Below are 57,671 nucleotides of genomic sequence, written 5' to 3'. Positions count from 1 at the left end.
AGTGCGATTCGTGCGCAGCTAAAGAAGTTGAAGGCTCAAGACCTGCCGGCGCTGACCGTCGTACCTGCTTCCGAAATCGTCGCCATGGACGATCCGGTCGAAGTCGCGCTGCGCAAGAAAAAAGACTCATCCATGCGCGTAGCGCTCAATCGCGTCAAGGAAGGCGAGGCGCAAGCCTGCATTTCCGCCGGCAATACCGGCGCGCTGATGGCGGTCTCGCGCTATGTGCTGAAAACGCTGTCGGGCATCGAGCGCCCGGCCATTGCGTCAGCACTGCCCAATCCCAATGGCTACACGATGATGCTCGACCTGGGCGCCAACGTCGATTGCGAGCCGCAGCATCTGCTGCAGTTCGCGGAGATGGGGCACGCGCTCGTGTCCGCGCTCGAAGGCAAGGAGCGGCCCACCATCGGCCTGCTCAACATCGGCGAAGAAGTCATCAAGGGCAACGACACCATCAAACGTGCCGGCGAACTGCTGCGCGCGAGTACACTTAACTTTCACGGTAACGTTGAAGGCAACGACATCTTCAAGGGCACGGTCGACGTGATCGTCTGCGACGGTTTTGTCGGCAATGTCGCGCTGAAGACGTCGGAAGGCCTCGCGCAGATGCTCTCCAACATCATCAAGGAAGAGTTCGGCCGCTCGTGGCTCACCAAGGTGATGGCGGTGCTCGCCTTGCCGGTATTGATGCGTTTCAAGAAACGCGTCGATCATCGGCAATACAACGGCGCCGCGTTGCTGGGCCTGCGTGGGCTGGTGATCAAAAGCCACGGTTCGGCGGATGCCTACGCGTTTGAGTGGGCTATCAAACGCGGGTATGATGCCGTCAAAAACGGCGTGCTGGAACGCCTTGCGCGAGCAATGGAAGAGAATGCAGGTTCTCTCGAACAGGCAGCGCGCGATGCAAGCGGTGCGGGTCACGCAAGCCCGATCGCAGGCCAGCCAGCCGAGCCCTACGCTGCGCAATCCTCGAAGGCATAATGGCTCAATCGACAATTTATTCCCGCGTGCTGGGCACCGGCAGCTACCTGCCGCCCGGGCGCGTCACCAATCAGGATCTGGCCGAACGTCTCGCCAAGCAAGGTGTCGAGACGAGCGACGAGTGGATCGTTGCCCGCACGGGCATCCATGCACGCCACTTCGCCGAACCCGATGTCACCACCAGCGATCTGGCGCTCTTCGCCTCGCAGCGCGCGATCGAAGCGGCCGATATCGATCCGCAATCCATCGATCTGATCATCGTTGCAACCTCCACGCCTGACTTCGTGTTTCCGAGTACGGCGTGCCTGTTGCAGAACAAGCTCGGCATCAAGAACCACGGCGCGGCATTCGACGTGCAGGCCGTTTGTTCCGGCTTTGCTTACGCGGTGGCAATGGCGGATAGCCTGATTCGCGGCGGCCAGCATCGCACGGCGCTCGTAATCGGCGCGGAAACCTTCTCGCGCATTCTCGATTTCAAGGATCGCACCACCTGCGTGCTGTTCGGTGACGGCGCCGGCGCGGTGATCCTGCAGGCGTCCGAAGAACCGGGCGTGCTGGCGAGCGCTTTGCATGCCGACGGCAGCCATTCGAACATTCTCTGCACGCCGGGCAATGTGAACGGCGGCGTGATCGAGGGCAGCGCGTTCCTGCATATGGACGGCCAGGCTGTGTTCAAGCTCGCGGTCAATGTGCTCGAAAAGGTTGCAGTCGAGGCACTCGCAAAAGCGAATCTGTCGGCCGAGCAGATCGACTGGCTGATTCCGCATCAGGCCAATATCCGCATCATGCAAAGCACCTGCCGCAAGCTTGGCTTGCCGCAGGAACGCATGGTCGTCACGGTGGGCGAGCACGGCAATACGTCGGCTGCGTCCATTCCGCTCGCATTCGACGTCGCGGTGCGCGACGGCCGCATCAAGCGCGGCCAGAACGTGCTGATCGAAGGCGTTGGCGGCGGCTTCACCTGGGGCGCGTCGGTTATCCGCTACTGATAGCGGCGACGTTATGGCGAGCGCTCCTTGCGGCGCTCGGCTACGCTTGAGCGCGCTTGCCATCAACCGGGCGCGCCACCCACATCTGACAACACCGATTTTGGGGACGATATGAAATTTGCGTTCGTTTTTCCTGGGCAAGGTTCGCAGTCGGTCGGCATGCTCAACGCATTCGCTGATCACGCGGTCGTGCGTGAGACGGTTCAGGAAGCGTCCGACGCGCTCAATCAGGACCTCGGCAAGCTGATCGCCGAAGGCCCCGCCGAAGATCTGAACCTCACCACCAATACCCAGCCGGTCATGCTGACCGCCGCGTACGCGATTTATCGCGCGTGGCAGCAGGCGGGCGGCCCGAAGCCGGCTATCGTCGCCGGCCATAGCCTCGGCGAATACACCGCGCTGGTCGCGGCGGGCGCGATCGCGTTTCGCGATGCTGTGCCGCTCGTGCGGTTTCGCGCGCAGGCTATGCAAACGGCCGTGCCGGTCGGCGTTGGCGGCATGGCCGCGATTCTCGGCCTCGATGACGACACAGTCCGCGCGGTTTGCACCGAAGCGTCGGTCGCGGGTGTCGTCGAAGCAGTGAATTTCAACGCGCCGGCGCAAGTCGTGATCGCCGGTCACAAGGCCGCTGTCGAAAAGGCCTGCGAAGTCGCGAAGGCGAAGGGCGCAAAGCGCGCGTTGCCGCTGCCGGTGTCTGCGCCGTTCCACTCGTCGCTGCTCAAGCCCGCGTCGGATCAATTGCGCGAGTATCTGGCCAGCGTCGACGTGCAGGTGCCGTCGATTCCGGTGATCAACAATGTCGACGTCGCCGTAGTCAACGAGCCGGCAAAGATCAAGGACGCACTGGTGCGTCAGGCAGCAGGCCCGGTGCGTTGGGTCGAAAGCGTGCAGGCAATGGCGGCGCAAGGCGTCACGCATGTGATCGAATGCGGCCCCGGCAAGGTCCTCGCGGGCTTGACGAAGCGTATCGACGGCAATCTGGTCGGCGCCTCGGTGTTCGACCCGGCTTCGCTCGAAGAAACGCTCAAGCTGGTGACGGCAGGCTGAACGCCGCTTCATAGGGCGCAAGCAAGGCGCCAGGCTCGACATCAAGAATCAATCAGCCCTCCGAAAGGGCATCCGGACTGACAGATGGAAAAGACTCTCGACAAGCAGATCGCAATCGTGACGGGCGCGTCGCGCGGCATTGGCCGTGCAATCGCGATGGAACTGGCGCGCCAGGGCGCGACAGTGATCGGCACGGCAACCAGCGAAAGCGGCGCGGCAGCGATCAGCGAAGCCTTTAACGCGGCTGGCTTGAGCGGCCGCGGCGCGGTGCTCAACGTGAACGACGCCGCCGCAGCCGAAGCGCTGATCGACGGCACCGTGAAGGAATTCGGCGCGCTGCACGTGCTGGTGAACAACGCCGGCATCACGCAGGATCAGCTCGCCATGCGCATGAAGGACGACGACTGGGATGCGGTGATCGACACCAATCTCAAGTCGGTCTTCCGCCTGTCGCGCGCAGTGCTGCGTCCGATGATGAAGGCCAAGGGCGGCCGCATCATCAACATCACGTCGGTGGTCGGCTCGGCAGGCAACCCCGGGCAGGTCAACTATGCAGCCGCGAAAGCGGGCGTAGCAGGCATGACGCGCGCACTGGCACGCGAGATCGGCAGCCGCGGCATCACGGTGAATTGCGTCGCGCCGGGCTTCATTGACACCGACATGACCAAGACCCTGCCGGAAGAGCAGCAAACCGCGCTGAAGACGCAGATTCCGCTCGGCCGCCTTGGCAGCCCGGACGATATCGCGCATGCCGTGGCGTTCCTCGCGTCGCCGCAAGCGGGCTATATCACCGGCACGACATTGCATGTGAACGGCGGAATGTACATGTCGTAACCAAATTCGGTTACTATCCGCGCCTTGATGCGTTTGCAAAAGCGTAAGGCGCATGCCTTGACAGGAACCCGATGCGCCGCTTTTTTGCCGGGTCAAACCTGATAAAATGCGCGCACCTGTATTTTTGAACTTCTTTTCCCTTGGAGGGGTAATGGACAATATCGAACAGCGCGTCAAGAAGATCGTCGCAGAACAACTGGGCGTTGCAGAAGCTGAGATCAAGAACGAAGCTTCGTTCGTGAACGACCTCGGTGCCGACTCGCTCGACACCGTTGAACTCGTGATGGCCCTCGAAGACGAATTCGGCATGGAAATTCCGGATGAAGAAGCCGAGAAGATCACTACCGTTCAGCAAGCGATCGACTACGCTCGCGCGAACGTCAAGGCCTAAAGTCATCCGCGCCTGCGTTCCTGCGTTGGCGGCGTATGACGCCCTGCCGTGTCGGTTTCCGACGCCAGCAGGGCTGGCGCTTTTTGCCGTGCAGGAGGCAGCGATGTTGACAGCGCAACTTTTCGCGCGATTGCCGACTTTCAAGAAAACGCCGGGCCGCCCTGCGTTTTCCGCCCCGAAGGAAGTCCCCTTGGGGGATTGCCCCCCTCGGGGGCACCTGGTGCGAAGCGCCAGGGGTAGGGGCGGCTAACAGCCACAGGGCACACAGGGCAGGTTCCTGTGGCCGCTGTGGCTTTTGTGCTTTTGTCATCTATGAAAAAGGGGTTACCGTGAGCCGCCGTCGTGTTGTTGTTACAGGCCTGGGGCTGATTTCGCCTGTTGGCAATAATGTTGCCGACGGCTGGGCCAATCTGGTCGCCGGCAAGTCGGGTATTGCCAATATCACGAAGTTCGATGCGTCGAACTTTTCGACTCGTTTCGCCGGCGAGGTGAAGGGCTTCAATATCGAGGACTACATCCCCGGTAAGGAAGCGCGCCACATGGATACGTTCATCCATTACGGCGTCGCGGCCGGCATCCAGGCGATGCAGGACAGCGGCCTCGAAGTCACCGACGAGAATTCGGAGCGCATCGGCGTGGTGGTCGGTTCGGGCATCGGCGGCCTGCCGATGATCGAAGCGACGCAAACCGAGCTGCTCAATCGCGGCCCGCGCCGTATTTCGCCGTTCTTTGTGCCGGCATCGATCATCAACATGATCTCCGGCCACCTGTCGATCAAGTTCGGCATCAAGGGTCCGAATCTCGCCATCGTTACCGCGTGTACGACGGGTCTGCACTGTATCGGCGAGGCTTCGCGCCTGATCGAATACGGCGACGCCGACGTGATGATCGCAGGCGGTGCCGAATCGACAGTGTCGCCGCTCGGCGTCGGCGGTTTTGCGGCGGCGCGGGCGCTGTCGCAGCGCAACGACGATCCGGCAACGGCGAGCCGTCCGTGGGACAAGGATCGCGACGGTTTCGTGCTGGGCGAAGGCGCTGGCGTGATGGTGCTCGAAGAGTACGAACACGCGAAGGCGCGCGGCGCGAAGATTTACGCCGAAATCAGCGGCTACGGGATGAGCGGCGACGCCTATCACATGACCGCTCCGCTGGAAGATGGTGACGGTGCGCGCCGCTGCATGCTGGCCGCCTTGAAGAACGCGGGCATCAATTCGGATCAGGTGAATTACCTGAACGCGCACGGCACGTCCACGCCGCTGGGCGACCTGGCTGAAACCACCGGCATCAAACGCGCTTTCGGCGACCACGCAAAAGACATGGTCGTGAATTCGACCAAGTCGATGACCGGTCACCTGTTGGGCGGCGCCGGCGGTCTGGAATCCGTGTTCACCGTGCTTGCCGTGCATCATCAGGTGTCGCCGCCGACGATCAACATCTTCAATCAGGATCCGGCCTGCGATCTCGATTACTGCGCCAACACTGCGCGGGAGATGAAGATCGACGTTGCGCTGAAGAACTCGTTCGGGTTCGGCGGCACAAACGGCACGCTGGTCTTCAAGCGCGCCTGATCGCCCGATCGTTTGGTGACACACCAGTCGAAAACGCCGGCTTGCCCGGCGGTTTCCCTCGAATCGGCAACGCCCGACGGAGCGCCGCAGCGGATTACGTTGCGGCGCTCCGTTGCCATGTGCGCCGCTTTGGGGGTGTTCGTCCTGATGGCGACTGGCGCTGTCTATACCTGCTTCGCGTCGCATCTGGGCGCCTGGCAGGCGGTTCCCTTGACGCGTGCCGTGTGGACGCTGCTGACGCTCTGTGCGGTAAAACATGAGCATGCGCAGCCGGTCGCGCTGAAAATCGGCCCGGACGGATTGTCCGCCTGGAACCGGGCCGGCAATTTGCTGGCGCAAGGCCGCATTGCCGGCTGTGCGCAATGGAGCGGTCGCCTGCTCGTTTTGGCGCTGGCGCCGGATCATGGACGCTCCCGCACGCTGCTTCTTGCTGCTGACGCGCTTCCTGCGTCCGTTTTCCGGGAGCTGGCCGTGCTGGGCCGGCGTGGCGCCGGTGCGTGACTGTAACGACTGTAACCGTGTTACCGGAGTAACGTGCCGCGATGATGGGGACGCTACAATGGTCCCCCGCCATGCGCCCTATAGTTAACGGATTTATCAGGTGAGCGAAAAAGAAATTGATCAGGTGCTGGTCGAGCGCGTCCAGAAGGGCGACAAGGCCGCGTTCGAGCTTCTGGTCTCCAAATACCACCGCAAGATTCTCCGGCTGATCTCCCGTCTCGTGCGGGACCCGGCCGAAGTGGAAGACGTCGCTCAGGACGCCTTTATCAAGGCGTACCGGGCGTTGCCGCAATTTCGCGGCGAATCGGCCTTTTATACGTGGTTGTACCGGATTGCGGTCAATACGGCAAAGAACTACCTTGCGACCCAAGGGCGGCGCGCACCGACTTCGACCGAAGCAGATGCTGAAGAAGCTGAAACTTTCTCGGACGCCGACCAACTAAGGGATATCAACACGCCTGAGTCGATGTTGATGAGCAAGCAGATCGCTGAGACGGTCAATGCTGCGATGGCGGTTTTACCGGAAGAGTTGCGTACCGCCATTACTCTTCGTGAAATTGAAGGTTTGAGTTACGAGGAAATCGCTGAGATGATGGGTTGCCCAATTGGCACAGTCAGATCACGAATTTTCCGCGCTCGCGAAGCCATTGCGGCAAAATTGCGTCCGTTGCTTGACACACCTGAAGGCAAGCGCTGGTAAACACCAGCCCGCCGGACGGGGCGCGGGTGCAATATCTGGATTAGTGGTGTCACTACGGGGTATTTGTAAGATGGGGAGCATCATGGGGTCGGTCTCGATGCAATCGCAAGCCAGCTCGCGCGGCGAGCGTCTGTCCGCTTTTGTCGACGGTGAGCTGTTCGGCGAAGAGCATCTGAACACGTTTGTTTCCGAACTGGACGGCGAAGATCGTGCCGCCTGGTCGTGCTATCACCTGATCGGCGACGCTCTGCGTTCCGACGATCTGGCGGTCAGCCCGGCGGCGAGCAGCGCGTTCCTGAACGGTTTTGCGGCGCGTTTCGACAATGAGCCGCACGTGCTCGCGCCTGCCGCAATGCCGGTCGCGCGCCGTTTGCTGGCGCTGCGCCGCCGCGTTGTGCCGGCCTTTGCTGTCGCCGCCGCCGCTGCCACGCTGACGTGGATCGTCGTGCCGCAACTGCAAGGCGTGCCGGGCGGCCCGGGTGTGGCGCAAGTCGCGTCGACCCAGTCGCATGGCGATTCGCTGCAACGGGTGGCCATGGCATCGGTGCCGGCCGCTACGCTCCAGCCGGTCGCGCAAGACGCCAACATCATTCGCGACGCCAGTCTCGACCAGTACCTGGAAGCTCACCAGCAATTCGCGCAACAACCGGTCATGCCGGGCTCGATGCCGCTGATTCGCGCTGCCGCCGTTTCTACGCAAGGCCAATAGTTTGATGCAGACTCCGCGGTTGAATAAAACGACTATCTGGGGGCGGCTGCCGGTATTTCTGTTCTGCGCAGCCGTATTGTTGTCCGCCACGCCGCAGGTCTTTGCGCAAACCGACGATCCACTCGTCGCCCGTCGCACGGCCGCGGAGCTGCTCGATCGAATCCATCAGGCCGCCCAGCAGCAGAACTACGAGGGCGCGTTCGTCTATCAGCGCGGTAATTTCGTTCAGACGTCGCGGATCGCGCACTACGCGACCCGTACTGACGGCGAATTCGAGCAACTCGAAAGTCTCGACGGCAAGCCGCGCAAAATGCTTCGCCACAACGAAGATCTCTACACGTTCGTGCCTGAGCGGCATCTGTGCGTGGTCGAGAAGCGCCAGAACAAAGATTCGTTTCCTGCGCTGCTCGCTGTAAGCGGCGAGCAGGTGCTGTCTGTGTACGAGCCGAAGCTGCTCGGCGACGACCGCGTCGCGGGTATCGACAGCCAGGTGATCGAGCTTGACCCGAAAGACGCGTATCGCTTTGCCTACAAGCTGTGGGCCGATAAGAAGACTGGCCTGCTGCTGCGTGCGCAGACGCTTGACCCGAATGGCCAGGTGCTTGAGCAGTTGTCGTTTTCGCAGATTCGCATCGGCGTGCCGGTCGACAAGACCGCTATCGTCAACGGCATTCGTAATACAACAGGTTGGACGGTAGTGCGTCCGCCGGTCGAGCCGGTCGATATGGCTGCGCAAGGCTGGCAGATCGCACCGACGGTACCGGGCTTCCGCAAGATTCGCGAGCTTCGCCGCCCCATGGCCGCGCGTGACGCGGGCCAGCCCACCATTCCGGTTGATCAGGCTGTATTCTCCGATGGCCTTGCGGCCATTTCGGTATTCGTCGAGCCGGTCGAGAACAATACCCGCAAGGAAGGCGCGGGCAGTAGCGGCGCCACGCACGTACTGGTCAAGCGGCGCGGCGACTTCTGGATTACTCTGCTTGGTGAAGTGCCCCAGACCACATTGCAGCAATTTGCGTCTGCCATAGAATATAAAGCTCCGAAGTAATCCTCCGAATCACTCGAATCCCTCGGCTTGCTACGATATGACGACTTTCTCGGTGCGCAAATTCCTCGCGGCCGCGGTGGTAGCGGCGTGTTTGCCGCTCGTGCCGCACACGGCATCGGCCGCTCCCGCAGCCAATCTGCCCGACTTCACTGACCTCGTCGACAAGGTCGGCCCGGCAGTCGTCAATATTCGCACGACCACGCGCGTGTCGAGCAGCGGTGCCCGTGGCGGGTTGCCGCCAGGCATGGACGACGGAGACATGTCGGAGTTTTTCCGGCGCTTCTTCGGCATTCCGTTGCCGCAGTCGCCGCAATCGCCTGGTTCGCCACGCGGTGGCGATAACGGTGGGAGCGGCAGTGGCGGCAACCAGGACTCGCCGGATAACAGCGATCCCGAACAGAACAGCGGCGTCGGCTCAGGCTTCATTCTGTCGGCGGACGGCTACGTGATGACCAACGCACACGTCGTGGACGACGCGGACACCATTTACGTCACCCTCACCGACAAACGCGAGTTCAAGGCCAAACTCATTGGCGTGGACGATCGGACCGATGTTGCCGTCGTGAAGATCAGTGCGGCCAACTTGCCGACCATCACGATTGGTGACTCGAACAAGGTGCGGGTGGGCGAGTGGGTGGTCGCGATCGGTTCGCCGTTCGGTCTCGAGAACACGGTGACGGCCGGTATCGTTAGCGCCAAGGGGCGCGATACGGGCGATTATCTGCCGTTCATCCAGACCGACGTGGCCGTCAATCCAGGTAATTCGGGCGGTCCGCTGATCAATATGCAGGGCGAAGTGATCGGTATCAATTCGCAGATTTACAGCCGTACCGGCGGCTTCATGGGCATCTCGTTCGCGATTCCGATCGACGAGGCCATGCGCGTGGCCGATCAGTTGAAGGCATCGGGCAAGGTCGTGCGCGGCCGGATCGCGGTGGCGATCGGTGAAGTGACGAAAGATGTTGCCGATTCGCTCGGTCTGCCGAAGGCGCAGGGCGCGCTGGTCAGCAGCGTCGAACCGGGTGGCCCGGCAGACAAAGCCGGCGTGCAGCCGGGTGACATCATCCTGAAGTTCAATGGCCATTCGGTGGACACGGCAACGGACTTGCCGCGTATGGTTGGCGATACGAAGCCGGGCACCAAGTCGACCATCACGATCTGGCGCAAGGGTCAGACGCGCGATCTGCCGGTCACGATTACCGAGATGCAGCCGGACAAGGCCACCAAGGCGGATGATAAAAAGCCGCCGGTGCCGAAGCAGCGCGCCACGAACGTGTTGGGTCTTGCCGTTAGCGATATCCCTGCCGACCAGATGAAGGCGCTGAAGCTGCACAACGGTGTGCAGATCGACGCGGTAGACGGACCGGCCGTGCGCGTTGGATTGCAAAAGGGCGACATCGTCCTGCGTGTGGGTGATACGGATATCACGAGCGCGAAGCAGTTCGACGAGCTGACCGCGCACCTCGACTCGCAGAAGATGGTTGCGTTGCTGGTCCGTCGCGGCGAGAACACGCAGTTCGTGCCGATTCGCCCGCGCAGCGCGCAGAAATGAAGTCAACGGCGCCGCTCACGCTCTACGGGCGCGCGTGGTGCCACTTATGCGACGACATGCGCGCCGCGCTGGAGCCGTTGCTGGCCGAATTCGCTGCGCATGTCGTCGTGATCGACGTCGACACGGATTCTTTGCTGGAAGCCCGTTATAACGAGCTGGTTCCGGTTCTGGTCTGTGACGGCGTCGAACTGTGTCACTATCACCTTGACGTGGCGCGGGTTCGTGCCGCGCTTGCTGCACGCGTTGCAGTGACCCATTCGGGATCCAGTTAAGGGTCCGAAACAGGCGCGAACGTGCGCTGTTCACACCCCGTTTCACGTCTCTCATGAGCCGTCTTTTCCGCCCGAGCCTTGCAAGATGCGCCGGGCGATAGCCTTTTCGGCTAAAATAGATAGGTTTTGTGCGACACGCACGCTCGTGTCCGTCCGCTCCACGCTACGGAGCATCGACTGAAGTACCTTGATGAGGGTTATAGGGGAAACTCACCATGCCCTCCGTAGGCGGTCACCTTGTGGGCCGCAATTTAAGCAGTAGATGTGTCCTCTTTTGGGCACACCTTTGTAATGAAATCGGAAGCCGGAGCGGTCAGCCGGGGACCTTATTGCATTGACCTGATTACCGTCAGGTCCTGCCCAGTCAGCGGCTTCATCTCCGCCGACAGGGCGGGATGTTGTTTGCAATTCCCAGACCTTTGGGTTTGGGTTTCGTTAGAAGACACGAGCGAAAGCTCGGTGTGTCATTGTTCGGCCTCATCGGCAGCATCGATGAGTGAGTGAACCTGCTGTACGACCAGCAGTAGCCTAGGAAGACATGCGTCACTGGCTAACGGTGGGGTGTGAAGCTCTTCTGACAATGTAGCCCCCGGAAGTTCGGGCGAGCGGGCGTCGTGAGACGACCGCTCGGCGATCCCAAGCAGCATGGGCTCAAGGAGCTAGGCTGGCTGAAACGGTCAATGTAAGTGAACTGCTGATAAACCTCGTTACTATTGAAGAGCCAAACGCTGCTGGGCTCTAACCAAAAGGTACGTGGCTGGATAACTCGCTGGAACTTCGAGTTACGTCGTCTTCAAGCCACCGGGGAAAAGGCGGGACCTACCTCAGTCGTGTGACACGCCGGGAACGTGGTAAGCCCGTATGGTTGCCTGCAACTTATCGCAGGCAGGCGGACCGTAAGGAATGCTGTTGACCATGCGGGTATGGGAGGACGGAAAAAGCGAATGGTGTTCTGTAATGGGATGCATAGGGGTTGCAACATCACCCCACGCGAAAGCGGGCAGACTTCCGTCTGGTCAACCGTCGCAGGACGGTCGGCTATCCTCTAGCGAACATAGTGATTGCTGCCGGCTTCTTAGTCGTCAGTGTTGTTCTTACCCCTTGCGGGAGCAAAACGCTCCCCGCAAGGGACGTGTTGCTCTTCGCGCGGGATTCACTTAATCAAGCGGGAGAGCAGCATGAGAGTATCTGTCCGAAAGGATGGATCTGCGCTTTCACACGCTCCGGGCAACTGGCACGCCGTAGATTGGCGTCGCGTTGAACGGAACGTGAGAGGGATGCAGATTCGAATTGCGAAGGCGACGCGGGAGGGTGACTGGCGCAGGGTGAAAGCTCTGCAACGGATGCTGACCCGCACGTTGTCCGCAAAGCTGTATGCGGTACGACGTGTTACGCAGAACCAGGGTGCGCGAACGGCTGGAGTCGATCGCGAACTGTGGGATTCGCCTGAAAGCCGATGGGATGCTGTCGGCAGGTTGAAGCGGCTAGGATATAAGCCTCTGCCCCTACGGAGAGTCTTCATCCCCAAGGCTAATGGGAAGGAACGCCCTCTGGGCATTCCGACTATGCGGGACAGGGCGATGCAAGCCTTGTATCTGCTGGCCTTGGAGCCAGTGGCAGAGTCAACGAGCGACCCGAACTCCTATGGATTCAGGCGCAATCGCTCGACAGCCGACGCCATGTCCCAGTTGTTCCAGTGCTTGCGGCGGCCGGATTCGGCGTCATGGGTGCTGGAAGCCGACATTAAGGGATGCTTCGATCACATCAGTCACGACTGGCTGGGTACCCATGTCCCAATGGACACAGGAATCCTTCGGAAATGGCTGAAATCCGGTCTGTTGTATCAGGGCCGGTACCAGGCGACGGAAGCCGGGACACCACAGGGGGGCATTATTTCCCCGACGTTGGCAAATATGGTGCTGAACGGGCTTGAACAGGACCTTATGGAGCACCTCGGTGCGAAATTTGGGATCGGTAAAGCCAAGAAGTTGAAAGTACATGTGGTGCGATACGCGGATGATTTTGTTATCACCGGTACCTCGCAAGAAGTGCTGGCGAGCGAAATCAGGCCTTGGGTGGAAGCATTTCTCGCACAACGAGGATTGCGGCTATCGGAGGAAAAGACACACATCGTTCACATCGACGACGGCTTCGATTTCTTGGGGTGGTCTTTCCGAAAGTACTCGGGAAAACTGCTCATTAAGCCAAGCAAGAAAAACGTGAAAACGTTTTATCGCAAGGTGGCGGAAACGATCAGCAGGAACAAGACGGTGAAGCAGGCGGATCTGATTCGCATGTTGAACCCGATGCTGCGGGGCTGGGCGCAATATCACCAACCCGCGGTTGCCAAGCAGGCCTACAGCCGCATGGATCACTTAGTGTTTCAGCGGCTGTGGCGGTGGGCGAAACGGCGACACGCAAACAAGAAATCTGACTGGATTAGGAAAAAGTATTTCCATCAAGTTGGAGATCGTGAATGGGTGTTTTCCACCCCCACGGTACGTAAAGATGGTAGTTTGGGGCTGCTGGAGCTATACCACGTAAGTGGCACAGCGATCAGGCGGCACAAGAAGGTGAGGGGGGACTTTCATCCTTTTGATCCTGATTGGGAGCAATATGGCGAACAACTGAGGCAGCAACGGATGGAGCAATCCAGAAGTTACCTAAGGCAGTGGTTCAAGCTGTACACGTCGCAAGGCGGAAATTGTGCGCACTGCGACCAAGCACTAGAGTTCGACTCGGGTTGGCATGACCATCATCTGATTTACAAGGTGCATGGTGGTACTGATGCTCTGTCGAACCGCGTGCTGCTTCACCCAAATTGCCACCGGCAGGTGCATGCTGGAGGTTTGAACGTAGCTAAGCCGGTTCCGTCAAAGCCATGACGGGGCTTATAAAGGGCAACCTTTAATGGTATGGCTCGAGCCGGATGCGGGGATAACTCGCAAGTCCGGTTCCACGGGGGCCCCTATCCTGAAAGGATAGGGGCTACCCTACTCACCTACTTACAAGGCGTGCTCCGCTATTGTCCGAGCGCGCCTTTTTCGCTTGATCGGTACTGAATGGATCATATTCGTAACTTTTCGATCATTGCGCACATCGACCATGGCAAGTCGACGCTCGCCGATCGCATCATCCAGATCTGCGGTGGCTTGTCCGACCGCGAGATGGAATCCCAAGTGCTCGACTCGATGGATCTCGAGCGCGAGCGCGGTATCACCATCAAGGCACAAACCGCCGCACTGACGTATAAGGCCCGTGACGGGCAGATCTACAACCTGAACATGATCGACACGCCGGGCCACGTCGACTTCTCGTACGAAGTCAGTCGCTCGCTGTCCGCATGTGAAGGCGCGTTGCTGGTCGTCGACGCAAGCCAGGGCGTGGAAGCGCAAACCGTCGCCAATTGCTACACGGCGATCGAGCTTGGCGTCGACGTCATTCCGGTGCTCAACAAGATTGACCTGCCGGCCGCGAATCCCGAGAACGCGATCGAAGAAATCGAAGACGTGATCGGTATCGACGCGACCGACGCGACACGTTGCAGCGCGAAGACCGGCCTCGGCGTGGAAGATGTGCTCGAAGCGCTGGTCGCTAAAGTGCCGCCGCCCAAGGGCGATCCGGAAGCACCGCTGCAGGCGCTGATCATCGACTCGTGGTTCGACAACTACGTTGGCGTCGTGATGCTGGTGCGTATCGTCAACGGCACGCTGCGTCCGAAAGACAAGATCCGCATGATGGCGACCGGCGCGCAGTATCCGGTCGAGCATATCGGCGTGTTCACGCCGAAGTCGAAGAACCTCGAATCGCTGTCCGCGGGGCAGGTTGGCTTCATCATCGCCGGCATCAAGGAACTGGCTGCCGCGAAAGTGGGCGACACCGTCACGCTGGTGAATCGTCCTGCTGCCGAACCGCTGCCGGGCTTCAAGGAAGTGAAGCCGCAGGTGTTCGCCGGTCTCTATCCGGTCGAAGCGAACCAGTACGACGCGCTGCGCGACTCGCTGGAAAAGCTGAAGCTGAACGACGCCTCGCTGATGTACGAGCCGGAAGTGTCGCAGGCACTCGGTTTCGGTTTCCGTTGCGGCTTCCTCGGTCTGCTGCACATGGAGATCGTGCAGGAACGTCTGGAGCGCGAGTTCGACATGGACCTGATCACCACGGCGCCGACCGTGGTGTACGAAGTTCTGCAGCGCGACGGCACGATCCTCATGGTCGAAAACCCGGCCAAGATGCCGGAGCCCTCGAAGATCGAAGAGGTGCGCGAGCCGATCGTCACCGTGAACCTGTACATGCCGCAAGACTATGTCGGCGCGGTGATCACGCTGTGCACGCAAAAGCGCGGCAACCAGATCAACATGCAGTACCACGGCCGTCAGGTGCAGTTGACCTACGAAATCCCGATGGGTGAAGTCGTGCTCGATTTCTTCGATCGTCTGAAGTCGATCTCGCGCGGCTACGCATCGATGGATTACGAGTTCAAGGAATATCGCGCGGCAGACGTTGTGAAGGTCGACATGCTGATCAACGGCGACAAGGTGGATGCCTTGTCCGTGATCGTGCACCGTTCGCAGAGCCAGTATCGCGGCCGTGAAGTCGCGGCGAAAATGCGCGAACTGATTCCGCGTCAGATGTACGACGTGGCGATTCAGGCCACCATCGGTTCGAACATTATTGCGCGCGAGAACATTAAAGCCTTGCGTAAGAACGTGCTGGCAAAATGCTACGGCGGCGACATTTCCCGTAAGAAGAAACTGCTCGAGAAACAAAAGGCAGGCAAGAAGCGAATGAAGCAGGTCGGGTCCGTCGAGATTCCGCAAGAGGCTTTCCTCGCAATTCTGCGTGTCGAAGACAAATAAGACGAACAACGGAACCCTATGAATTTTGCGCTGATTCTTTTTGTGCTCGTCATTTTGACGGGCGTCGCATGGGTCGCAGACAAACTGGTTTTCATGCCGCAACGGCGGCGCGCGGCGGAGGCCGTGGTCGCTGAGTTCGACCGCCAGCAGGCGCGCGTCGGCGAGCGTTTCGCCGACGAAAACGCGGCGCAAACGCGTGCCCGTCTGCGTGACGACAAGCTGCGTCAACCGTGGTGGCTCGAGTATTCGGCGAGCTTTTTCCCGGTGATTCTGGTGGTGTTCGTGGTGCGCTCGTTCGTGGTCGAGCCGTTCAAGATTCCGTCGGGTTCGATGGTGCCGACGTTGCTGGTGGGCGACTTCATCCTCGTCAACAAATTCGACTACGGTATCCGTCTGCCAATCACCAACACGAAGGTCACCGAAGGCCGTCCGCTCGAACGCGGCGACGTGGTGGTGTTCCGCTACCCGAAAGACGAATCGGTCGACTACATCAAGCGCGTGATCGGTCTGCCGGGCGACACCGTTGCTTATCAGGACAAGCAACTGACGATCAACGGCAAGCCCGTGCCGGAAACGCCGCTGCCTGACTACCTTGACGAAGAGCGCCTCGGCTACGCGAAGCAATTCGAAGAAAATCTCGGTGGCCGCAAGAACGCGATTCTGAACAATCCGGCCGTGCCTCCGTTCATCGTCGGCGCGGAAGATTATCCGTATCGCGATAACTGCACGTACAACGCACGCGGCGTGATCTGCAAAGTGCCGCCTGGCAATTACTTCATGATGGGCGACAACCGCGATAACAGCGCGGACAGCCGTTATTGGGGTTTCGCGCCGGATAAGAATATCGTCGGCCGCGCGTTTTTCATCTGGATGAACTTCAGCGATCTGAAACGCATCGGCTCATTCCACTGAGCACGCATGCCTTGATCGCACAACACGCCGCGCGGGTGGCCCACACGTAGGTCACATCAGTCGCGGCGTGTTATCACGCTACTTTAAGAATCCGCGGTAACGTCGCTTCACCACGCTTTTTCCGCTGGCCGTCCCGCGTTTTCGCCGGGGCAGGCGCCCGCGTTATACTCTGCCCATGCCCCTATCTCCGTTGGAAAGCCGTCTGCGCTACGAATTTCGCAATGCGGAATTGTTGCGCCAGGCTTTAACGCACCGCAGTCATAGCTCCACGCACAACGAACGGCTCGAGTTTCTCGGCGACTCCGTTCTAAATTGCGCGGTGGCTGCGCTTTTGTTCCAACGTTTCGGCAAGTTGGACGAAGGCGACCTGTCGCGCGTCCGTGCCAATCTGGTCAAACAGCAGTCGCTTTACGAAATCGCTCAGGCCCTCAATATCTCGGAAGGCCTGCGTCTCGGTGAGGGCGAACTGCGCAGCGGTGGCTTCCGCCGTCCGTCGATCCTGGCTGACACGCTCGAAGCCGTGCTGGGCGCGGTGTTCCTCGACGGCGGGTTCGATGCCGCCCAGACGGTCATCAAGCGCCTTTACGTGCCGATTCTCGATCACATCGACCCGCGCACGCTCGGCAAGGACGCCAAGACGCTGCTGCAGGAGTATCTGCAGGGCCACAAGATCGCGTTGCCTACTTACACGGTCGTCGCGACGCATGGTGCGGCGCACAATCAACAGTTTGAAGTCGAATGCACGGTGCCGAAGCTGGACGTCAAGGTGTCCGGCTCCGGCGCAAGCCGCCGTGCGGCAGAGCAGGCCGCGGCCAAGAAGGCGCTCGACGAAGTCATGGCCGCCGCGCCCGCCGTGGTCGCCAAGCCAAAGCGTTCAAAGGGCGCCCGTGCGGCGAAGAATGCCGAGCAGGAGATCGTGCCCGGCGTGACCGGTGTACAGGCCGCGCTCGACTTGCGCAGTCCGGATCGTAAGAGTGAGCGCGGGGCCGGGCGGGGTGACACACGTGCCGTGCCGGCAGCGGAGTCCGCAGCCGAACGGCCGACCCTGACGGCGACGTCCGCGCCGCTGGCTGTGATTCGCGCCGCGCACGTGGAGTACAGCGGACAGGACAAGTCAGAGCGCGCTGAGAGGTCCGACAGGTCTGCTGACAAAGTAGCGACGGATAAGCCGGCCGACAAGCTGGACGCCAAATCTGCTGAGATCAAATCGGAAGCCGCGAAGCCCGCGGACCCAAAACCGGTAGAAGCGAAGCCCGTAGACGCGAAGGCTGCTGAAGCAAAGCCCGCTGAAGCAAAGCCCGCCGAAGCCAAGCCAGAAGCCGCCGTCCGCAGCGCCGACAAACATCGCAGCCGTGAAGCCACACCCGGCGCAGCCGTGCCCGCGCCTGGCGTGCCGGCACCTATCGAACACGAACCCGGCGTAGCCGACGCGGTGCAAACCCGCGTCGCCGATGCGGGCCATTGATTGCCATCGGCGCGCCATTCCTCGCGCGTCGATCTGAACCTGCCGTAGCCCGAATATGAACGCTCCCACTCCCACTGGTTTTCGCTGCGGCATGGTCGCGATCGTCGGCCGCCCGAACGTCGGCAAGTCCACGCTGATGAATGCGCTGGTCGGCCAGAAAGTCAGTATCACGTCGCGCAAGGCGCAGACCACGCGCCACCGCATCACCGGCATTCATACGTTTGAAGACGCACAGTACATCTTCGTCGATACGCCGGGTTTCCAGACCAAACACAGCGGCGCGCTGAACCGTTCGCTCAACCGCGCGGTCACATCCACGCTGAGTTCGGTGGACGCGATTCTGTTCGTGATCGAAGCCGGCCGCTTCGGCCCGGATGACCAGAAGGTGCTCGACCTGATTCCGCCGTCGGTACCCACGCTGCTGATCGCGAACAAACTCGATCGCGTGTCGGATAAGGACTCGCTGTATCCGTTCATGCAGCAGGTGAGTGCGCTGCGTCAGTTCAACGAGATCGTGCCGCTGTCGGCGAAAAATCCGGACGACATCAAGCGTTTGCTGGCGACGATCAAGCCGTTCCTGCCGGAAGGCGCACCGATCTACGGTGAAGACGATCTGACCGATCGTAGCGAGCGCTTTCTTGCCGCCGAAATCCTGCGCGAAAAAGTGTTCCGCTGGACCGGCGACGAACTGCCGTACACGAGCACCGTGCTGATCGACAAGTTCGAAACCGAAGGGCGTCTGCGCCGCATTTTCGCGACCATCCTCGTGGAGCGCGATACGCAAAAAGCGATGATCATCGGCCAGAAGGGCGCCAAGCTGAAGCAGATCAGCACCGAAGCGCGCCTTGACATGGAGAAACTGTTCGACGGCCCTGTGTATCTGGAAACCTTCATCAAGGTGAAGAGCGGCTGGGCCGATAACGAAGCCGGACTCCGTGCGTATGGGTACGAATGACGCGTGGATGACACTGAATTCCGACGCTGACCCGGACGACTCGGCGCCGGCCGCGCCGGCACGCGAGCCGTCCAAACCGGCTCGCAGTACCAAAAAATCCTCATCGAGTGCCAAAGGCGCTCAGGGTGCTCAAAGCGGTGCTCAAGGCGCCGAAGGCGAGCCGCGCAAAGCGCCGGCGCGCCGCGCGCCTCGCACCTCCGCGTCCGATTACCGGATCGCTGAGCAACCCGCTTTTGTCCTGCACAGTTATCCGTATCGTGAGACCAGCCTGATCATCGACGTGCTGTCGCGCGATCACGGCCGCCTTGCGCTCGTCGCAAAGGGCGCGAAGCGTCCGCACTCCGCTTTGCGCGGCGTGCTGCAGACGTTCCAGCCGCTCGCCTTGTCGTGGACCGGCAAGTCCGAAGTGCGCACGCTAACCGGCGCAGAGTGGGTCGGCGGCATGCTGCCTTTGGCGGGCGACGCGCTGCTCTGCGGTTTCTATGTCAACGAACTGCTGGTCAAGTTCTGCGCACGCGAAGACCCGCATCCGCAACTGTTCCATCACTACGTCGTCACGATGACGCGCCTCGCGCATGACGAGCCGCCCGTGCAGGTGCTGCGTTCGTTCGAACGCGTGCTGCTGCGCGAAACCGGCTATGCGATGGCGCTCGATCGCACCGTCGCGCGCAAAGCGGTGCAGGCCGAAGGCCGCTACGTGTTCGACCCGGAGCGCGGCGTGCGCGAAGCGTCCGACGATCTACCCGCGCAATGGCCGGTGATCGCCGGACAGACCTTGCTCGATATGGAAAAGGACGATTACCATCGAGCGCAGACGGTGGCGCAAAGCAAAACGCTGATGCGCTTTCTGCTCAACACCTACCTTGGCGGCACGCCGCTCGCGACGCGCCAGATACTGATCGACTTGCAGAACTTATGAGCTTCTTTCTTACGTCGCCGAATGTGATTGACCTGGGCGTGAACATCGATCACGTCGCAACGCTGCGCAACGCGCGCGGCACGTCTTACCCCGATCCGATCCGCGCCGCGTTGATGGCCGAAGAGGCGGGCGCCGATGTGATCACGCTGCATCTGCGTGAAGACCGCCGCCATATCGTCGACGCCGACGTGCGCAAGCTGCGGCCGCTCCTGAAAACGCGCATGAATCTGGAATGCGCGGTCACGCAGGAGATGCTCGACATCGCCTGTGAAGTGCAGCCGCACGATGTCTGCCTCGTGCCGGAAAAGCGTCAGGAACTGACGACTGAAGGCGGCCTCGACGTCGCCGGCCAGTTCGAAGCCGTGCGCGCCGCATGCAAGCAACTTGCCGAAGCGAACTCGCGCGTGTCGCTCTTCATCGATCCGGACGAAACGCAAATCCGCGCCGCGCACGAAGCCGGCGCACCGGTGATCGAGCTGCACACGGGCCGCTATGCCGAGGCACACGATCCCGCCGAACAGCAGCGCGAATATGAGCGCGTGGTGCGTGCCGTCGAATTCGGCGCGACGTTCGGCATCAAGGTCAATGCGGGTCACGGCCTGCACTACACCAACGTTCAGCAGATCGCCGCGATCGAAGGCATCGTCGAGCTCAATATCGGCCACGCGATCGTCGCACACGCGATCTTCGCCGGCTGGGAAAACGCCGTGCGCGAGATGAAGGCGATCATGGTCGCCGCCCGTCTCGGCGCAAGCGCTTAACGCCGCGGCGCCGAACATGACGATCTACGGCATCGGCACGGATATCGTTCAGGTCAGCCGCGTGGCCGCGGTGATGACACGCACCAACGGCCGCTTCGCCGAGAAGGTGCTCGGCCCGGACGAGCTGCGCGTTTATCACGCGCGCCACGCGCGTTCGGCGGCGCGTGGGATCGCATTTCTCGCCACACGGTTCTCGGCCAAAGAAGCATTCTCGAAAGCGATCGGCCTCGGCATGCGCTGGCCGATGACCTGGCGTGCGCTGCAAACGCTCAACAAGCCGAGCGGCGAGCCGATGGTGGTTGCATCAGGTGAGCTGGCCGAATGGCTCGACGCGCGCGGCATTACAGCACGTGTGACGGTCAGCGACGAACGCGATTACGCCGTGTCGTTCGTGATTGCCGAAACAGGGGAGGTGGCGCGAGGGCCGGACTCTCCGCACGCACCCGCCAGCGACGAATAAAAATATTCTGAACGCGGCGCACGTCGGCCGTGTCTCTCTTTGCTTCAAGCTTTTTCTAGCGGAATTCGATGAAACTCACTCCCGGACCGGTAATGCTCGACGTGGTCGGCACAACGCTGAACCACGACGACAAACGCCGCCTTGCCCATCCGATGACCGGCGGCGTGATCCTGTTCACCCGGCATTACGAGAGCCGCGCACAATTGATCGCGCTGACCGATTCGATCCGCGCGATTCGAGACGATCTGCTGATTGCCGTCGACCACGAAGGCGGCCGCGTGCAGCGCTTTCGCACCGACGGCTTCACGGTGCTGCCGGCCATGGGCAAGCTCGGCACGCTGTGGGACAGCGACGTGCTGCACGCCACGAAGGTGACGACTGCGGTCGGCTACATCCTCGCGTCTGAGTTGCGCGCGTGCGGCATCGATATGAGTTTTACGCCGGTACTCGATCTGAACTACGGTCAGTCGCAGGTGATCGGCGATCGCTCGTTCCATCGCGATCCGCGCGTCGTGACCTTGCTGGCGAAGAGCCTCAGTCACGGCCTTGCGTTGGCCGGCATGAGCAATTGCGGCAAACATTTTCCAGGACACGGCTTCGCGCACGCGGACTCGCACGTCGCGATGCCGGTCGACGAACGTTCGCTCGATGAGATCCTGCGCGAGGACGCGGCGCCGTACGACTGGCTCGATGTGTCGCTCGGGGCCGTGCTGCCCGCCCATGTGGTTTATCCGCAGGTCGACTCGAAGCCGGCGGGTTTCTCGCGTGTCTGGCTGCAGGACATCCTGCGCAAGAAATTGCGTTTCGAAGGCGCGGTCTTCAGCGACGATCTTTCGATGGAAGCCGCGCGCCAGGGAGGCACGCTGACGGAAGGCGCGGCCGCCGCGTTGCAGGCCGGCTGCGACATGGTGCTGATCTGCAATCAGCCGGACGAAGCGGAGAAGGTGCTGGACGCGCTGCACTTCACACCGTCGAAGGAGTCGCAGCAGCGGCTCAAGCGCATGCGGCCGCGCGGCAAGGCGCTCAAGTGGAGCAAGCTGGTCGCCGAGCCACAGTATCTGCAAGCGCAAACTTTATTGCGCAGTGCATTTGCGTGAGAGTCAGTTCAAGCGCATCCGCTGCAGCTTGTTGTATAGCGTCTTCGGACTGATCCCCAGCAGCGATGCGGCGCGATGGCGCGTGCCGCCGACCGCGTCGAGCGTTGCGCGAATCAGCATTTCCTCGACGTCCGCGAGGGGGGTGCCGACGGTGACCTGCACGCGGCTACCGTTCAGATCGCGCCCGTTTACCGAACCCGCTTCATCGGCGCGCAACGTTTCCAGGACGTCGCCCGATGCGTGATACGCGCGGCGCACGCGATCCTGCAACTCACGCACATTACCTGGCCACTCGTACGAGAGGCACTCGCGCAGGAAGTTCGGTCCGACCTGCTTGGCCGTTTCCGAGGTGCCGCGCGCGATCGCTTCGTGATTTAACTCGTCGACGACAGCTTGCGCGATCAGCGTTGGATCGTCACCGCGCTCGCGCAACGGCGGCAGTGATATCGCGGCCGCTTCGAGACGCAGCGCGAGATCTTCGTGCAGGCTGCCGTCTGCGACCGCCGCGCGCGGGTTTTTGCGCGTCGAGGCGATCAGCCGGAAGTCGGTCGTCACCTGATTCGTGCCACCGACACGCATGAAGGTCTGCGAATCGAGTGCGCGCAGCAGCGCTTCCTGCTGGGCGCGCGGCAGTTCGGCGATTTCGTCGATGAACAGCGTGCCGCCACTGGCCTGCTCGAACAGGCCCGGCTCGCGCTGCTCGGCACCGCTGAACGCACCGCGCTCGTGGCCGAACAGCAGGCTCTCGAGCGAGCGGTGCGCCGCGACGCTGCCCGCCGTCCGGCAGTCGAATGTGATGAACGGTCCTTTGCGGCGCCGGCTCATGTCGTGCAGCGTGCGTGCGGCAATCTGCTTGCCCGTGCCGGCTTCACCGGAAATCAGCACGGCGGCTTCGGTCGGCGCGATATGTTCGATCGTGTCGTAGACATGCTGGATTGCACCGCTGCGGCCGAGTAACGAGCCGAAACGACCGAGCCGGCGCAACGACGCGCGCAACGTCTGAACTTCTTCGGTCAGCTCGTACGGACGCGGAATCCTGGCTAGCAGGCTGCGCAGACGCGGGATATTGACCGGTTTGAGCAGATAGTCCCAGATGCCGTGCCGCAGACCCTCGATCGCGCTCTCGACAGTCGCGTTGCCGGTCATCACGATCACGGGCAGGGCGCCGCCGGGTGGATGCGCGGGCAGGTGCTGCAACACGTCGAGCCCGCTGCCGTCCGGCAGATTCAGGTCGACCAGCACGACATCGGGGATGAAGCGCGTCAGTGCCGCCCGGGCCTCGGCGATGGTGGTCGCGGTGTCGACGGAGAAGCCGTCGGCGGCGAGGATGGCGGACAGGCCTGACAGGCTATTGGGATCGTCTTCAACAATCAGGGCGTGTGGCATGGCGAGCGCTATTTTTTAGATGGACGGAATACCCGATACGCCGCGCCGGTACTCTGGCGCGCGACACGGGCGCGATGGCTGGCCGGTACTGCCGGTCGAATGCCGTACCTCAAGCTCCGCCTGCTGGCGGGTCTTGGCGTAGCGTTGCTGGATCAGCCCGGTCAGTTTGTCGACGCGGCCTTCTGCCTTGGTCAGTTCGTCGTCCGTCAATTCACCCCATGCTGTTTTGGCCTTACCGACCATTTGCTTCCACTTGCCTTCAGCGATGTCGTGATTCATGTCGCATCTCCGGAGTTGAGGAAATCAAGCCTAACCAGCCTGTATCGGAGAGAAGCATGGACTGTGCCACGGCCAATTACTTAAGCTTATCAATGGTTTGTTTGACGCAAGGCAGGAAGAGAAGAGCAACGGACAGGCATTTTTGAGAAAGGGCCGGTAAAGATTTCCACAACCATACACGGCGGCGCAAAAAAGAAAAAGCGCCCAAAGCGGGCGCTTTTTTTGCCAATTATTTTTCGCCACGCCGGACTTGCTCCAGCGCAGGCTGCAGGCGCTTAGGCGCGGCTGCGGTACTCGTGCGTACGCGTGTCGATTTCGATCTTGTCGCCGATGTTGCAGAAGAGCGGCACTTGCAGTTCGAAACCGGTGGTCAGCTTGGCGTTTTTCAGCACCTTGCCCGACGACGTATCGCCCTTGACTGCCGGTTCCGTGTAGATGATTTCACGGACCAGCGTGGTCGGCAGTTCGACCGAAATGGCTTTCTCGTTGTAGAACACGACTTCGCAAGCCATGCCGTCTTCGAGGTAATGGAGGGCGTCGCCCATCATTTCGCCTTCGACTTCGAACTGGTTGTAGTCGGCGTCCATGAACACGTACATCGGGTCAGCGAAGTACGAGTACGTGACTTCCTTGCGCTCCAGCACGACGACGTCGAACTTGTCGTCTGCCTTGTACACGCTTTCCATGCCTGCGCCGGTCAGCAGATTCTTGAACTTCATCTTCACGACGGCGGAGTTACGGCCCGACTTGTTGTATTCGGCCTTCTGCACGACCATCGCGTCGCTGCCGATCATTACGACGTTGCCGGTGCGGAGTTCCTGTGCGGTCTTCATAAAACTGTCCTGTACGAAATTAGTAGCTTCAACTTTTGCTCAACGGCATACGGCGCAAGCGGATTGGCCTGCCGGGTTTGCCTTGCGAATTGGTCTGGCCCGTGGGTCTAGCCCCTGAGTCTGCCCTCTGAGTCTGGCCCCGTTATCCGGGCGAATTTGCCAGACGAATTTGCAAGACGAGTCTGCCAGATGAATTGGTCAAACGAGTTTGCCAAACCTCGCCACGGTCGGGCCGCGCTTGCGTCGTCGGCCGTTGGATAACCGCTTATTTTAACTGACTTTTTGCGAACAAGGCCAGATTTCCGGCGAGGTCGCCTACCTGGGCCAGTTCGCCGGCCCATTCGGCCGCGCGCTGCTTCAGCGCCGCGCGGTGGCGCTGGAATTCCGCCCAGTCCGGCCGGCCCGCGCCGTTCCATGCGTGCCAGAAGCGTGCGAGGGCGTCCCGCGCGTCGGCGGGCAGGGTGCGGGCGTAGTGGGCGAGCGCGGCATCGAGCTTTGGCAGATGGGCGTCGTCGGCCTGGGGGTAGATGTGCCAGACGAAGGGTTTGGCGGCCCATTGGGCGCGCACGAACGAATCTTCGCCGCGCACGAAATTGACGTCGCTGGCCCACAGCAGCGTGTCGTAACCCGGTTGCTCGGTGAAAGCGAGCGCGTGAACGCTGAGGCCGCCGCGCTCGGCGTGTGAACCGGCAGCGAACGCCGGCAGCCCGAAAAAGCGCGCGACCGCGCCCGAAATACGGCCTTCCGGTACCAGCAGCACGACCGGTTCAACGCTGTCGCGCCATTGTTCGAGCAGGCTGTCGACGGCGGGGTTTTCGTAGGCGAACAGCGAGACGACCGTGGCCGTGGCCGGTGGCGGCGCACGGCCGGTGGTCTTTAGCCACCACGCTGCGCGCTCCGGTTGCGAGGCCTCGAAGGCCGCGCGTGCGGCGTCTAGAGGCCGTTCCTTCAGTACGCCGCCGGTGCCGGGACCGAGTCCCGGGAAAAAGAAGGTCTTGGTCAGCGGGTAGCGCGGATGCGGCGACGGCCGCAGATGGAAATCCGCGACCCAGTCCTCGGCGCTCAGATATTCGAGGTTGAACCAGACCGGCGCGCGCTCGCGCCGCGCCATTGCAGCGACGTAGATCGGCGGCAACTCGCAGGCGAATGCTTCGATCACGACGTCAGCCACTTCGAGCGTATCGCCCGCGTGGGCCGGCTCGTGCCAGTGCTCGACGATGATGCTACCGACTGCCTGGCGCGCGCGATCCAGCGCCAGCGACGGGCACAGTTTCTGGAACGCATGCAGATCGTCGACGAACACACGCACCTGCCAGCCGTGCTCGCTTGCCAACTGGCGCGCGAGACGCCAGCACACGCCGATGTCGCCGAAATTGTCGATCACCGCGCAGAAGATGTCGCAGGCAATCCCTGTGGGCGCGGCCGCGGATTGTTCGGAAACGGGCCTAACGGAGGAAGCGGAGGGCATGGTGGCGTGGTCGCAGAGTGGAACAGGTGGCGTGGTCGGGTTCTGCAGGGTCTTGCCGGCGGGTGCCGCAATCGGCTTCGGTCGCCGCCTTCTACCGGTGCATCACGCCATTCGATGCAGCAGGGTTCGAACGCACGCGGAATGCTCTAAACTGGCGATTCTAGTGCGACACGCACGCTCGTGTCCGGGTAGCCCCAACGTAAGGGGCATCGACTAGCGACAAAGGAGGCGTCTGTATGAGCCTAACCGGTCGCGAAGATATCACGCGGAGCATCGGGAAGGGGCGTGAGTCCCTCGACGCAACTGCTCAGAAGTGGGGTATCTCTTGTAGCGAAGCGAGAGCCGGCCGAGGTTTGCCGGGTCTCGTCCTTACGAGTCTCGGCAAGGCACATCCTCCGAGAGCTCGCATTGCATTGACCTGATTACCGTCAGGTTCCGCCCCGTCAGCGGCTTCACCTCCGCCGACAGGGTGGAGTGATGTATGCAATTCCTGCGCCGCCAGCGGCAATGGATTCGCGAACCGATACGAGCGAAAGCTCGGTGTGTCATTGTTTGGCCTCGTCAGCTGTACGGCGAGGATAGTGAACCTGCTGTACGACCAGCAGTAGCCTAAGAAGACATGCGTCACTGGCAACGGTGGGGTGTGAAGCTCTTCTGACAATGTAGCCTCCGGATGTTTCGGGCAGGCCCTTCCCGCGAGGGATTGGTCTGGACACTCCTAGCAGCAAAGGGGTCGAGGAGCTAGGCTGGCTGATAGGGTTAACGTATGTGAACTGCTGATAAACCTCGTTACCAGTGAGGAGCCAAAGCTGCTTGAACACCGGGCTCTAACCAAAAGGTACGTGGCTGGTTAGTCCACTTAGAATTTGGGCTACGTCGTTGTTAAGCCACCGGGGGATAGGCAGAACCTACGTCAGTCGTGTGACATGCCGGGAACGTGGTAAGCCTGTATGGTTGCCAGCTGTCTTTTGGCTGGCAGGCGAACCGTAAGGGACGCTGTTGATTGTGCAGGTATGGGAGGGCGGAAAAAGCGAACGTCGGGCTGTAATGGTCCGGATAGGGGTTGAGACATTACCCCACGCGAAAGCGGGCAGACTTCCGTCTGGTCTACCGTCGCAAGGCGGCTGACTACCCTCTGTAACTTGGTTAGGTACGAGTGCATGCGCTCGTACTGAGGTGTTTGTCCGAGATAGGGGCGCATGCGCTCCTATTGAGGTGTCTGTTGTTCCCCAGAGGGGTGTGTCTGCCCCTCTGGGGGAGATGCGCCTTCTACCTGGGGACTTCTTCCAAGTAGGAGAGCAGCATGAAAGTATCTGGTCGAAAGACCGGGTCTGCGCTTTCCCACGCGCCGGACAATTGGAACGCCGTAGATTGGCGTCGGGTTGAACGGAACGTGAGAGGGATGCAGATTCGAATTGCGAAGGCGACGCGAGAAAGTGACTGGCGCAGGGTGAAAGCCCTGCAGCGGATGCTGACTCGCACGTTGTCCGCGAAGCTGTATGCGGTACGACGTGTTACGCAGAACCAGGGTGCGCGAACGGCTGGAGTCGATCGCGAACTGTGGGATTCGCCTGAACGCCGGTGGGAAGCCATCGGTAGGTTGAAGCGGCGCGGATATAGGCCTCTGCCATTACGGAGAGTCTTTATTCCCAAGGCCAATGGGAAGGAACGCCCTCTGGGCATCCCGACTATGCGGGACAGGGCGATGCAAGCCCTGTATCTGCTGGCGTTGGAGCCGGTGTCGGAATCGACGAGCGACCCGAACTCTTATGGGTTCAGGATTAATCGTTCGACGGCTGATGCTATGGGTCAGGTACGTGCTTGCACGTCCCGGAAGGATTCGTCCCGATGGGTACTGGAAGCGGATATCAAAGGCTGCTTTGACCACATCAACCACGACTGGCTGGAAAACCATGTCCCCATGGACAGGGAAATTCTCCGGAAGTGGTTGAAGGCTGGCCTGATTTACAAGGGTCAGCTACAGGCGACTGAGGCCGGTACGCCGCAGGGAGGGATCATCTCCCCGACGCTGGCAAATGTGACGCTGAACGGGCTGGAGCGTGAACTGGTTGCGCACCTTGGTGCGAAATTCGGGATCGTCAAGGCTAAGAAGCTGAAAGTGAATGTGGTGCGATACGCGGATGACTTCGTGATTACCGGCGACTCGCGAGAGATACTGGAAAGCGTGGTCAGGCCTTGGGTGGAAGCGTTCCTTGCTGTTCGGGGTTTGCAACTGTCTGAGGCAAAAACGCGCGTCACTCACATTGATGACGGCTTCGATTTCCTTGGGTGGAATTTCCGGAAGTACTCGGGGAAACTGCTCATCAAGCCGAGCAAGAAGAACGCGCAAGCGTTCTATCGCAAGGTGGCGGAAACGATCAGCGGCAACAAAACGGCAAAGCAGGGGGATCTAATCCAACTGCTGAACCCGATGTTGCGCGGATGGGCGCAGTATCACCGTCCGGTCTCAGCCAAGCAGACGTACAGCCGCATGGAGCATCTGATTTTTCGGAAGCTCTGGCGGTGGTCGAAGCGGAGGCACCCGCAAAAGAGCGCTGTGTGGGTGAAACAGAAGTACTTTCACTCTATCGGTGCCCGGCACTGGGTGTTTGCGGTTCGTACGGAACGCGAAGACGGCAGTTGGGGGCTGAATGAGCTATACCAGCTTAGTGGTATGGCTATCAAACGGCACACGAGGATCAAGGGCGAGTTCAACCCTTTTGATCCGACATGGGAGCAATATGGCGAAACCTTGCGGCAGGGGCGCATGTGGGAACAAATGCGCTACCGAAAGCAGTGGGCGACGCTGTATATGTCACAAGGCGGGCAGTGCGCGCATTGTGGCTGTGCGCTAACGGACGAGACGGGCTGGCACGACCATCATCTGGAATATCGGATGCATGGTGGTACCGACGCTCTGTCCAACCGGGTGCTGCTCCACCCGCACTGCCACCAGCAAGTGCACGCTGGTAAGCTGGTTGTAACTAAGCCGGTTCTGTCGTAGACAGAGCTTTGTTTGTAGATTTGAGCCGTATGCGGGGAAACTCGCACGTACGGTTCTCGGGGGGCCCGGCTTTCGCAAGAAAGTCGGGCTACCCGACAAGCACTCGCCCGCGGTTCCGCGCCTCAGTGAACATTCAGCGCGCAGCGCGTGAGCAGAGGCTTCGCGACACTGTCCCAGCCAACCGATTCTGCATGACCGAACCTGAAGCAACCGACGTTTTCGAGCCGAAAAAAGTGCTCGCCCAATTGCCGCATCTGCCCGGCGTCTATCGCTATTACGATACGCAGGGCACGGTGCTTTACGTGGGCAAGGCGCGCGATCTCAAGAAGCGCGTCTCGAGCTACTTCACGAAGACCCAACTGTCGCCGCGCATCGCGATGATGGTGACGCGCATTGCGCGCATCGAGACGACCGTCACGCGTTCCGAGGCCGAAGCGCTGCTGCTCGAAAACAACCTGATCAAGGCGCTGGCGCCGCGTTACAACATCCTGTTTCGCGACGACAAGTCGTATCCCTATCTCAAGCTGACCGGTCACAAGTTTCCGCGCATGGCGTACTACCGCGGCTCGGTGGATCGCAAGAACCAGTACTTCGGGCCGTTCCCGAGTGCGTGGGCGGTGCGCGAAAGCATCCAGATCCTGCAGCGCGTCTTCCAGTTGCGCACGTGCGAGGATTCCGTGTTCAACAATCGCACCCGGCCGTGTCTGCTGCATCAGATCGGCCGTTGCACGGCCCCGTGCGTCGCGGCGATTAGCGAAGAAGATTACGCGCGCGATGTCGCAAACGCGTCGCGCTTTCTGCTCGGCCGCCAGGGCGAAGTGATGAAGGAGCTCGAGCAGAAAATGCACGCGTTCGCGAGCGAACTGAAGTTCGAGCAGGCTGCGGCGGTGCGCAATCAGATGAGCTCGCTGTCGACGGTGCTGCATCAGCAGGCGATCGAAGTCGGCGGCGATAGCGATGTGGATATTCTCGCGGTGGTTGCCCTCGGCGGGCGCGTGTGCGTGAACCTCGCGATGGTGCGCGGCGGACGTCATCTGGGCGACAAGGCGTATTTTCCGTCGCACGTGGAAAGCGCGTTGACGGTCGGCGAGGGCGGGCTTGAACAAGGCGGCGACGATGAACTGCTGGTCGATGTCGCGAGCGGTGCGGGTCTGGTGTCTGACGAGGCTGCAAACAGCGTGAGCGCATCGTCCGATGCAACCGACGCGCTCGCAATCGCCGGGGAGATGCCGTCCGAAGAGGATGATGACGAGGCAGATGCTGCTGTCGAGGCCGAAGATGAAGAGGGTGATGCGGTCGAGTCCGAAGTCGAGCCTTCGGCGCCACGCAAAGGCCGTGCAACCGTCGGCGGCATCGAATCTGAAGTGCTGGAGGCGTTCATCGCGCAGCACTACATCGGCAATCGCGTCCCGCCGGTGCTCGTGGTCAGCCATGCGCCGTCCACACGCGAGCTGGTCGACGTGCTGATCGAGCAGGCCGGCCATAAAGTGACGGTGCTGCGCCAGCCGCAAGGTCAACGGCGCGCATGGCTCGCGATGGCCGAGCAGAACGCGCGGCTCGCGCTCGCACGCCTGCTCTCGGAACAAGGCTCGCAGCAGGCCCGTACGCGCGCGCTCACGGACACGCTCGGCATGGAGTACGACGATCTCGCGCATCTGCGTATCGAGTGCTTCGACATCAGCCACACAATGGGCGAGGCGACGCAGGCATCGTGCGTGGTGTATCACCATCACAAGATGCAGTCGTCCGAATACCGGCGCTACAACATCACCGGCATTACGCCCGGTGACGACTACGCGGCGATGCGCCAGGTGCTGACGCGCCGCTACGAGAAGATGGTTGCGCAGGCGGCTGCGAACGCCGCGGACGAAGCCGCCGAATTGCAAAGCGACGCAGCCGCGGATCCGTCACTCGCAGCGGATGCCGCGGAACCGGCTGCGGCCGGCGGCATCCTGCCGACTATCGTGTTGATCGACGGTGGCAAGGGTCAGGTTGAAATCGCGCGCCAGGTGTTCACCGAACTGGGTCTCGATACCGGCATGCTGGTCGGTGTCGCGAAGGGCGAAGGACGCAAGGTCGGTCTCGAAACCTTGATTTTCGCGGACGGCCGCGCGGCGCTCGAACTCGGCAAGGAAAGCGCTGCGCTGATGCTGGTCGCGCAAATTCGTGACGAGGCGCACCGCTTTGCGATTACCGGTATGCGCGCGAAGCGCGGCAAGACTCGCCAGACCTCGCGGCTCGAAGAACTCGAAGGGGTGGGCGCGAAGCGGCGTCAGCGGCTGTTGGCGCGCTTCGGCGGGCTGCGCGGGGTGGTCGCGGCCAGCGTCGAGGATCTGGCGAGCGTCGAAGGAATTTCGCAGGCGCTTGCCGAGCAGATCTATCGGCAGTTGCACTGATTGCGGTACGCCACGCTGCCCGAGGAGGGGCAGCGAGCGGTCGATAGGTGGCGCAGAAGCGCTCAGCAAGCGGGTGATAAGTGTCCGGCAAGCGGTGCTCCGGCGCTGCACGTGCCAGCCCCCGCGCGCCGCTTTGCTTGTGGCAGGCCCTGTGACACGGCACAATTGCATCTCCCTTGTCAGACGCTGCGCCTGCCCATGCCGTTTAATTTCCCGATTTTCCTGACTTGGCTGCGGATCGTCCTGATTCCGCTCGTCGTCGGCGTGTTCTATTTGCCTGACATGATGATGAGCCCGGCACACCGCAATCTGGCCGCCGCGACGATTTTCATTCTGGCGGCGCTCACCGACTGGTTCGACGGCTTTCTGGCCCGTAAATGGAATCAGACCTCGGCGTTCGGCGCGTTTCTCGATCCGGTCGCCGACAAGCTGATGGTGACGGCTGCGCTGCTGGTGCTCGTGCAACTGGCACGGATCGATTCGGCGATCGCGCTGGTGATCGTTGGGCGCGAGATCGCCATCTCGGCACTGCGTGAGTGGATGGCGCAGATCGGCGCATCGAAGAGTGTCGCGGTGAATTCGCTCGGCAAGTTCAAGACGGTGTGCCAGATGGTCGCGATTCCGATGCTGCTGTTCTACGGGCCGTTGCCGTTCGGTGGCGGGGCGTCTGTCGATACGCGCGTGTGGGGCCTGTGGCTGATCTATCTGGCCGCGTTCCTGACGATCTGGTCGATGCTCTACTACATGAAACTCGCGTGGCCGCAGATCCGCGAGCGGAGTGGCGTCGCCTGATTGGAAAACGTTCGGGGCGCGACGCCCGAGCGGCTGAAGCGTGTCCGAACGTCGGGCAAGCATGAGTGAAATCTTTTCCGTTAAAGACATTCGCAAAAGGGGTTGACACGTTTCAGTCGTTTCTCCATAATCTCGTTTCTCCGATGCACGCAGTTTGAAGCGCGGTAGCAGTAAGAGAGCAGTTGCAGTAATAAGGCAGTAGTTAGCAGCACATTGCGGGAGTAGCTCAGTTGGTAGAGCGCAACCTTGCCAAGGTTGAGGTCGCGAGTTCGAGCCTCGTCTCCCGCTCCAAATTTTGAAGCAACGCGTTGTTTGGCGAAGTAAAAGTGCAAGGCGTTGTGAAGTAGGGCAATGCGGGAGTAGCTCAGTTGGTAGAGCGCAACCTTGCCAAGGTTGAGGTCGCGAGTTCGAGCCTCGTCTCCCGCTCCATACATAAGGGGAAGCAACGCTTCCCTTTTTGTTTGGTGGGTCAGTCCTTACGGTTACCCACCAGACAAATCTGAGAATCTGCAGCTAGGTTCCAGTCCGCTTGCGGCGCGATAGCAAAGCGGTTATGCAGCGGCCTGCAAAGCCGTTTAGGCCGGTTCGACTCCGGCTCGCGCCTCCAGTAGTTGATGTAAAGAAAAGCCCCGACTTGTCGGGGCTTTTCTTTTATCCGGCGTCGTGCACCTCGTACTTCGTGTCTCTCCTTTTAGCCTTGGTACTCAGGTCGCCGCTTACGATACGCCGCTGCGTCCATGTCCATCTGCGCGCAACGCTATAGTTCGCAGACTCCAACGCTCCCTCATCGACATCATGCGCATCCAGGATATCGAACGCCGCTCCTTCTATTTGCGCCTGATCTACGCGCTATGTCTGTGCGGCGCCACCTGGGCGCATCTGCAAGTGGCTTTGGTCCATGGGCTCTGGTGGGACTACGGCGGCGCGGCGCCGCTGACACAAATCTACTGGACGTCACTGCTCTTTATCGACCCGCTCACGGTTCTGTTATTACTGTTGAGTCCGAGAGCAGGGCTGATCCTCTGTGTCGCTGTCGTCGTGACAGACGTGGTGCACAATTCATGGTTCGCGCTGCATCATCCGATCCGCATGGACCTGTACGTTTCGCAGATCGCTTTCCTGCTGTTCGTCGCGTTCACGGTGCGGACCGCGTGGCGAGGGGCCGCGAGCCGGGCCGCCGCGCTGCGCGCCGCTGATTGAATTGCCCGATTGCCGCTTTGCGCAATTGCCCGTCTACACGAGGCTGCATGTACCTACAACTCACCGGCACCAACGTCCGTCTGCTCGGCTCGATGCATCTGTTTCCGGCGACGAGTCGCAGAACGCCGCCGTGGATCGCCGAAGCGTATGACTGGGCCGAATCGCTGGTCTTCGAATCCGATCCGCCGACGATCCTGCCGTTTCTGAAGGCTCCCCCGCAGGGCGGTGCCGATCAACTGCGGCCTTTGCTATCCGCCGATGCCTGGAATCGGCTGCAAGCTGTGTGGCCCGTCGAGGGCCCGTTGGCGCCGCTCGTCGAGCTACGTCCGTGGGCCGCGTTGATCGTCGCGCCGACGCTGTTTCAGCAGGTCGTCGAAGGTGTCGAGCCGCGCATGCTGCGCTCGGCGCTCACGCAAGCCAAACCGTACCAGTATCTCGAGACCGCGCAGGAGGTGGCGGCGTCGCTCGAATCGATTTCGCTTGAAGCAGTTGGCACCGCACTCGGCATGCTGATGGCCGATCTCGACGAACCGCAGCGCACGCTCGAGCGGATGCACAGCGCGTGGCTGCATGGCGATCTGGAAGCCGTGCAACAGATCGCTGTCGAGTCGCCGATGTTCAATCTGCCCGGCATCCGCCACGCCATTCTCGATGCGCGCAATCGCGCGTGGGCGGCGCGTGTGACGGCGCTGCTCCGGCGGCCGGAGCGGACTTTGGTGGTGGTGGGCGCGCTGCATTTGTGCGGACCCGGTAACCTGATCGACTGTCTCGCACAGCCCGTCGAGCCGGTTTTTGCAAGCGCGTAGCAGGATTGCGGCTGGCGGCCGCATCAACGCGATTGACCGTGAAGCGTCCTGAATGCGTGGCGTAACGGGGGTGCGGTCGGGCGCATGGCGGCTGAACGCAGCATGCGTGTGGGTCGCCACCGAACTCGCCAATATCGGCGCGGCATAGCCTAAGATCGCCACGCGCGGCATAATTTCGCATTGCCGCCGCCCCTGCCGGCGCACCTCTTTTTGAAGCCATTCCATGACCGAACCGCAGCAAACCGCCAGCACACGACTGGCGCAACTCGAATGGCGCTGGAAAGCGTTCGAAGACCTCACGGCCGCCGAAGTCTACGCGATGCTGGCCGCGCGCAGCGCGGTGTTCGTGATCGAGCAGAACTGCTTGTATGGCGATATCGACGGGCTCGATTCAGATGCCTGGCACCTGTTTGCCTTTGGCCCCGGTGAAAAGAAGCCGCAGCTCGCGGGCTATTTGCGCGTGCTGTTGGCGGACGCCGACGACACCGATATCCGCATCGGCCGCGTACTGACCACGGCGGAATTCCGCGGCATCGGCGTCGGCAACGCGATGCTCGAACGCTCGCTCGCGCACATCCGGGCGCAGTGGCCGGGTACGCCGATCCGTTTGCATGCGCAGGCGCATCTGCAAGGCTTCTACGGGGCGTTTGGCTTTACGCCGGTGTCGGAGATTCACGAAGAGGACGGCATCCCGCACGTGTGGATGCGTTCGGCTTAGAAAACCGGGCCGCAACCGGACTCGGCGCTCGCGCGCCGACCGGCTTCAACCGCCGCGACTTCAATCGATTCGAAATGCTCAGCGCTGGCTGCTCGCAGGCACCGACGCGGGCTGCGTCAAGCCTTGCGTCGCCTTAACGCGCCGCTCGCCGCGCAGACGTCCGCGTGCCGACAGCCGCATCCAGTGACGCAACGCCAACAGCGCGCCGATCACGCTCATCATCGAGCCCGGAATCCATAGCAACAGCCCGCCGATTTGCTGATCGCGCATCGGGCTCAGCCACGTGAAGGCGCGGCCGCAAATCGAGTAGATCGGATACAGCTCGCGCGGTGTAAAGAAGATAAATGCGCCGAGCATGATCTGCGGCGGAATCGCAGCAATCACCACCAGTACGCGCTTGCCGGGCGACAAACGCGCCGGCGGCGCCGGGCGCGGATCAAGCACGAGCCACCAGAACAGCAGCCCGTCGATCACCATGCTCCAGTTCATCACGCGATAGAGCCGCCAGTCGAGCATCGCCACGAAATGAATTGGTGACATCAGCCAGAAGTAGATCAAGCCGACGAACAACGTGACGGCGACCACCGGATGCATCACCACGTCGAGCAGCTTGCGTACTACCGGAGTCTCAAGCGCCGGCCGCACGAAGCGCTGCCGCCAGCTGAATGGAATGCCCGCACGCAACGCGGCGCCCGGATACGAGAGGGCGATAAAGAACGGCCCGAGGTGATGCAGCACCAGATGCTGCGCGCGATGCATGAAGAACTCATGCTCGAAGAAATAATCGAGCCGCGTATGCAGCGCGACATACAACGCGACCAACCCGAACCAGAAGGAAATGCGCCGGCGAATCGACACCTTCGCCTTGTGCGCGCCGCGCACGAAAAGAATCGCCGGCACCAGCAAGGCGATGACGACGGTCGGCGAAAACTCCCAGGGGTCGAGCCAGTAGAGCAGGTTCATCGCGGGGCGTTACTTGGTCTGGGCGGGCGACTTGACAGCGAACGGCGTATCGAGCGTTTCGCCGTCGGAGAACTTCAGCGTCAGATGCACGGTGTCGCCCGGCGCGACCTTGTGCTTCGCGTCTTCGAGCATCACGTGATAGCCGCCCGGCGCGATCGCCACCTGGCCGTGCGCGGGCACCGTCAGCTTGTCGACCATCACCATCTTTTGCGTCGAGCCGTTCGACACGGTTTGATGCAGCATCGCGTCGCCGTAGTCGTTGCTGGAAATATCGACGAGGTCGACCGGCTTGTCACTCGCGTTCACCAGCGTCACGTAGCCGGCGGCAGGGAGGTTGTTCGGCAGCCAGCGCACCCACGCGTCCTTGACGCTGATCGCATTGGCACCGGCGGCATGCGCGGCCGATGCGAAACCGAATGAGAGGGCGAGCGTGCAGCTCAGTGCGGCGAACGTTTTGATCTTGATCGACATGGGTGAACTCGGGAAAGGTCAGGAGCGGTCATCAACGATGCGGCGCAGGTCTTGTGCGATAGCATCGGGAGTATCGTGATCGGTGGCGAGCAGGCGCGCGTGGCCTTGCGGATCGAACACGTAGACGGCCGAGCTATGGGTGACTTCGTAGTTGCCGTTGGGGTCGCGCTTTTCCATCTGATAGGCGACCCGGTAACGCTTGGCGAGCGACTCGATCTGCCAGTCGGTACCGGTCAGGCCCTCGGCGTGCTGCGAGTCGAAGGCGCCGACGTAATCATGCAGTGCTTTGGGCGTGTCGCGTGCCGGGTCGACGGTGATGAACAGGATGCGCACTTTCTGCGCGTCCGGGCCGAGTTTGCCGAGCACCTGCATCAGGCGGCCCATCGTTTCTGGGCAGACGTCCGGACAATGCGTATAACCAAAGTAGACGAGCGACGTGCGGCCTTTGAACGAATCACCGGTTACGGCGCGGCCGTCGTCGCCGGTTAGCGTGAAGTCGAGATCCGGCAAGTGGCCGGTCACGTTGGTCAACTGGAACGGTTCGGCGGGATGCGTGCAGCCGGTTAGCGTACTGAGCGCGCTCACCATTACGGTCAGCGCGACCAGGCGCCCGGGCCACGGCTGGCGTGGCGTCAAGCGGTTCGGCTGTTGGTGGCGGGACGAGAGGATGGGGAACAAAGCAGGGTTCAATGACTCGATTGAAGAGCGGCGCGTGACGCTGCCCGTGAACGGACTCGGTTGATTCGTGCCAGGCGCGCGGCCCGTGATGGTGTGCAAATAGGGTCGTCGCTGCAATGGCCGCGTGGCAGCGACTGTATCGCAAAATCTCCAAAGACGTCGCGCAGCGCCCGCGGGCGCGCGGTTTGCGAGGCAATTTGACGCAGGCGGCTGAAAGCTCGCTGAAGCCCGATTGTTCTCTTTTTGAACGCAATCGTGAGCAGCGCCGGCTGCGCTACCCGGCCAGGCTTGTGTCCCGGCTTACTTTCTCGAAAAATTGACGGATGCGCGGTAAGATGCGCACACTTTTCCGGCCGCAGAAGGCTGAAAGGCAAAATTAACCGATGCAAGCACTTCCGGCTGTTCTGTCTCCTGGTGAGACGGCATTTTTCTTCGACTTCGATGGCACGCTCGTCGAGCTCGCGCCCACGCCGGACGGCGTGCTTGTGCAACCGCGCGTGATCGTGTTGCTGAGCGAGTTGCGCAGTCTCACGAATGGCGCGGTCGCGATCGTGTCGGGCCGCGGTATCGACAGCATCGACGGTTTTCTCGGCATGCCCGATCTGCCGATTGCCGGTCTGCATGGCGCCGAGCGGCGCGACGCGAACGGCGACACACAGCGCATCGGTTTTCACGACGAACGCCTGTTGCGCATGGAGCAGGTGCTCGCGCAGGTCGTCAACGAACATCCCGGCATGCTGCTCGAGATCAAAGGCGCGGCGCTCGCGCTGCACTACCGCAACGCGCCCGACCGCGAACCGGTGGCGCGCGAGGCGACTGAGCGGCTGGTGGCCGATTATCCCGGCTCGTATGTGCTGCAGCCGGGCAAGATGGTCTACGAAATCAAGCCGAAGGACGTCGACAAGGGCCGCGCGATGCGCGCGTTCCTGGAAGAGCCGCCATTCGTGGGCCGCACGCCGGTGTTTGCCGGCGACGATCTGACCGACGAGAAAGGCTTTGCCGTCGTCAACGAGCGCGGCGGCCTGTCGATCAAGGTGGGCGCGGGCGACACGATGGCGCATACGCGCATCGAATCGGTCACGGCGCTGCTCGACTGGCTGGAATCGATTGTCGCGGCCGCGCGCGGAGCGTGATCGTGACGTCACCCGTGGCGCCCCATCCCCTAACGACCATGACTTACTGCATCGGGAATCGCGCTTCATGAGCCGACTGATCATCGTATCGAACCGGGTTGCGCCGATCTCGGAGGGCGGCCCGGCGGCGGGCGGCCTGGCTGTCGGCGTATACGACGCGCTGAAGGAAACCGGCGGCATGTGGTTCGGCTGGAGCGGCGACGTGCTGAGCTCGGGCCAGCCGCAGATCAAGGTGGAAGAGCGCGGACCGGTGACCTTCGCGACGATCGCGCTGATGCGCCGCGACTACGACCAGTACTACCGCGGTTTTTCGAACGCGACACTATGGCCCGCGTTCCACTATCGCGCCGACCTGCTGCAATACGACCGGCACGACTTCGAAGGCTACTGCCGCGTCAATGCATGGCTCGCACAGCAACTCGTGCCGCTATTGCACGAAGACGACGTGATCTGGGTCCACGACTACCATCTGATTCCGTTCGCCCAGGCGTTGCGCGCGGCCGGCGTGAAAAATCGCATCGGCTTCTTTCTGCATATTCCGTTTCCGGCGTCGCAGGTATTGCTGGCGGTGCCGCCGCATCGCGAGCTGGTCGAAGCGCTGTGCTCGTTCGATCTGCTCGGCTTCCAGACCGCCCCGGATTTGCGGGCGTTCTGCGACTACATCGTCAATGAGGCGAACGGCACGGTCGACGTGTCGGCCAGCGGCCCGCTGAGCGTCCATGCGTTCGGCCGCACCTTGCGCGCGGCGGCTTATCCGATCGGCGTCTATCCGGACGAAATCGCCGAGCTTGCGAAGTCGGGCGAGCGCGGCAAGCCGGTGCGCACGATGAAGACGGCGCTGCATTCGCGCAAGCTGATCATGAGCGTGGACCGCCTCGATTATTCGAAGGGGCTGGTCGAACGTTTCCGCGCGTTCGAGCGCTTGCTGGAGCATTTCACCGCGCAACGCAACCAGGTGTCGTTCCTGCAAATCGCACCGCCGACGCGTGCCGACATGCACGCGTACCAGGACATCCGCCTGCAACTCGAAGGGGAGTCGGGGCGCATCAATGGCCGCTTTGCCGAACTGGACTGGACACCAATCCTTTACATTCATAAGCAGTACGAGCGCTCGGTGCTGGCTGCGCTGTTTCGCACGGCGCATGTCGGCTACGTCACGCCCTTGCGCGACGGCATGAACCTCGTCGCCAAGGAGTACGTGTCGGCGCAGGATCCGGACAATCCGGGCGTACTCGTGCTGTCACGTTTTGCCGGTGCTGCGCAGGAACTGGATGGTGCGTTGATCGTGAATCCGGTCGATATCGACGGTATGGCCGAGGCGTTGGCGAAAGCGCTGGAAATGCCGCTTGTGGAGCGTCAGGCGCGTCATCGCGACATGATGATGCAACTGCGCGAGAACAACGTGTCGGTGTGGCGCGACAACTTCATGCGCGATCTTCAGAACGTCGATGGTGCGAAGAGCACCAGAACCGTGAAGGTGCGTGCCGGATCGGGCAAGAAGACGGTGCGCGAGACCACGGTCGGATAGGTGGTTTTCGGGCCTGACTGGAACGGCCTCTGACAAACAAAAAAGCCGCTCGAAAGCGGCTTTTTTGTTTGTTGCTGCGACTGTTGCTGAAGCAGCAGAAGGCGCTGCGTTGGCTAGACCACGTGCTGCTCGTCGACCTTCTTGCCGCCGACATGCAACGTGGTGCCCTTGCCGTACTGCTTCGAAAGCAGATCGCGATACAGGCCCGGCCGCTGGCGCAACTCTTCCGGACTGCCGTCGTCGATGACCTTGCCTTGGCTCATCACGATGATCCGGTCGAAGTTATTCAGCGTCGACAACCGGTGCGCGATCGCAATCACGGTGCGGCCCACCATCAGCCGGTCGAGCGCCTTCTGGATCGCTTCTTCCGATGCGCTATCGAGCGCCGAGGTGGCTTCGTCGAGCAGCAGGATCGGCGCGTTCTTCAGGATTGCGCGCGCAATCGCGATCCGCTGGCGCTGACCGCCGGAGAGCTTGACGCCGCGGTCGCCGACGATCGTGTCGAATCCTTCCGGCATGGCTTCGATGAAATCGCTGCAGCGGGCTTCGCGCGCGGCGGCGACCACTTCTTCCCGGGTCGCTTCAGGGCGGCCGTAAGCGATGTTTTCGTACACCGTGCGATGGAACAGGGAGATATCCTGCGGCACCAGCGCGATTGTGTGGCGCAGGCTGTCCTGGGTGATCGCAGCGATGTCCTGGCCGTCGATCTTGATGGCGCCGCCCTGCGTCTCGTAGAAACGCTGCAGCAGCGCCAGCACGGTGGATTTGCCCGCGCCCGACTTGCCGATCAGGCCGACCCGCTGGCCCGGCTCGATATGCAGGTCGAAGTGATCGAGAATCGGCCGGCGGCGCGGGTAGGCGAACGTCACGCCTTCGAAATCGACCCGGCCGCCTTGCGGCACGAGTTCGGTGGCGCCGTCGCGGTCCGGCATGCCGTGGGGCTCGAGCAGGGTGCGCACGGCTTCCGCGAGTCGCGCGACGTGCTGCGTGACGTCGACCAGCGCTACGGCCAGATCACGCGTGCCGTGCAGAATCGTGAAGCCGAGCGAGCTGACCAGCACGATGTCGCCGGAGGTCGCACGGCCTTGATCCCACAGCCACAGCGCCCAGCCCAGCAAGCCTGCCGACAGCAGCGCGGTGATCACCGCATGCAGCAGGCGCAGCTTTTCCAGATACAGCAGGCTTTGCTGGCGCGCTTCCATTTCCGCTTTGACAGTCGCGCCGAAACGCTGCTGCTCGCGAAACGTCATGCCGAAGGCGCGCACGAGGCCCATGTTGCTGATCACGTCGACCAGCTCACCGTCCACCGACGCTGCTTTCGTGGCGAAATGGTGATGCCGCGCCGAGCCACGCCCGGCAAGTTTGTAAAGCACGACCGACAGAATGGCCGAACACAGCATCAGGCCGCCCGCCATCAGCGGATTCACGGCGGTGATCATGACGATCGCGCCGAGCACCGCGATACACGGCGGCAGCACGTTCCAGGCGGTGGTGTTTTCGGCGGTGTAGACCGCGTTCGAGGTTGCCGTGATGCGGCTCGCCAGCATGCCCGGCTGTTTCTCCGAGTAGTAAGTCGGCGAGTGGCCGCTTAAATACTGGAACAAATCGCGCCGCAGGTCGCCAGTTACGGCCACGAAGGTATGCGCGGCCACCCAGCCGCCGACCCGCCACAGCAGGTTGTCGGCGGCAATCAGGCCAACCAGGATGGCGAACGCGCCCCACAACGGACCGGGGTGATGCCGGCCTTCGCCGAGCACATCGATCAGATGCTTGATCGCGTATTGCGAAGCGAGCGCACAGCCCACGGCCGCGAACACGCTGCACAGGACGATCGCATGCGCGAGCGGATGGCGGCGAATAAAGCGGAAAAGAAACGCAAGCGGCCTGTGCGCATAGCTCGCAAGCTTTGCGTTCTGGGCGTTACGCTGGGCGATGGTTAAGTGTTCCAATTGATCGTGAGGTCGGTGTGTTTCAGGTTGTGCATGCAAGGCATGGGCCACAGCAAAAGCCTTCGCCGCGAAGCCGATGCTTCGCATTGTAAACATGCAAAAGCGATTGCGCCCTGTGTATCCGGGCAATGACGCGACTGATTTCGCGATAGACGACCGCGACCTACTGTTGCTCGACCCGCCGATGGTGCGGTGGTTCACGCAGGCTGCGGAATATTTCGGGATATAATTACAAATTGCATTCAACTGCGGTGCGGCATTTCTTCAATGCCTGCCGGCAAAGTTGACACAGGAGCTTACAGCGACCGTCTTCGGGGCAGCGTTGCAAGCCAGTTGCTACTGTAGAACTGTCTTATAAAACAAGGGTTTGTAAAGTGTTTCGCCTTTGTAACAACGTAAAGACTTTGAAATGTTGTGGTGCAGCGAGATCCCCGGCATTGATAATGCATGCTCTGCTAGCCCACCGAAATATCTGACAGTTTGTCAACGTAGGTGCCATGTGTGCGTTTACCGGCACATGCGCAGACAGCGAACTGCTGATCTGGGCTCACTACCCAAGCGATCCATCGCAGGATTTCTCGAAAGAATCAGGCCCGCGCCGGCATATCCGGCCAGACTGCCCTGGCGAGCAAGCGAGTCGCTTTTACCAAACGCAGTACTTTTGCCTGATTTTTTACGAGGAGTTCTTCATTATGCGAATCGCTCAAATCGCTCCCTTGCACGAGGCGGTTCCTCCCAAGCTTTACGGCGGGACGGAACGCGTGGTGTCCTACCTGACCGAAGCGCTGGTTGAACAGGGCCATGACGTCACGCTTTTCGCAAGCGGCGATTCGCAAACCTCGGCGAAGCTCGAAGCGTTCTGGCCGCAGGCGCTGCGCCTCGACCCGACCATCCGCGACGTGATGGCGCCGCACATGCTGCTGCTGGAAGAAGTGCGCCGCCGCGCGGACGAATTCGACGTGCTGCATTTCCACATCGACTACTACCCGTTCTCGCTGTTCGCCCGCCAGCCGGTGCCGTTCCTGACCACGCTGCACGGCCGTCTCGATCTGCCGGAACTGCAGCCGATCTTCAACACGTTCAGCGACGTGCCGGTGGTGTCGATTTCGGACAACCAGCGCATCCCGCTGCAACAGGCGAACTGGCTGCAAACCGTTTATCACGGGCTGCCGGAAAACGTGCTCACGCCGATCAAGGACGTCGAGCCGGGCTACCTCGCATTCCTTGGCCGCGTCTCGCCGGAGAAGGGTCTCGACCGTGCGATCCGCATCGCCGGCCAGGCAGGCATGAAGCTCAAGGTCGCCGCCAAGATCGACAAGGCCGATCGTGCCTACTATGAAGAAGTGATCAAGCCGCTGATGGCGCTCCCGCACGTCGAATACATTGGCGAAATCGGCGAAACCGAAAAGCGTGAGTTCCTCGGCAACGCGCACGCACTGGTGTTCCCGATCGACTGGCCGGAGCCCTTCGGTCTGGTGATGATCGAAGCAATGGCTTGCGGTACGCCGGTGATCGCGTTCAACCGTGGTTCGGTGCCGGAAGTGATCGAAAACGGCGTGTCGGGTTTCGTCGTCGAAGACGAAATCAGCGCGGTCGCCGCAGTGAAGCGTCTGCACACGCTGCCGCGCACCGGAGTGCGCAAGGCATTCGAAGCGCGCTTCTCGTCGAAGGTCATGGCGAAGAACTACGTTGCCACCTACGAAGAGCTGCTGCGTCAGAAGCATCGCACGGTGCTGCGCGAAGTGAACGCCAGTTGAGCGCCAGCTAAGTACGGTACGTAAAAGCAGCCAGACCGGCTGGCCGGGCGCGCGCTTTCGGCGCCCAGTGATCGATGGTCCGGCTGCCCCAGCAACGCCCCGCGTGCATCTCGCCTGCGGGGCGTTGTTGCATGCGCGCCGCGATTTTGCGCGTATGCGGCAGAAAGTACGGTTTTGGGACCGGCAAGCATGAGCCTGTCTCGGTAATATCCCTATAATGGCCGTGCCGCAAATCTGGCTGCGGCGCCGTCGACGACAGGAGGATGCTTTGGCGAGAACGAAAGAGACGCGTGCGAACGCGGCGCCCGGCGCCGGAATGATTTTCGCGCTGCGCGCCATCGGTCTCGTGCTCCTCACTCGCTGGCTCTTTTCGATGGCGCAGATGGACCTGGGCGCGTCGCTGTCGGCGATGGTGTCCTCGCCGTGGGCGTGCATCAACCTGGTGTTCCTGTTCCTGCTGATCTTCCTGCCGGGCGCCCGCGCCGTGGCCGAGCGCCCGTTGCATCCGCTGCCGCAATGGTTGCGGCAGGCGGTGCGTCTGTTTGCTTTCCTCGGATTCCTGTTTGCTGTCTGGTCGGTCGGCGCATTTGCGGCGAGCGCCGGTTGGCGGCGCGCCGCGCAGGCGGTGGCGGCCACCAACGGCTGGCTGTTGGCGGCACCGGCGTTGTACGCGGCGGTCGTGTGGATTTGCCGGCCGCGCGCGCTGTGGCGAACCAATATCGCTGCGCGGCGCTTTGCAATCGGCCGCTATGCGGTCTCGCTCGATCCGGCCACGCGCACGGTGGTCGTCTGGGCCGAGCGTCGCAAGGTGGGGCAGTACGACGCTCGCGAATTGTCCGTGCGCTGGGCGGCGGCGCCAGGCATGGGCGCGCCGCCGGCGCCTGCCCCGGCGGTGGCGTTCGGTGTTGCCGGTGAAGCGGGTCGACCTGCAGCGCCGGTCGGTTCGGTCGGCGCGCCTGCGCTGGTGCGCAGCGGCTTCGGCCGACGTCCGAAAATCGAATTGCTGTGGGATTCGCCGGCTGCGGCGGGACACAATCGGCAAACCGTGTTCCGCGCCGCGCTGACTACCGAGGGCGATCGGGTCGCCGCGCGAGCGCTCGACACATCGTTGCGGCAAGTCTGAAACTGTCGCTCCGGACAGTCAGCTACAACACGCGGGCGAAGCAGACATCGTAAAGTGCGGTAGTCGATAATAAGACATGTAAGAAAAAGTGCCGCCCGGCGTTTCGGTGGGCGAGTGAGAGATACATCGATCGTATTGCGTCGTTTGCAGGAGTCGCTATGCTGGTTCGCTGGTTGCTTGCCGCCCTTCATCTACTTGCTTATGGCTTTGCCCTCGCGTCGATTCTTCGGCGCACCTGGTCATTGCGGCGAGCCAGCGTGCCTGCTGCGCTGCGATCCGTATTCCGCTCCGACTCGCGGTGGGGTCTTTCGGCTTTGGTGCTGATCGTCACCGGTCTGATGCGCGCCTTCGGCGGTTTCGAAAAGGGCGCCGACTACTACCTGCATGAGCCGCTCTTTCACTTGAAGATGACGCTGCTCGTGCTGATACTCATTCTCGAAGTCCCGACGATGCTCGGCCTGATGCGCTGGCGCGCAAGTATCAGAAAAGGCGCGCCGCCTGATTTGCGAAAGGCCCGTAGTTATGCGCGGTTCAGTGTGATCCAGACCGTGCTGCTGGTGTTGATGGTGTTCGCGGCGACCGGCATGGCGCGCGGCATCGGGCTGCCTGCGGGCGTGGTGTAGGTGCGTAAGCCTGCAGAAAACGCCTGTTACGGCGGCTTCTGCAGGACGTCCCGCACGCTTCTTCGCAATTTACTTTTCGACCAGCAAGTCTGAATCATCGCGTCGATTCGCCTTCGCGCCCGCGGTCTTGTGCGTGACCTCAGAATCGCCGAGACCCTTGATCAACTCCAGCGCCTGACGTTCGAACAAGCGCCTGTACAAGCCGTTCTCGAGTCTGATCAACGCCTCGTGACTACCTTCCTCGATGACCTTGCCCTTGTCCAGCACCAGCAGTCTGTCCAGCGCTCGCACGGTGGACAGACGGTGCGCCACCACCAGCGTCGTGCGGCCCATCATCAGCCGTTCCATGGCCTGCTGGATCAGCACTTCGCTTTCGCTGTCGAGGCTCGAGGTCGCTTCGTCCAGAATCAGGATCGGCGCGTCCGCGAGAAACGCCCGCGCAATCGCTACACGCTGACGTTCGCCACCCGAGAGCTTGATGCCGCGTTCGCCCACCAGCGTGTCGTAACCTTGGGGCAGCGCCGCGATAAAGCCGTGCGCACTGGCAAGCTTCGCGGCGCGTTCGATCTCGGCACGGCTCGCGCCGAGCCGTGCATAGGCGATGTTCTCCGCCAGCGAGCGGTGGAACAGCACCGGCTCCTGCTGAACGATGGCGATCTGGCTGCGCAACGACGCCTGCCGCACACGGGCGATATCCTGACCGTCGATCGTGATCCGGCCTTCCGAAATGTCGTAGAGCCGCTGGATCAGCTTGATGAAAGTCGTCTTCCCCGAACCCGAGTGCCCGACCAGTCCGACGCGTTCTCCCGGCGCGATGCGCACGGAGAAGTTGTCGTAGAGCGGCGTGGCTTTCGCACCGTAGTGGAAGGTAACGTGCTCGAAGCGAATTTCGCCTTTGCCGATCGCGATTGGGCCTGCGCCGGGGCGGTCTTCGATACCAAGCGGCTGGCTCTCGAGCGACACCAGTTCTTCCATGTCGTTGACCGAACGCTGCAGGTTGCGGATGTGCATGCCCACGTCGCGCAGATAGCCTTGCAGCATGAAGAACATCGTCAGCGCGAACGTGATGTCGCCGACGCTTGCTTCGCCGCGCACCCACAACAGCAACGCGGCGCCGAGAATGGCGGCCTGGATCGCCACCAGCATGCTGCCCTGCACGCCGCCGTTGATCGTGCCGCGAATCCACGTGCGGCGCGTGCGATGACGCCACTTGACGATCACACGCTCGAGCAGGGCTTCTTCGCGCGCTTCGGCGCCGAACGCTTTCACCACGCCATTGCAGCTGACTGCGTCGGCGAGGGCGCCGCCCATGCGCGTGTCCCACGCGTTAGCGAGGCGCGCGGCGGGCGCAACGAAGCCGAGCGACAGGGCCACGGTCGCCGCGATATAGAGCACCGAACCAATACCGACGACCGCGCCCATCATCGGCCAGCGCCAGCCGAGCAGCACCGTTGCGCCGACCAGCATGACCAGCGACGGCAGCAGCGCGACCAGCAACGTGTCGTTGAGCAGATCGAGCGCCCACATGCCGCGCGTGATCTTGCGCACGGTGGATCCGGCGAAGCTGTTGGCGTGCCAGTCCGTCGAAAAGCGTTGCACGCGATGAAAAGCGTTCCCGGCGATCTCGCTCATCATCTTGAGCGTCAGCCTGATAAGGTTGAAGAACACGCCCTGGCGAAGCAGTGTGGCGCCGAGCCCGAGCGCACCCAGCACGCAGAAGGCCGTGATCGCCGCGTGCCACGCGACGGCGTCGCCGGCGGAGCCGGATGCGATCGCGTCGACGAGCCGCCCGGCGAACATCGGCGTTAGTACGTCGGCCAATGCCGAGAGCAGCACCAGCGCCGCAATGACGAAGATGCGCCAGGGCTGTTTGGCCCAGTGACGGAAGGTGAAGCCAAGGACGTCCTTGAAGGCTTGTCCACGAAAGTCGAGTTTTTTTCTAGTCATTTGCCACGACCCGATGGCGCGCGAGCGCACCGAGGTTCCAGTCAGAAGCGAAAGGAAGAGACAGTCAGGCGAGCCGCGCTGTGTTGACAGCAATGCCGGCAATGAGACTACGGACTGTCTGGAATTTGCGCGGGACGCCTGGTCAGGCAGAACCGCGTGAGCGACAACGCGACAAACTTAAGGTCGCGAGAATGGTCGTGAAGCCATCCCAGGGAGAGCGATATGCACTGCGAACATGTGACGCCTCCCTGTAGTCGAATGAAGTGAAGGAATGGACGGGGCGAGTGCCCGAAAACTGACTATATCAGCAGTATTTCGCGGCCGCAATCGTACGAAAAGTTCGGTGTTGACTTCGAAGCGGAGCGGGCGCAGATGTAGATGCGTATCAACGCACACACACGTGATCAATCCGGCGCGCGCATGCCTGGAAACAAACAGAATCAAGCGGAAGCAAAAACAAAAAAGCCCTCGACTTTCGTCTAAGGGCTTTCTCTTGCGGTTCTTCGGGAACCAGCGAATCTGGTGGGTGGTACAGGGATTGAACCTGTGACCCCTGCCGTGTGAAGGCAGTGCTCTACCGCTGAGCTAACCACCCGAAGAGAGCCGAATTATGTCAGGGATTTTTCGACTCGTCTAGTACTTTTTAAGTGGTTTGCTCATCCGCGGCCGCAGCCGGAGCCGGTTCGAGACGCCACACGCTCGTGCCTTTGACCGCTTTGTCGAGACCGTCGAGCACGGCCTGATGTTCGGCGACTTCGTCGTCGCTCGCGGCGATCACGACCAGATTCAGCGAATCGATCGCGATGCGCGGTGCGCTCGCATCGCCGCCGCCGTGCGAATCGCCGAGCATGTCGATAACGAGGCTCTCCTGGCCGCGCGTCATTGCCAGGTAAACCTCGGCAAGCAGTTCCGAGTCGAGCAGTGCGCCGTGCAAGGTGCGGTGTGCGTTGCTGATGCCGAAGCGGTCGCACAGCGCGTCGAGCGAATTGCGCTTGCCCGGGAACATCTGCTTGGCGCGCGCGAGCGTATCGATGATCTCGCCGCAGTAGGTTTTCACCGGCGGCAAACCCAGCAACGCAAATTCGGCATCGAGAAAGCCGATGTCGAACGGCGCGTTGTGAATGATCAGTTCCGCGTCCTGAATGAAGTCGCGAATCTGATCGGCAATCTCGGCGAACTTTGGCTTGTCGCTCAGGAACTCGGTGGTCAGCCCGTGAACGGCCAAAGCGCCCGGATCGCTTTCGCGTTCCGGGTTGATGTAGAAATGCAGGTTGTTGCCCGTGAGCCGGCGGTTCACCATTTCGACGCAACCGAGTTCAAGGATCCGGTCGCCGGTTCGTGCATTCAGGCCGGTGGTTTCGGTATCGAGGATGAGTTGACGCATGTCGGATTAGCCTGCTCTAAAAAAATCAGCGAAAAAGAAGGGCGCGCGCGTGGGTGTCGCCGCGGGCATCACAACACGCATCACATCTCCGCGAGTGACGCGACGCCGCGATTGGCCAGTTGATCCGCGCGTTCGTTTTCCGGGTGGCCGTTGTGACCGCGCACCCAGCGCCATTCAATTTCGTGCTGCGCGACGAGCGCATCGAGCCGCTTCCAGAGATCGGCGTTCTTCACCGGCTGCTTCGCGGCGGTGATCCAGCCTTTTTTCTTCCAGCCGTGAATCCATTCGCTGATGCCTTTCTGCACGTACTGCGAGTCGGTATGTACGACGGCCTTGCAGGGGCGCTTGAGCGCCTCGAGAGCGCCGATCACGCCCATCAGTTCCATGCGATTGTTGGTGGTGTTGGGCTCACCGCCGAACAGTTCTTTTTCCTGATCGCCGAAGCGCAGCAGCGCGCCCCAGCCGCCGGGGCCGGGGTTGCCCTTGCAGGCGCCGTCGGTATAAATATCGATGATGTCGGAAGTCATTGTGTGTGGTTGCGTGTGTTCGGAGTGGCGGCGGGCGCGAGGCCCGCGGCGAGGACAGGTTTCTTGACTTTCAGCGGGCCGACGAGGCGCATGCCGCGCACGCGCTTGATCGCCTTGATCATGTAGGTGGCGCCGAAAATCGGCCACCAGCGGTCGCCGGCGGCTTCCATGAAGCCATAGCGGGACAGCCATTGTTCGCTGCCGAGCGGCGGACGATAGCAGCCAAAGCGCCCGCGTTCAAGGTCGAAACCCAGCAATTTGATCCAGTCTTTCAGGCGCGTGAAGGCGATCAGGTCGACTGCGGCGGGCACGAACGGCCGGCCCGTCATCTTGCCGACCGATTGGCGCGCGCCCCACAGCGACAGCGAATTGAAGCCGAGAATGATCAACTGGCCTTCGGGCATCAGCACGCGCTCCGCTTCGCGCAGCAGCCGGTGCGGGTCGCTCGTGAATTCCAGCGTATGCGGCATCACGATCAGGTCGACGCTTTGTGCTTCGAACGGCAAGTCGAGCAGATCGCACCAGACAGCGCTGCGTCCAGCGGGCGCAGGCAAACCCGCGGGCAGACCTTGCGCGGCGCTGTTACCCATGCCCTTGCCCGAGCCATTCCCGGCGCGCCCGAGGCCGCGCGGAAAAGTGTAGGGCGCACTCGCGCCGCTCGCTGCGTCGAGCACGAGCCCGCGGCAGGGCATGCGGTTCTCGCGCAGGGCGTCGAGCTGCGGCAGGCCGAGTTGCAGCGCATGGTAACCGAACACGTCGGACACCACGCGATCGAGCTGGGTCTGTTCCCACTCGAGTACGTAGCGGCCGGGTGGTGAATCGGTCCAGGCAGGCCAGTCTATAATTGCTCGATCAGTCATATCAGAGAATGCGTCACCTATGAATGCGCTCGAGTACGTACCGGTCCCGGCGTTTGAAGACAATTACATCTGGGTCGTTTCCGACGGGCATCATGCGGTGGTCGTCGATCCGGGTGAGGCCGCCCCCGTGCGCGCATATCTGGCGAAACGGGGTTGGCGGCTGAGCGCTATTTTACTCACGCACCATCACCAAGACCATGTCGGTGGGGTGGCCGATCTGCTGAACGGCCAGGCCGTTCCCGTGTACGGCCCCGCTGGTGAGGCGATCCAGCATCTCACGCATCGTCTCAAAAACGGCGATCACGTGACGATTGCGGCCCCCGCACTCGAATTCAGCGTACTCGACGTGCCCGGGCATACGAGCGGCCACATTGCCTATTTCCAGGCGGCCGATCCGCGCGGCACGCCGCACGTGTTTTGTGGCGACACGCTGTTCGCGTGTGGCTGCGGCCGCTTGTTCGAAGGCACGCCCACGCAGATGCTGGCGTCGCTGGATGCGCTGGCCGCGCTGCCCGGCGCGACCGAGGTTCACTGCGCCCACGAGTACACCTTGTCGAACATCCGCTTCGCGCTCGCCTGCGAGCCAGGCAACGCCGAACTGCAAGCCTGGCGCGACACGGCGAGCGAATTGCGCGCGCGCCATGTGCCGACGCTGCCCACCACCATCGCCCACGAACGCGCCGTGAATCCGTTTTTGCGCGCCGACAGTCCGGCGATTCGCGCTACCTTGCAAGAGCAGTTGCACGAAAAAGTGTCCGATCGTTTGACCGCATTTACGCTGATGCGCGAATGGAAAAACCGCTTCCGTTGACCCGTTGAGCATCGGGGTGTTCCTCACGCGAAGAATCGCAAAAATTCGCCAAGCCTAAGATTTCCTTGATTTTTTTCGTAATTTTCCGATTGACGTAAACGTTGCCGTTTCGTACTATCGGCTGCAAATTCCAGCCCTTGTGGAAGCCGAGACGTTCATGCGATTTATCTTTAGTGCGTTGTTGGTCCTGACACTCGCCGCTTGCGCGAGTCAGGGACCGGCGACGAATAGCCCTACCACCGCAACAAACCCCGCCAGCCAGCAAGCCGTAGCCGACGCCCTTCGCAAGACAGCCACCGCCAAAGAGACGATCAACGTCGATCAAGGCTCGGTCAGTCAACTGACGAGCGCGGACGCCGATTTGTGGGGCCGTATTCGCCGTGGTTTTCAAATGCCGGATCTGCAAACCGACCTCGTCGACATGCAGGTCAACTGGTATGCGCAGCGTCCGGATTACGTGCAGCGCATGACCGAGCGCTCGCAGAAATACCTGTACCACATCGTCGAAGAGCTCGAAGCGCGCAATATGCCGACCGAGCTTGCCTTGCTGCCGTTCATCGAATCCGCGTATAGCCCGCAGGCATTGTCGGTGGCGAAGGCCGCCGGCATGTGGCAGTTCATGCCGGGCACAGGCCGCACCTACAACCTCAAGCAGAACATGTGGCAGGACGAGCGCCGCGACGTGCTGGCTTCGACCAGCGCCGCGCTCGACTACCTGTCGCGTCTGCATGACATGTTCGGCGACTGGCAACTGGCGCTCGCCGCGTACAACTGGGGTGAGGGCAACGTGCAGCGCGCGATCGCGCGCAACGAAGCGGCGGGGCTGCCCACCGACTACCTCAGCCTGCGCATGCCGAACGAGACGCGCAACTACGTGCCCAAGTTGCAGGCGGTGAAGAACATCGTGATGAACCCCCAGATGTACGGGCTCACGCTGCCGTCGATTCCAAATCACCCGTATTTCGTGACGGTCACGACCTCGCACGACATCGACGTGGACATGGCGGCAAAACTCGCGAATCTGTCGCCAGACGAATTCCGCTCGCTGAACCCGTCGTTCAGGAAGCCGGTGATTCTCGGCGCCACGCAGCCGCAAATCCTGCTGCCGTTCGATAACGCCAGCGCCTTCGAACGTAATCTGAAGGCCTATTCCGGCTCGCTGTCGTCCTGGACCACGTACACGGTCACGGAGCGCTCGGCGCCGGCGGCGATCGCGCAAAAGATCGGTGTCGATGCCGACACGCTGATGGAAGTGAACAAGATTCCGGCCGGCATGCGTTTGAAACCGGGTTCCACAATCGTGGTGCCGCGTGGTTCGGACGACGACGAAGACATCAGCGCCGACGTTGCCGAAAGCGCCGTGCTCGCCATGGAGCCCGACGTTCCCGACACCCGCAAGATGCTGATTCGCGTGCGTCGCAATCAATCCATGGCCGCGATCGCAGTGCGTTACGGCGTCTCGATCGGTCAATTGAAGGCATGGAATCGCACGCATCGCGATCAGGTTTCGCGTGGTCAGGTGATCGTGCTGCACGTGCCGGTTGGCAAGGCGATGCCGAGCGAACCGGGTCCGGAACGCATCGCGACTGACGTGCAGGGCGGCGGCGTCGAGAAGATCGGCACCCGTGTCACAGACACGAAGAACGATTCGCGCTACGATAAGAAAAAGGGTCGTGGCCGCTCCGCCGTGGTGAAGGTGTCTGAACCGGTGGATAAAGCGAGCAAGCCGACAACGTCCGGCGCCAGCAAGGGCAAGATGACGAAGGTGTCGGCTTCCACGTCCAGCAAGGCGTCGAAGGCCGCGGCAGATAGCCGCCAGAAGACCGTGGCCAACGCGAAGAAGGGTAAGTAGACCAAAAAGCGGCTCCACGGTAGTGACCACATGCGTTGCGGGGGCAGCGCATGAATTGCGCTCCGATCACGCACCGTGTTATTCCGACGCCGTCACCTTAGGGTGACGGCGTTTTTCATTCTGCAGATCAATTCAGGCGAATTTCGCTCATTTCATTTATCGTTCGTGCTCAGGCCTTGTCGGCCGCTCATTTCAAAGCTCATGTCGTCCACCCAGTTGCGCGTCTTTCTGCTGTTTTCCGCCGGTTACTTTGTTTCGTACGTGTTTCGCGGCGTCAATCTGGGCTTTGCGCCCTTCATCACACACGATCTCGGCTTGTCGGCCACGGATCTCGGTTTGCTCACCAGTCTGTATTTCCTCGGTTTCGCGGGCGCGCAGATTCCGGCGGGCGTGTTGCTCGACCACTTCGGCGCGCGTCGGGTGACGGCGGTCACCCTGCTATTTGCCGCGCTGGGAATCTGGGTGTTCGGAGCGGCGCACGGCGTTGGCGCGATGATGGTCGGGCGTCTGCTGATCGGCGTCGGCGTGTCCGTGTGTCTCGGCGCCGCCTTCAAGGCGTTGGCGCAGCATTTCGCGTCGGCACGGTTGCCGTTGATGAACGGGCTGGTGATGGCGATTGGCGGTTTCGGCGGCGTGATGGTTGGCTCTCCGCTCACGTGGGTGCTGGGCTTCGCCAGTTGGCGCGCGGTCTGCGTTGGCTTGGGTTTGCTGACGGTTCTCGTGGCAGTCGCGCAGTGGACCCTCGCGCCAGACGCAAAGGAAACCCATCACCAGGCAAGTCTCGGCGCCCAGTTCAAGGGCACTTTGCACATTTTGAAGAGCGCGGCATTCTGGAAGATCGCGTCGTTTTCGGTCGTCACGCAAGGCGTGTTCTACGCGATGCAATCGCTGTGGGTCGGCGCCTGGTTGCGCGACGTGCAGGGCTTCGAGCCGCGTGAAGCTGCCGCGCTCGTATCGGTTCTCGGCTTCGCGATGATGGCCGGCTGCGTGGGCTTCGGCGCGGCCGCGCGCAGCCTCGAGCGGCGCGGTGTCTCGCTGTACGTGTTTTGCGGCACCGGCATGGCGCTGTTCGTCGTCACCCAGTTGCTGATCATGTTCAATGCGCCGCTGCCCGCGAGCCTGCTGTGGGCGGCGTATGGGATCTTCGGCGGTACCGGGATTCTCAGCTACGCGGTGATGGCGCGGCACTTCCCGGCGCAGATGATCGGCCGGGTGAACACCACCCTGACACTGATCATCTTTCTGCTGATTTTCGGCTTCCAGATTGGCGTCGGCGCGGTGCTGTCGCACTGGCCGGCCAGTGGCGGACATTATCCGGCCGCCGCGCATCTCACCGCCTGGGGCATTCTGATGGCGCTGCAATTGTTGAGCGCGATCTGGTACGTATTGCCCGGCCGCACAGGGCTTCAGCCGGTGCACGCGCGCGCTGAACGGCCGGTTTAAGGCCGTTGTGGATGGTTCGCCGGGTCGGGTCATATTCGCCGGCTCTATCCCGATTCTGGCCCGCACAAATTTTGTCGACCGGCTTCTGAGCCATGTGCAGCAAGACTTCGACCCGTTTGGGAGGGCGCTCCGCTACGCCGGCTCCCCATCTCGGATTTGGAGGGAAGGGTAGTTTCACGCTATAATTTCAAGGTTTGAGCTTATCAACCCGCACCCTAGCGCCTACCTCTCCCATACCGTTCATCCGCCGCGCGCTTTTGACGCCCCGCACCCCAGCCGAGCCGTCCACACAATGGACCCATCGCGCCCCTTGCGACGTCACCAGCAGTACGCGAGCGAGTCTGCGCGCGCATCCTTGCCGATGCGTTTCGCTGCGGCTCGCAGTCGGATAGACAGGTCGGCAACAGGGTGTTCCCCAAGGAGTCTCCCGTGTTGCCGTCATTTTCTCCCGCTTTGCTCGCACTCGCCGACGGCACGGTCTTTCGTGGTTACTCGATCGGCGCCCCCGGGCATACGATCGGCGAAGTCGTGTTCAACACCGCTATCACCGGTTATCAGGAAATCCTGACCGACCCGAGCTACGCGCGCCAGATCGTGACCCTCACGTATCCGCACATCGGTAATGTCGGCGTGAATGCCGAAGACGTCGAAGCCACGAAAGTCCATGCCGCCGGCCTGATCATCCGCGATCTGCCGGTTCTCGCGTCGAACTTCCGCATGGAGCGCACGCTCCCGCAATACCTGAAGGACGAAGGCGTGGTCGCCATCGCCGGTCTCGACACCCGTATGCTGACCCGCGTGTTGCGCGACAAGGGTGCGCAGAACGGCGCCATTCTGGCCGGTTCGGATGACGAAGCGAAGGCAATCGAACTCGCGCGCTCGTTCCCGGGTTTGTCGGGCATGGACCTCGCGAAGGTCGTGTCGACGAAGGAAAGCTACGAATGGACCCAGACCGAATGGCGTCTGGGCACCGGCTACGGCACGCAGAACGCACCGAAGTACCGCGTGGTCGCGTTTGACTACGGCGTGAAGTACAACATTCTGCGCATGCTGGCTGAGCGCGGCTGCCACGTTACCGTGCTGCCGGCGCAAGCTTCCGCGGCTGATGCGCTCGCGCTCAATCCGGACGGCGTGTTCCTGTCGAACGGCCCCGGCGATCCGGAACCGTGCGACTACGCAATCGCTGCGACTAAAGAGCTGATCGAACGCGGCATCCCGACCTTCGGCATCTGCCTCGGCCACCAGATCATGGGCCTCGCGCTCGGCGCCAAGACCCTGAAGATGAAGACCGGCCACCACGGCGCGAACCATCCGGTAAAGGATCTCGAAGACGGCCGTGTGGTCATCACGTCGCAGAACCACGGTTTCGCGGTCGACGCCGACACGCTGCCGGCCAATGCCAAGGTCACGCACATCTCGCTGTTCGACGGCACGCTGCAAGGCTTCGCGCTGACCGACAAGCCTGCGTTCTGCTTCCAGGGCCACCCGGAAGCGTCGCCCGGTCCGCACGACATCGCCTATCTGTTCGATCGCTTCACGGCGTTGATGGACACGAAGAAGGCCGGCAAGGCAACAGCGGCATAAGCAGCAGAGTGCGAGGCGCCCAGGTGGCGCACGGCTCGCCGCGCGAACAGCGCCTCGGCGCACAAGCGCAGCGAGCCGCACACAACAGAGCGCGCGCAACGTATCAACGCAGCGCGCCGACGGAAAGAATTCAGGAATACATTAGCGAGAGCGTTATGCCCAAGCGGACAGACATTAAAAGCATCCTCATCATCGGCGCGGGTCCGATCATCATCGGCCAGGCGTGCGAGTTCGATTACTCGGGCGCGCAGGCATGCAAGGCGCTGCGTGAGGAAGGCTACAAGGTCATTCTCGTCAACAGCAATCCGGCGACGATCATGACCGACCCGAACACGGCCGACGTCACCTACATCGAGCCGATCACGTGGGAAGTGGTGGAGCGCATTATCGCCAAGGAGCGCCCGGACGCGATCCTGCCGACGATGGGCGGCCAGACCGCGCTGAACTGCGCACTGGATCTCCATGCGCACGGCGTGCTGGACAAGTACAAGGTCGAGCTGATCGGCGCCTCGCCGGAAGCGATCGACAAGGCGGAAGACCGTCAGAAGTTCAAAGACGCGATGACCAAGATCGGCCTCGGTTCGGCCAAGTCGGGCACCGCGCATTCGATGGAAGAAGCACTGCAGGTTCAGGCCGACATCGCAACGCAAACGGGTAGCGGCGGTTATCCGGTCGTGATCCGTCCGTCGTTCACGTTGGGCGGTTCGGGCGGCGGTATCGCGTACAACCGCGACGAATTCGAAGAGATCTGCAAGCGCGGTCTCGACCTGTCGCCTACGCGTGAACTGCTGATCGAAGAATCGCTGCTCGGCTGGAAAGAGTACGAGATGGAAGTGGTCCGCGACAAGAAGGACAACTGCATCATCGTTTGCTCGATCGAAAACCTGGATCCGATGGGCATCCACACCGGCGACTCGATCACCGTCGCGCCGGCGCAAACGCTCACGGACAAGGAATATCAGATCCTGCGTAACGCATCGCTCGCCGTGCTGCGCGAGATCGGTGTGGATACGGGTGGTTCGAACGTGCAGTTCTCGATCAATCCGAAAGATGGCCGGATGATCGTGATCGAAATGAACCCACGCGTGTCGCGTTCGTCGGCACTGGCCTCGAAGGCGACTGGCTTCCCGATCGCGAAGGTCGCGGCGAAGCTGGCAGTCGGCTACACGCTGGACGAGTTGAAGAACGAAATCACCGGCGGCCAAACCCCGGCATCGTTCGAACCGACGATTGACTACGTCGTCACCAAGATCCCACGTTTCGCGTTCGAGAAATTCCGCGAAGCCGATGCGCGCCTGACTACCCAGATGAAGTCGGTCGGCGAAGTGATGGCGATTGGCCGCACCTTCCAGGAGTCGTTCCAGAAGGCGCTGCGCGGTCTCGAAGTGGGCGTGGACGGCCTGGACGAAAAGACCGTCAATCGCGACGAGATCATCCGCGAGATCGGCGAAGCCGGTCCGGATCGCATCTGGTATGTCGGCGACGCGTTCCGTGTCGGCATGACGGCAGAAGAAATCTTCGAAGAGACCTCGATCGACCCGTGGTTCCTCGCGCAGATCGAACAGATCATTCTGAAGGAAAAGGCGCTGGCCGGCCGTACGCTGGCAAGCCTCTCGAAGGAAGAACTCAAGTATCTGAAGCAAAGCGGCTTCTCGGATCGCCGCTTGGCGAAGCTGCTCGGCGCGAAGCCGGCGGAAGTGCGCCAGCGCCGTATCGAGTTGAACGTGCGCCCGGTCTACAAGCGCGTCGACACCTGCGCAGCCGAGTTCGCCACGAAAACCGCCTACATGTACTCGACCTACGAGGAAGAGTGCGAAGCGAACCCGACGAACAACAAGAAGATCATGGTGCTGGGTGGTGGCCCCAACCGGATCGGCCAGGGTATCGAGTTCGACTACTGCTGCGTGCACGCCGCGCTCGCCATGCGCGAAGACGGCTACGAAACGATCATGGTCAACTGCAACCCTGAAACCGTTTCGACCGACTACGACACGTCCGATCGTCTGTACTTCGAATCGCTGACGCTCGAAGACGTGCTCGAAATCGTCGACAAAGAAAAGCCGGTCGGCGTGATCGTGCAATACGGCGGTCAAACGCCGCTGAAGCTCGCACTCGATCTCGAAGCGAACGGTGTGC

At 61.7% G+C, this 57,671-nt stretch carries 48 protein-coding genes, 4 tRNA genes and 1 pseudogene (2 of these 53 only partly in view); 40 read left to right on the top strand and 13 right to left on the bottom strand.

What is annotated here, in order from left to right; translation table 11 throughout:
* From plsX to nagZ, 21 genes are all read left to right on the top strand, one after another.
* On the top strand, positions 1–984 hold the 3' portion of the coding sequence (gene plsX, locus P3T25_RS15935; protein WP_097390021.1) for a phosphate acyltransferase PlsX. 123 nt of this gene lie to the left of the window's left edge; 984 of the gene's 1,107 nt are visible here — the last part of the coding sequence; the start codon falls outside the window, past its left edge; its stop codon occupies positions 982–984.
* Positions 984–1,973: a beta-ketoacyl-ACP synthase III gene (locus P3T25_RS15930; protein WP_154560645.1), complete on the top strand. Its 990-nt coding sequence runs from the start codon at positions 984–986 to the stop codon at positions 1,971–1,973. Before plsX ends, P3T25_RS15930 begins: the two co-directional genes overlap by 1 nt.
* Positions 1,974–2,084: 111 nt before the next feature.
* Positions 2,085–3,020, top strand: a complete 936-nt coding sequence (fabD, locus tag P3T25_RS15925) for an ACP S-malonyltransferase (protein WP_154560646.1) — start codon at positions 2,085–2,087, stop codon at positions 3,018–3,020.
* Positions 3,021–3,104: 84 nt separating this feature from the next.
* Complete coding sequence (gene fabG, locus P3T25_RS15920) at positions 3,105–3,854, top strand: 3-oxoacyl-ACP reductase FabG (RefSeq protein ID WP_154560647.1); 750 nt, start codon at positions 3,105–3,107, stop codon at positions 3,852–3,854.
* Between the two features lie 151 nt (positions 3,855–4,005).
* On the top strand, positions 4,006–4,245 hold the full coding sequence (gene acpP / locus P3T25_RS15915) for an acyl carrier protein (RefSeq protein ID WP_004197638.1): 240 nt from the start codon (positions 4,006–4,008) through the stop codon (positions 4,243–4,245).
* Positions 4,246–4,574: 329 nt separating this feature from the next.
* Positions 4,575–5,813 carry a beta-ketoacyl-ACP synthase II gene (gene fabF / locus P3T25_RS15910; RefSeq protein ID WP_093640472.1) on the top strand — a complete coding sequence of 413 codons (1,239 nt, stop codon included), beginning with the start codon at positions 4,575–4,577 and terminating at the stop codon, positions 5,811–5,813.
* Between the two features lie 15 nt (positions 5,814–5,828).
* Positions 5,829–6,314: a hypothetical protein gene (locus P3T25_RS15905; protein ID WP_429358357.1), complete on the top strand. Its 486-nt coding sequence runs from the start codon at positions 5,829–5,831 to the stop codon at positions 6,312–6,314.
* Between the two features lie 100 nt (positions 6,315–6,414).
* Entirely contained in the window at positions 6,415–7,014 is a 600-nt protein-coding gene (rpoE, locus tag P3T25_RS15900) for an RNA polymerase sigma factor RpoE (protein WP_006051939.1), read from the top strand.
* An 82-nt stretch (positions 7,015–7,096) separates the two neighbouring features.
* On the top strand, positions 7,097–7,723 hold the full coding sequence (locus P3T25_RS15895; protein WP_171925357.1) for a sigma-E factor negative regulatory protein: 627 nt from the start codon (positions 7,097–7,099) through the stop codon (positions 7,721–7,723).
* Positions 7,724–7,727: 4 nt separating this feature from the next.
* Positions 7,728–8,771: a MucB/RseB C-terminal domain-containing protein gene (locus P3T25_RS15890; protein ID WP_154560649.1), complete on the top strand. Its 1,044-nt coding sequence runs from the start codon at positions 7,728–7,730 to the stop codon at positions 8,769–8,771.
* Positions 8,772–8,808: 37 nt separating this feature from the next.
* Complete coding sequence (locus tag P3T25_RS15885; RefSeq protein ID WP_154560650.1) at positions 8,809–10,323, top strand: DegQ family serine endoprotease; 1,515 nt, start codon at positions 8,809–8,811, stop codon at positions 10,321–10,323.
* Positions 10,320–10,595 carry a glutaredoxin family protein gene (locus P3T25_RS15880; protein WP_154560651.1) on the top strand — a complete coding sequence of 92 codons (276 nt, stop codon included), beginning with the start codon at positions 10,320–10,322 and terminating at the stop codon, positions 10,593–10,595. The genes P3T25_RS15885 and P3T25_RS15880 overlap by 4 nt, the downstream gene beginning before the upstream one ends.
* 1,178 nt (positions 10,596–11,773) lie before the next feature.
* Entirely contained in the window at positions 11,774–13,480 is a 1,707-nt protein-coding gene (gene ltrA, locus P3T25_RS15875; protein ID WP_429358356.1) for a group II intron reverse transcriptase/maturase, read from the top strand.
* 177 nt (positions 13,481–13,657) lie between these two features.
* Complete coding sequence (gene lepA / locus P3T25_RS15870; RefSeq protein WP_154560652.1) at positions 13,658–15,451, top strand: translation elongation factor 4; 1,794 nt, start codon at positions 13,658–13,660, stop codon at positions 15,449–15,451.
* Between the two features lie 18 nt (positions 15,452–15,469).
* A complete protein-coding gene (lepB, locus tag P3T25_RS15865) occupies positions 15,470–16,363 on the top strand; it encodes a signal peptidase I (RefSeq protein ID WP_154560653.1) in 894 nt (297 codons plus the stop codon).
* Positions 16,364–16,538: 175 nt separating this feature from the next.
* Positions 16,539–17,828: a ribonuclease III gene (gene rnc, locus P3T25_RS15860; protein ID WP_266239342.1), complete on the top strand. Its 1,290-nt coding sequence runs from the start codon at positions 16,539–16,541 to the stop codon at positions 17,826–17,828.
* Between the two features lie 55 nt (positions 17,829–17,883).
* On the top strand, positions 17,884–18,783 hold the full coding sequence (gene era, locus P3T25_RS15855) for a GTPase Era (protein ID WP_154560655.1): 900 nt from the start codon (positions 17,884–17,886) through the stop codon (positions 18,781–18,783).
* Positions 18,770–19,702: a DNA repair protein RecO gene (gene recO / locus P3T25_RS15850; protein WP_171925355.1), complete on the top strand. Its 933-nt coding sequence runs from the start codon at positions 18,770–18,772 to the stop codon at positions 19,700–19,702. Before era ends, recO begins: the two co-directional genes overlap by 14 nt.
* Positions 19,699–20,463 (top strand): pyridoxine 5'-phosphate synthase, encoded by a 765-nt coding sequence (gene pdxJ, locus P3T25_RS15845; protein ID WP_171925354.1) that lies wholly within the window; start codon positions 19,699–19,701, stop codon positions 20,461–20,463. Before recO ends, pdxJ begins: the two co-directional genes overlap by 4 nt.
* A gap of 16 nt (positions 20,464–20,479) precedes the next feature.
* Complete coding sequence (gene acpS, locus P3T25_RS15840) at positions 20,480–20,923, top strand: holo-ACP synthase (protein WP_171925353.1); 444 nt, start codon at positions 20,480–20,482, stop codon at positions 20,921–20,923.
* A gap of 68 nt (positions 20,924–20,991) precedes the next feature.
* Entirely contained in the window at positions 20,992–22,020 is a 1,029-nt protein-coding gene (gene nagZ / locus P3T25_RS15835) for a beta-N-acetylhexosaminidase (protein WP_154560659.1), read from the top strand.
* Positions 22,021–22,023: 3 nt separating this feature from the next.
* On the opposite strand, the gene P3T25_RS15830 is transcribed toward nagZ, so the two are convergent.
* The 4 genes and pseudogenes from P3T25_RS15830 to earP form a co-directional block, all read right to left on the bottom strand.
* On the bottom strand, positions 22,024–23,406 hold the full coding sequence (locus P3T25_RS15830; protein WP_154560660.1) for a sigma-54-dependent transcriptional regulator: 1,383 nt from the start codon (positions 23,404–23,406) through the stop codon (positions 22,024–22,026).
* A gap of 102 nt (positions 23,407–23,508) precedes the next feature.
* Positions 23,509–23,685: pseudogene (locus P3T25_RS15825) on the bottom strand (CsbD family protein); the annotation flags it as partial.
* A gap of 275 nt (positions 23,686–23,960) precedes the next feature.
* Positions 23,961–24,518 (bottom strand): elongation factor P, encoded by a 558-nt coding sequence (gene efp, locus P3T25_RS15820; protein WP_054036233.1) that lies wholly within the window; start codon positions 24,516–24,518, stop codon positions 23,961–23,963.
* A gap of 265 nt (positions 24,519–24,783) precedes the next feature.
* Positions 24,784–25,986, bottom strand: coding sequence for an elongation factor P maturation arginine rhamnosyltransferase EarP (gene earP, locus P3T25_RS15815; protein WP_429358355.1), 1,203 nt, complete (start codon positions 25,984–25,986; stop codon positions 24,784–24,786).
* Positions 25,987–27,289: 1,303 nt separating this feature from the next.
* Here earP and ltrA (P3T25_RS15810) point away from each other — a divergent pair.
* From ltrA (P3T25_RS15810) to P3T25_RS15770, 9 genes are all read left to right on the top strand, one after another.
* Complete coding sequence (ltrA, locus tag P3T25_RS15810) at positions 27,290–28,990, top strand: group II intron reverse transcriptase/maturase (protein ID WP_429358354.1); 1,701 nt, start codon at positions 27,290–27,292, stop codon at positions 28,988–28,990.
* A 191-nt stretch (positions 28,991–29,181) separates the two neighbouring features.
* Complete coding sequence (uvrC, locus tag P3T25_RS15805) at positions 29,182–31,386, top strand: excinuclease ABC subunit UvrC (protein WP_266239344.1); 2,205 nt, start codon at positions 29,182–29,184, stop codon at positions 31,384–31,386.
* Between the two features lie 198 nt (positions 31,387–31,584).
* Positions 31,585–32,178, top strand: coding sequence for a CDP-diacylglycerol--glycerol-3-phosphate 3-phosphatidyltransferase (pgsA, locus tag P3T25_RS15800; RefSeq protein WP_429358353.1), 594 nt, complete (start codon positions 31,585–31,587; stop codon positions 32,176–32,178).
* Between the two features lie 215 nt (positions 32,179–32,393).
* Positions 32,394–32,469 (top strand) — tRNA-Gly (locus P3T25_RS15795).
* Between the two features lie 62 nt (positions 32,470–32,531).
* Positions 32,532–32,607: transfer RNA gene (locus tag P3T25_RS15790), tRNA-Gly, on the top strand.
* A 104-nt stretch (positions 32,608–32,711) separates the two neighbouring features.
* Positions 32,712–32,785, top strand: a tRNA-Cys gene (locus tag P3T25_RS15785).
* Between the two features lie 188 nt (positions 32,786–32,973).
* Positions 32,974–33,378: a hypothetical protein gene (locus tag P3T25_RS15780; RefSeq protein WP_171925351.1), complete on the top strand. Its 405-nt coding sequence runs from the start codon at positions 32,974–32,976 to the stop codon at positions 33,376–33,378.
* A gap of 47 nt (positions 33,379–33,425) precedes the next feature.
* Positions 33,426–34,184: a TraB/GumN family protein gene (locus P3T25_RS15775; protein WP_429358352.1), complete on the top strand. Its 759-nt coding sequence runs from the start codon at positions 33,426–33,428 to the stop codon at positions 34,182–34,184.
* Between the two features lie 223 nt (positions 34,185–34,407).
* On the top strand, positions 34,408–34,902 hold the full coding sequence (locus P3T25_RS15770; protein ID WP_429358351.1) for a GNAT family N-acetyltransferase: 495 nt from the start codon (positions 34,408–34,410) through the stop codon (positions 34,900–34,902).
* Positions 34,903–34,980: 78 nt separating this feature from the next.
* Here the strand turns inward: P3T25_RS15770 and P3T25_RS15765 are convergent, their stop codons facing one another.
* The 3 genes from P3T25_RS15765 to P3T25_RS15755 are packed head-to-tail and all read right to left on the bottom strand — an operon-like array spanning position 34,981 to position 36,924.
* Positions 34,981–35,865, bottom strand: a complete 885-nt coding sequence (locus P3T25_RS15765; protein WP_429358350.1) for a cytochrome c oxidase assembly protein — start codon at positions 35,863–35,865, stop codon at positions 34,981–34,983.
* A gap of 9 nt (positions 35,866–35,874) precedes the next feature.
* Positions 35,875–36,336: a copper chaperone PCu(A)C gene (locus P3T25_RS15760; protein ID WP_054036246.1), complete on the bottom strand. Its 462-nt coding sequence runs from the start codon at positions 36,334–36,336 to the stop codon at positions 35,875–35,877.
* A gap of 18 nt (positions 36,337–36,354) precedes the next feature.
* Entirely contained in the window at positions 36,355–36,924 is a 570-nt protein-coding gene (locus tag P3T25_RS15755; protein WP_429358389.1) for an SCO family protein, read from the bottom strand.
* Positions 36,925–37,397: 473 nt separating this feature from the next.
* Between P3T25_RS15755 and otsB the strand changes: the two genes are divergently transcribed.
* Complete coding sequence (otsB, locus tag P3T25_RS15750) at positions 37,398–38,147, top strand: trehalose-phosphatase (protein ID WP_154565282.1); 750 nt, start codon at positions 37,398–37,400, stop codon at positions 38,145–38,147.
* Between the two features lie 67 nt (positions 38,148–38,214).
* A complete protein-coding gene (gene otsA, locus P3T25_RS15745) occupies positions 38,215–39,675 on the top strand; it encodes an alpha,alpha-trehalose-phosphate synthase (UDP-forming) (protein WP_429358349.1) in 1,461 nt (486 codons plus the stop codon).
* 113 nt (positions 39,676–39,788) lie between these two features.
* On the opposite strand, the gene P3T25_RS15740 is transcribed toward otsA, so the two are convergent.
* Positions 39,789–41,624, bottom strand: coding sequence for an ABC transporter ATP-binding protein (locus tag P3T25_RS15740; protein WP_154565280.1), 1,836 nt, complete (start codon positions 41,622–41,624; stop codon positions 39,789–39,791).
* Positions 41,625–42,316: 692 nt separating this feature from the next.
* Here P3T25_RS15740 and P3T25_RS15735 point away from each other — a divergent pair.
* The 3 genes from P3T25_RS15735 (at position 42,317) to P3T25_RS15725 (ending at position 45,127) form a co-directional block, all read left to right on the top strand.
* Positions 42,317–43,381 (top strand): glycosyltransferase family 4 protein, encoded by a 1,065-nt coding sequence (locus P3T25_RS15735; RefSeq protein WP_154565279.1) that lies wholly within the window; start codon positions 42,317–42,319, stop codon positions 43,379–43,381.
* 268 nt (positions 43,382–43,649) lie between these two features.
* Positions 43,650–44,504: a hypothetical protein gene (locus P3T25_RS15730; RefSeq protein WP_154565278.1), complete on the top strand. Its 855-nt coding sequence runs from the start codon at positions 43,650–43,652 to the stop codon at positions 44,502–44,504.
* Between the two features lie 158 nt (positions 44,505–44,662).
* Positions 44,663–45,127 (top strand): DUF2214 family protein, encoded by a 465-nt coding sequence (locus tag P3T25_RS15725; protein WP_154565277.1) that lies wholly within the window; start codon positions 44,663–44,665, stop codon positions 45,125–45,127.
* Positions 45,128–45,196: 69 nt separating this feature from the next.
* On the opposite strand, the gene P3T25_RS15720 is transcribed toward P3T25_RS15725, so the two are convergent.
* The 5 genes from P3T25_RS15720 to P3T25_RS15700 form a co-directional block, all read right to left on the bottom strand.
* On the bottom strand, positions 45,197–47,074 hold the full coding sequence (locus P3T25_RS15720; RefSeq protein ID WP_429358348.1) for an ABC transporter ATP-binding protein: 1,878 nt from the start codon (positions 47,072–47,074) through the stop codon (positions 45,197–45,199).
* 520 nt (positions 47,075–47,594) lie between these two features.
* Positions 47,595–47,669 (bottom strand) — tRNA-Val (locus P3T25_RS15715).
* Between the two features lie 48 nt (positions 47,670–47,717).
* Positions 47,718–48,458, bottom strand: a complete 741-nt coding sequence (dnaQ, locus tag P3T25_RS15710; RefSeq protein ID WP_266258255.1) for a DNA polymerase III subunit epsilon — start codon at positions 48,456–48,458, stop codon at positions 47,718–47,720.
* A gap of 80 nt (positions 48,459–48,538) precedes the next feature.
* The gene (rnhA, locus tag P3T25_RS15705; protein ID WP_154565274.1) at positions 48,539–48,985 is read right to left on the bottom strand and encodes a ribonuclease HI; all 447 of its coding nucleotides are present in this window, start codon (positions 48,983–48,985) and stop codon (positions 48,539–48,541) included.
* Positions 48,982–49,845: a class I SAM-dependent methyltransferase gene (locus tag P3T25_RS15700; RefSeq protein WP_154565273.1), complete on the bottom strand. Its 864-nt coding sequence runs from the start codon at positions 49,843–49,845 to the stop codon at positions 48,982–48,984. Before P3T25_RS15700 ends, rnhA begins: the two co-directional genes overlap by 4 nt.
* A 19-nt stretch (positions 49,846–49,864) precedes the next feature.
* Here P3T25_RS15700 and gloB point away from each other — a divergent pair, with 19 nt between their 5' ends.
* The 5 genes from gloB to carB form a co-directional block, all read left to right on the top strand.
* Entirely contained in the window at positions 49,865–50,656 is a 792-nt protein-coding gene (gene gloB / locus P3T25_RS15695) for a hydroxyacylglutathione hydrolase (RefSeq protein ID WP_266258256.1), read from the top strand.
* Between the two features lie 157 nt (positions 50,657–50,813).
* Positions 50,814–52,508 carry a transglycosylase SLT domain-containing protein gene (locus P3T25_RS15690; RefSeq protein ID WP_171925342.1) on the top strand — a complete coding sequence of 565 codons (1,695 nt, stop codon included), beginning with the start codon at positions 50,814–50,816 and terminating at the stop codon, positions 52,506–52,508.
* Between the two features lie 201 nt (positions 52,509–52,709).
* Entirely contained in the window at positions 52,710–53,951 is a 1,242-nt protein-coding gene (locus P3T25_RS15685; protein WP_171925341.1) for an MFS transporter, read from the top strand.
* Between the two features lie 429 nt (positions 53,952–54,380).
* Positions 54,381–55,535 carry a glutamine-hydrolyzing carbamoyl-phosphate synthase small subunit gene (gene carA, locus P3T25_RS15680; protein ID WP_054036255.1) on the top strand — a complete coding sequence of 385 codons (1,155 nt, stop codon included), beginning with the start codon at positions 54,381–54,383 and terminating at the stop codon, positions 55,533–55,535.
* A gap of 155 nt (positions 55,536–55,690) precedes the next feature.
* Positions 55,691–57,671, top strand: partial view of a carbamoyl-phosphate synthase large subunit gene (gene carB / locus P3T25_RS15675; protein ID WP_171925340.1) — the 5' portion only. The gene runs 1,274 nt beyond the window's last position; the window shows 1,981 of its 3,255 coding nt (coding positions 1–1,981); its start codon is at positions 55,691–55,693; its stop codon lies beyond the right edge, outside the window.

The sequence above is a fragment of the Paraburkholderia sp. GAS32 genome, from assembly GCF_050434225.1.
Taxonomy (GTDB): Bacteria; Pseudomonadota; Gammaproteobacteria; order Burkholderiales; family Burkholderiaceae; genus Paraburkholderia; species Paraburkholderia madseniana.
The sequence above is the reverse complement of the archived record's forward strand: the minus strand, read 5'-3'. Positions and strand labels throughout refer to the sequence as shown.

Excerpts from the sequence above, each read along its gene's own strand:
- P3T25_RS15930 (WP_154560645.1), top strand. The coding sequence starts at position 984 with ATGGCTCAATCGACAATTTATTCCCGCGTGCTGGGCACCGGCAGCTAC.
- fabD (WP_154560646.1), top strand. The coding sequence starts at position 2,085 with ATGAAATTTGCGTTCGTTTTTCCTGGGCAAGGTTCGCAGTCGGTCGGC.
- fabG (WP_154560647.1), top strand. The coding sequence starts at position 3,105 with ATGGAAAAGACTCTCGACAAGCAGATCGCAATCGTGACGGGCGCGTCG.
- acpP (WP_004197638.1), top strand. The coding sequence starts at position 4,006 with ATGGACAATATCGAACAGCGCGTCAAGAAGATCGTCGCAGAACAACTG.
- P3T25_RS15895 (WP_171925357.1), top strand. The coding sequence starts at position 7,097 with ATGGGGTCGGTCTCGATGCAATCGCAAGCCAGCTCGCGCGGCGAGCGT.
- P3T25_RS15890 (WP_154560649.1), top strand. The coding sequence starts at position 7,728 with ATGCAGACTCCGCGGTTGAATAAAACGACTATCTGGGGGCGGCTGCCG.
- P3T25_RS15885 (WP_154560650.1), top strand. The coding sequence starts at position 8,809 with ATGACGACTTTCTCGGTGCGCAAATTCCTCGCGGCCGCGGTGGTAGCG.
- P3T25_RS15880 (WP_154560651.1), top strand. The coding sequence starts at position 10,320 with ATGAAGTCAACGGCGCCGCTCACGCTCTACGGGCGCGCGTGGTGCCAC.
- ltrA (WP_429358356.1), top strand. The coding sequence starts at position 11,774 with ATGAGAGTATCTGTCCGAAAGGATGGATCTGCGCTTTCACACGCTCCG.
- lepA (WP_154560652.1), top strand. The coding sequence starts at position 13,658 with ATGGATCATATTCGTAACTTTTCGATCATTGCGCACATCGACCATGGC.
- lepB (WP_154560653.1), top strand. The coding sequence starts at position 15,470 with ATGAATTTTGCGCTGATTCTTTTTGTGCTCGTCATTTTGACGGGCGTC.
- rnc (WP_266239342.1), top strand. The coding sequence starts at position 16,539 with ATGCCCCTATCTCCGTTGGAAAGCCGTCTGCGCTACGAATTTCGCAAT.
- era (WP_154560655.1), top strand. The coding sequence starts at position 17,884 with ATGAACGCTCCCACTCCCACTGGTTTTCGCTGCGGCATGGTCGCGATC.
- recO (WP_171925355.1), top strand. The coding sequence starts at position 18,770 with ATGGGTACGAATGACGCGTGGATGACACTGAATTCCGACGCTGACCCG.
- pdxJ (WP_171925354.1), top strand. The coding sequence starts at position 19,699 with ATGAGCTTCTTTCTTACGTCGCCGAATGTGATTGACCTGGGCGTGAAC.
- acpS (WP_171925353.1), top strand. The coding sequence starts at position 20,480 with ATGACGATCTACGGCATCGGCACGGATATCGTTCAGGTCAGCCGCGTG.
- nagZ (WP_154560659.1), top strand. The coding sequence starts at position 20,992 with ATGAAACTCACTCCCGGACCGGTAATGCTCGACGTGGTCGGCACAACG.
- P3T25_RS15830 (WP_154560660.1), bottom strand. The coding sequence starts at position 23,406 with ATGCCACACGCCCTGATTGTTGAAGACGATCCCAATAGCCTGTCAGGC.
- efp (WP_054036233.1), bottom strand. The coding sequence starts at position 24,518 with ATGAAGACCGCACAGGAACTCCGCACCGGCAACGTCGTAATGATCGGC.
- earP (WP_429358355.1), bottom strand. The coding sequence starts at position 25,986 with ATGCCCTCCGCTTCCTCCGTTAGGCCCGTTTCCGAACAATCCGCGGCC.
- ltrA (WP_429358354.1), top strand. The coding sequence starts at position 27,290 with ATGAAAGTATCTGGTCGAAAGACCGGGTCTGCGCTTTCCCACGCGCCG.
- uvrC (WP_266239344.1), top strand. The coding sequence starts at position 29,182 with ATGACCGAACCTGAAGCAACCGACGTTTTCGAGCCGAAAAAAGTGCTC.
- pgsA (WP_429358353.1), top strand. The coding sequence starts at position 31,585 with ATGCCGTTTAATTTCCCGATTTTCCTGACTTGGCTGCGGATCGTCCTG.
- P3T25_RS15780 (WP_171925351.1), top strand. The coding sequence starts at position 32,974 with ATGCGCATCCAGGATATCGAACGCCGCTCCTTCTATTTGCGCCTGATC.
- P3T25_RS15775 (WP_429358352.1), top strand. The coding sequence starts at position 33,426 with ATGTACCTACAACTCACCGGCACCAACGTCCGTCTGCTCGGCTCGATG.
- P3T25_RS15770 (WP_429358351.1), top strand. The coding sequence starts at position 34,408 with ATGACCGAACCGCAGCAAACCGCCAGCACACGACTGGCGCAACTCGAA.
- P3T25_RS15765 (WP_429358350.1), bottom strand. The coding sequence starts at position 35,865 with ATGAACCTGCTCTACTGGCTCGACCCCTGGGAGTTTTCGCCGACCGTC.
- P3T25_RS15760 (WP_054036246.1), bottom strand. The coding sequence starts at position 36,336 with ATGTCGATCAAGATCAAAACGTTCGCCGCACTGAGCTGCACGCTCGCC.
- P3T25_RS15755 (WP_429358389.1), bottom strand. The coding sequence starts at position 36,924 with ATGGTGAGCGCGCTCAGTACGCTAACCGGCTGCACGCATCCCGCCGAA.
- otsB (WP_154565282.1), top strand. The coding sequence starts at position 37,398 with ATGCAAGCACTTCCGGCTGTTCTGTCTCCTGGTGAGACGGCATTTTTC.
- otsA (WP_429358349.1), top strand. The coding sequence starts at position 38,215 with ATGAGCCGACTGATCATCGTATCGAACCGGGTTGCGCCGATCTCGGAG.
- P3T25_RS15735 (WP_154565279.1), top strand. The coding sequence starts at position 42,317 with ATGCGAATCGCTCAAATCGCTCCCTTGCACGAGGCGGTTCCTCCCAAG.
- P3T25_RS15725 (WP_154565277.1), top strand. The coding sequence starts at position 44,663 with ATGCTGGTTCGCTGGTTGCTTGCCGCCCTTCATCTACTTGCTTATGGC.
- P3T25_RS15720 (WP_429358348.1), bottom strand. The coding sequence starts at position 47,074 with ATGACTAGAAAAAAACTCGACTTTCGTGGACAAGCCTTCAAGGACGTC.
- dnaQ (WP_266258255.1), bottom strand. The coding sequence starts at position 48,458 with ATGCGTCAACTCATCCTCGATACCGAAACCACCGGCCTGAATGCACGA.
- rnhA (WP_154565274.1), bottom strand. The coding sequence starts at position 48,985 with ATGACTTCCGACATCATCGATATTTATACCGACGGCGCCTGCAAGGGC.
- P3T25_RS15700 (WP_154565273.1), bottom strand. The coding sequence starts at position 49,845 with ATGACTGATCGAGCAATTATAGACTGGCCTGCCTGGACCGATTCACCA.
- gloB (WP_266258256.1), top strand. The coding sequence starts at position 49,865 with ATGAATGCGCTCGAGTACGTACCGGTCCCGGCGTTTGAAGACAATTAC.
- P3T25_RS15690 (WP_171925342.1), top strand. The coding sequence starts at position 50,814 with ATGCGATTTATCTTTAGTGCGTTGTTGGTCCTGACACTCGCCGCTTGC.
- P3T25_RS15685 (WP_171925341.1), top strand. The coding sequence starts at position 52,710 with ATGTCGTCCACCCAGTTGCGCGTCTTTCTGCTGTTTTCCGCCGGTTAC.